General features: G+C 68.0%; 46 protein-coding genes, 3 tRNA genes, 1 rRNA gene and 1 pseudogene (1 of these 51 running past the window's edge). 29 read left to right on the top strand and 22 right to left on the bottom strand.

The genetic code is table 11. The features are described from left to right. Window positions 1-82: ribosomal RNA gene (gene rrf / locus MYL53_RS17370) — 5S ribosomal RNA — on the top strand; the annotation flags it as partial. 171 nt (window positions 83-253) lie between these two features. On the opposite strand, the gene ppk1 is transcribed toward rrf, so the two are convergent. Continuing rightward, a complete protein-coding gene (gene ppk1, locus MYL53_RS11250; RefSeq protein ID WP_247854036.1) occupies window positions 254-2,458 on the bottom strand; it encodes a polyphosphate kinase 1 in 2,205 nt (734 codons plus the stop codon). Between the two features lie 44 nt (window positions 2,459-2,502). Then, window positions 2,503-3,243, bottom strand: a pseudogene (locus tag MYL53_RS11255) (hypothetical protein). Window positions 3,244-3,464: 221 nt separating this feature from the next. Between MYL53_RS11255 and elbB the strand changes: the two are divergent. Continuing rightward, the gene (elbB, locus tag MYL53_RS11260) at window positions 3,465-4,124 is read left to right on the top strand and encodes an isoprenoid biosynthesis glyoxalase ElbB (protein ID WP_247854038.1); all 660 of its coding nucleotides are present in this window, start codon (window positions 3,465-3,467) and stop codon (window positions 4,122-4,124) included. Between the two features lie 127 nt (window positions 4,125-4,251). On the opposite strand, the gene tatC is transcribed toward elbB, so the two are convergent. The 13 genes from tatC to MYL53_RS11325 form a co-directional block, all read right to left on the bottom strand. Then, entirely contained in the window at window positions 4,252-5,025 is a 774-nt protein-coding gene (tatC, locus tag MYL53_RS11265; protein ID WP_247854040.1) for a twin-arginine translocase subunit TatC, read from the bottom strand. Further along, window positions 5,022-5,426, bottom strand: coding sequence for a Sec-independent protein translocase protein TatB (gene tatB, locus MYL53_RS11270; protein ID WP_247854042.1), 405 nt, complete (start codon window positions 5,424-5,426; stop codon window positions 5,022-5,024). Before tatB ends, tatC begins: the two co-directional genes overlap by 4 nt. Window positions 5,427-5,432: 6 nt before the next feature. After that, a complete protein-coding gene (gene tatA, locus MYL53_RS11275; RefSeq protein ID WP_247854044.1) occupies window positions 5,433-5,687 on the bottom strand; it encodes a Sec-independent protein translocase subunit TatA in 255 nt (84 codons plus the stop codon). 44 nt (window positions 5,688-5,731) lie between these two features. Next, window positions 5,732-6,067 carry a phosphoribosyl-ATP diphosphatase gene (locus tag MYL53_RS11280; RefSeq protein WP_247854046.1) on the bottom strand — a complete coding sequence of 112 codons (336 nt, stop codon included), beginning with the start codon at window positions 6,065-6,067 and terminating at the stop codon, window positions 5,732-5,734. A gap of 28 nt (window positions 6,068-6,095) precedes the next feature. Next, the gene (ubiB, locus tag MYL53_RS11285) at window positions 6,096-7,718 is read right to left on the bottom strand and encodes a ubiquinone biosynthesis regulatory protein kinase UbiB (RefSeq protein ID WP_247854048.1); all 1,623 of its coding nucleotides are present in this window, start codon (window positions 7,716-7,718) and stop codon (window positions 6,096-6,098) included. Then, window positions 7,715-8,356 (bottom strand): ubiquinone biosynthesis accessory factor UbiJ, encoded by a 642-nt coding sequence (locus MYL53_RS11290; protein WP_247854050.1) that lies wholly within the window; start codon window positions 8,354-8,356, stop codon window positions 7,715-7,717. Before MYL53_RS11290 ends, ubiB begins: the two co-directional genes overlap by 4 nt. A 7-nt stretch (window positions 8,357-8,363) precedes the next feature. Further along, window positions 8,364-9,119, bottom strand: a complete 756-nt coding sequence (ubiE, locus tag MYL53_RS11295) for a bifunctional demethylmenaquinone methyltransferase/2-methoxy-6-polyprenyl-1,4-benzoquinol methylase UbiE (protein WP_247854052.1) — start codon at window positions 9,117-9,119, stop codon at window positions 8,364-8,366. 290 nt (window positions 9,120-9,409) lie between these two features. Further along, a complete protein-coding gene (locus MYL53_RS11300; RefSeq protein ID WP_247854054.1) occupies window positions 9,410-9,793 on the bottom strand; it encodes a gamma-butyrobetaine hydroxylase family protein in 384 nt (127 codons plus the stop codon). A gap of 108 nt (window positions 9,794-9,901) precedes the next feature. Next, window positions 9,902-11,224, bottom strand: coding sequence for an ATP-dependent protease ATPase subunit HslU (hslU, locus tag MYL53_RS11305; RefSeq protein WP_247854056.1), 1,323 nt, complete (start codon window positions 11,222-11,224; stop codon window positions 9,902-9,904). A gap of 2 nt (window positions 11,225-11,226) precedes the next feature. Further along, window positions 11,227-11,745, bottom strand: coding sequence for an ATP-dependent protease subunit HslV (hslV, locus tag MYL53_RS11310; RefSeq protein WP_016853485.1), 519 nt, complete (start codon window positions 11,743-11,745; stop codon window positions 11,227-11,229). Between the two features lie 205 nt (window positions 11,746-11,950). Continuing rightward, the gene (locus MYL53_RS11315; protein WP_247854058.1) at window positions 11,951-12,679 is read right to left on the bottom strand and encodes an SPOR domain-containing protein; all 729 of its coding nucleotides are present in this window, start codon (window positions 12,677-12,679) and stop codon (window positions 11,951-11,953) included. A gap of 3 nt (window positions 12,680-12,682) precedes the next feature. Beyond that, window positions 12,683-14,368, bottom strand: a complete 1,686-nt coding sequence (gene argS, locus MYL53_RS11320; protein WP_247854060.1) for an arginine--tRNA ligase — start codon at window positions 14,366-14,368, stop codon at window positions 12,683-12,685. A 214-nt stretch (window positions 14,369-14,582) separates the two neighbouring features. Continuing rightward, window positions 14,583-16,937 carry a primosomal protein N' gene (locus MYL53_RS11325; protein ID WP_247854062.1) on the bottom strand — a complete coding sequence of 785 codons (2,355 nt, stop codon included), beginning with the start codon at window positions 16,935-16,937 and terminating at the stop codon, window positions 14,583-14,585. Window positions 16,938-16,957: 20 nt separating this feature from the next. On the opposite strand from MYL53_RS11325, the gene rpmE reads away from it, so the two are divergent. Beyond that, complete coding sequence (gene rpmE, locus MYL53_RS11330; protein WP_247854064.1) at window positions 16,958-17,170, top strand: 50S ribosomal protein L31; 213 nt, start codon at window positions 16,958-16,960, stop codon at window positions 17,168-17,170. Window positions 17,171-17,433: 263 nt separating this feature from the next. Next, complete coding sequence (locus tag MYL53_RS11335; protein ID WP_247854065.1) at window positions 17,434-18,705, top strand: malic enzyme-like NAD(P)-binding protein; 1,272 nt, start codon at window positions 17,434-17,436, stop codon at window positions 18,703-18,705. Window positions 18,706-18,797: 92 nt separating this feature from the next. On the opposite strand, the gene MYL53_RS11340 is transcribed toward MYL53_RS11335, so the two are convergent. Continuing rightward, complete coding sequence (locus MYL53_RS11340; RefSeq protein ID WP_247854067.1) at window positions 18,798-19,544, bottom strand: DUF481 domain-containing protein; 747 nt, start codon at window positions 19,542-19,544, stop codon at window positions 18,798-18,800. A gap of 90 nt (window positions 19,545-19,634) precedes the next feature. After that, entirely contained in the window at window positions 19,635-22,160 is a 2,526-nt protein-coding gene (locus MYL53_RS11345) for a penicillin-binding protein 1A (RefSeq protein ID WP_247854069.1), read from the bottom strand. A 260-nt stretch (window positions 22,161-22,420) separates the two neighbouring features. Between MYL53_RS11345 and pilM the strand changes: the two genes are divergently transcribed. The 12 genes from pilM (at window position 22,421) to eno (ending at window position 39,463) form a co-directional block, all read left to right on the top strand. After that, window positions 22,421-23,482 (top strand): type IV pilus assembly protein PilM, encoded by a 1,062-nt coding sequence (gene pilM / locus MYL53_RS11350; RefSeq protein WP_247854071.1) that lies wholly within the window; start codon window positions 22,421-22,423, stop codon window positions 23,480-23,482. Continuing rightward, window positions 23,479-24,051, top strand: coding sequence for a PilN domain-containing protein (locus MYL53_RS11355; RefSeq protein ID WP_247854072.1), 573 nt, complete (start codon window positions 23,479-23,481; stop codon window positions 24,049-24,051). The genes pilM and MYL53_RS11355 overlap by 4 nt, the downstream gene beginning before the upstream one ends. Beyond that, a complete protein-coding gene (locus tag MYL53_RS11360) occupies window positions 24,048-24,680 on the top strand; it encodes a type IV pilus inner membrane component PilO (RefSeq protein WP_247854073.1) in 633 nt (210 codons plus the stop codon). Before MYL53_RS11355 ends, MYL53_RS11360 begins: the two co-directional genes overlap by 4 nt. Next, entirely contained in the window at window positions 24,677-25,201 is a 525-nt protein-coding gene (locus MYL53_RS11365) for a pilus assembly protein PilP (protein ID WP_247854074.1), read from the top strand. Before MYL53_RS11360 ends, MYL53_RS11365 begins: the two co-directional genes overlap by 4 nt. A 53-nt stretch (window positions 25,202-25,254) precedes the next feature. Beyond that, window positions 25,255-27,330, top strand: a complete 2,076-nt coding sequence (locus MYL53_RS11370) for a type IV pilus secretin PilQ (RefSeq protein WP_425591753.1) — start codon at window positions 25,255-25,257, stop codon at window positions 27,328-27,330. Next, window positions 27,330-27,872, top strand: a complete 543-nt coding sequence (gene aroK / locus MYL53_RS11375) for a shikimate kinase AroK (protein ID WP_247854075.1) — start codon at window positions 27,330-27,332, stop codon at window positions 27,870-27,872. The genes MYL53_RS11370 and aroK overlap by 1 nt, the downstream gene beginning before the upstream one ends. 2 nt (window positions 27,873-27,874) lie before the next feature. Next, window positions 27,875-28,981 carry a 3-dehydroquinate synthase gene (aroB, locus tag MYL53_RS11380; protein ID WP_247854076.1) on the top strand — a complete coding sequence of 369 codons (1,107 nt, stop codon included), beginning with the start codon at window positions 27,875-27,877 and terminating at the stop codon, window positions 28,979-28,981. A gap of 443 nt (window positions 28,982-29,424) precedes the next feature. Beyond that, complete coding sequence (gene gltB / locus MYL53_RS11385) at window positions 29,425-33,873, top strand: glutamate synthase large subunit (protein WP_247854077.1); 4,449 nt, start codon at window positions 29,425-29,427, stop codon at window positions 33,871-33,873. A gap of 22 nt (window positions 33,874-33,895) precedes the next feature. Then, window positions 33,896-35,314, top strand: a complete 1,419-nt coding sequence (locus tag MYL53_RS11390) for an FAD-dependent oxidoreductase (protein WP_247854078.1) — start codon at window positions 33,896-33,898, stop codon at window positions 35,312-35,314. Between the two features lie 297 nt (window positions 35,315-35,611). Then, window positions 35,612-37,267 carry a CTP synthase gene (gene pyrG / locus MYL53_RS11395; RefSeq protein WP_247854079.1) on the top strand — a complete coding sequence of 552 codons (1,656 nt, stop codon included), beginning with the start codon at window positions 35,612-35,614 and terminating at the stop codon, window positions 37,265-37,267. Between the two features lie 5 nt (window positions 37,268-37,272). Next, window positions 37,273-38,124, top strand: a complete 852-nt coding sequence (gene kdsA, locus MYL53_RS11400; protein ID WP_247854080.1) for a 3-deoxy-8-phosphooctulonate synthase — start codon at window positions 37,273-37,275, stop codon at window positions 38,122-38,124. Window positions 38,125-38,170: 46 nt separating this feature from the next. Further along, window positions 38,171-39,463 (top strand): phosphopyruvate hydratase, encoded by a 1,293-nt coding sequence (eno, locus tag MYL53_RS11405; RefSeq protein WP_247854081.1) that lies wholly within the window; start codon window positions 38,171-38,173, stop codon window positions 39,461-39,463. Between the two features lie 489 nt (window positions 39,464-39,952). On the opposite strand, the gene fdxA is transcribed toward eno, so the two are convergent. Continuing rightward, window positions 39,953-40,276, bottom strand: a complete 324-nt coding sequence (fdxA, locus tag MYL53_RS11410) for a ferredoxin FdxA (RefSeq protein WP_247854082.1) — start codon at window positions 40,274-40,276, stop codon at window positions 39,953-39,955. A 187-nt stretch (window positions 40,277-40,463) separates the two neighbouring features. Beyond that, window positions 40,464-43,046 carry a DNA mismatch repair protein MutS gene (gene mutS / locus MYL53_RS11415; RefSeq protein WP_247854083.1) on the bottom strand — a complete coding sequence of 861 codons (2,583 nt, stop codon included), beginning with the start codon at window positions 43,044-43,046 and terminating at the stop codon, window positions 40,464-40,466. Window positions 43,047-43,367: 321 nt separating this feature from the next. On the opposite strand from mutS, the gene MYL53_RS11420 reads away from it, so the two are divergent. The 9 genes from MYL53_RS11420 (at window position 43,368) to MYL53_RS11460 (ending at window position 50,459) form a co-directional block, all read left to right on the top strand. Continuing rightward, on the top strand, window positions 43,368-43,862 hold the full coding sequence (locus tag MYL53_RS11420) for a CinA family protein (RefSeq protein ID WP_247854084.1): 495 nt from the start codon (window positions 43,368-43,370) through the stop codon (window positions 43,860-43,862). A 159-nt stretch (window positions 43,863-44,021) separates the two neighbouring features. Further along, window positions 44,022-45,083, top strand: coding sequence for a recombinase RecA (recA, locus tag MYL53_RS11425; protein ID WP_247854085.1), 1,062 nt, complete (start codon window positions 44,022-44,024; stop codon window positions 45,081-45,083). Window positions 45,084-45,086: 3 nt separating this feature from the next. Then, window positions 45,087-45,560 carry a regulatory protein RecX gene (locus MYL53_RS11430; protein ID WP_247854086.1) on the top strand — a complete coding sequence of 158 codons (474 nt, stop codon included), beginning with the start codon at window positions 45,087-45,089 and terminating at the stop codon, window positions 45,558-45,560. 129 nt (window positions 45,561-45,689) lie between these two features. After that, entirely contained in the window at window positions 45,690-48,296 is a 2,607-nt protein-coding gene (alaS, locus tag MYL53_RS11435) for an alanine--tRNA ligase (RefSeq protein WP_247854087.1), read from the top strand. Between the two features lie 102 nt (window positions 48,297-48,398). Next, window positions 48,399-49,649: an aspartate kinase gene (locus MYL53_RS11440; protein WP_247854088.1), complete on the top strand. Its 1,251-nt coding sequence runs from the start codon at window positions 48,399-48,401 to the stop codon at window positions 49,647-49,649. A gap of 189 nt (window positions 49,650-49,838) precedes the next feature. After that, complete coding sequence (gene csrA / locus MYL53_RS11445) at window positions 49,839-50,039, top strand: carbon storage regulator CsrA (RefSeq protein WP_247854089.1); 201 nt, start codon at window positions 49,839-49,841, stop codon at window positions 50,037-50,039. 100 nt (window positions 50,040-50,139) lie between these two features. Then, window positions 50,140-50,232, top strand: a tRNA-Ser gene (locus tag MYL53_RS11450). Between the two features lie 18 nt (window positions 50,233-50,250). Next, window positions 50,251-50,327: transfer RNA gene (locus tag MYL53_RS11455), tRNA-Arg, on the top strand. A 55-nt stretch (window positions 50,328-50,382) separates the two neighbouring features. Then, a tRNA-Arg gene (locus tag MYL53_RS11460) sits at window positions 50,383-50,459 on the top strand. Between the two features lie 180 nt (window positions 50,460-50,639). On the opposite strand, the gene MYL53_RS11465 is transcribed toward MYL53_RS11460, so the two are convergent. Next, on the bottom strand, window positions 50,640-51,635 hold the full coding sequence (locus MYL53_RS11465; protein ID WP_247854090.1) for a tRNA dihydrouridine synthase: 996 nt from the start codon (window positions 51,633-51,635) through the stop codon (window positions 50,640-50,642). A gap of 193 nt (window positions 51,636-51,828) precedes the next feature. On the opposite strand from MYL53_RS11465, the gene olsF reads away from it, so the two are divergent. Further along, window positions 51,829-53,631 (top strand): bifunctional ornithine lipid synthase OlsF, encoded by a 1,803-nt coding sequence (gene olsF / locus MYL53_RS11470; protein ID WP_247854091.1) that lies wholly within the window; start codon window positions 51,829-51,831, stop codon window positions 53,629-53,631. Here olsF and MYL53_RS11475 read toward each other — a convergent pair. Further along, window positions 53,572-54,198, bottom strand: a complete 627-nt coding sequence (locus MYL53_RS11475; protein ID WP_247854092.1) for an IMPACT family protein — start codon at window positions 54,196-54,198, stop codon at window positions 53,572-53,574. The genes olsF and MYL53_RS11475 overlap by 60 nt on opposite strands. Beyond that, window positions 54,198-54,665 carry a transcriptional repressor LexA gene (lexA, locus tag MYL53_RS11480; protein WP_247854093.1) on the bottom strand — a complete coding sequence of 156 codons (468 nt, stop codon included), beginning with the start codon at window positions 54,663-54,665 and terminating at the stop codon, window positions 54,198-54,200. Before lexA ends, MYL53_RS11475 begins: the two co-directional genes overlap by 1 nt. A gap of 202 nt (window positions 54,666-54,867) precedes the next feature. On the opposite strand from lexA, the gene ccmA reads away from it, so the two are divergent. The 3 genes in view from ccmA to MYL53_RS11495 are tightly spaced (at most 15 nt apart) and all read left to right on the top strand, a layout consistent with a single transcriptional unit that may run on beyond the window. Next, window positions 54,868-55,512 carry a cytochrome c biogenesis heme-transporting ATPase CcmA gene (ccmA, locus tag MYL53_RS11485; RefSeq protein WP_247854094.1) on the top strand — a complete coding sequence of 215 codons (645 nt, stop codon included), beginning with the start codon at window positions 54,868-54,870 and terminating at the stop codon, window positions 55,510-55,512. Beyond that, on the top strand, window positions 55,499-56,230 hold the full coding sequence (gene ccmB / locus MYL53_RS11490) for a heme exporter protein CcmB (protein WP_247854095.1): 732 nt from the start codon (window positions 55,499-55,501) through the stop codon (window positions 56,228-56,230). The genes ccmA and ccmB overlap by 14 nt, the downstream gene beginning before the upstream one ends. A gap of 15 nt (window positions 56,231-56,245) precedes the next feature. Then, window positions 56,246-56,741 carry the 5' portion of a heme ABC transporter permease gene (locus MYL53_RS11495; protein ID WP_247854096.1) on the top strand. It continues 245 nt past the right edge of the window, so the window shows 496 of its 741 coding nt (coding positions 1-496); it begins with the start codon at window positions 56,246-56,248; its stop codon lies off the right edge, out of view.

Here is a 56,741-nt window from a genome sequence, read left to right on the forward strand (position 1 = left end):
CCCTTGCCGAACTCAGCAGTGAAACCGCTCAGCGCCGATGGTAGTGTGGGAGTTCCCATGTGAGAGTAGGTCATCGTCAGGCACTTATCCCGGAAAAGCCCCGGCCTCATCAGAGGTCGGGGCTTTTTTCATTGGGGGCGAGAAACGCCGGCGACGACCAGGCCTCGCGTGAAGGGATACTGAACCTCGCACCTCGCCCCTCGCTGAAAAACGCCCCGTCCTCATAAGAGGACGGGGCGTTTTGCGCTGTGGCTCAGGCGTGGGCGGCGTAGGCGTAGAGCAGCGTCTCCTGGGCGCTGATCGGGGCGGCGTCGCCGGGCGTCTGCTTGACGTAGGTGCCGTCGGGCTGCAATAGCCAGCTCTGGCAGTTGTCGACCAGGTAGGTCTCCAGGTCCTTGCGCACCTGGGCCGCCAGCTTCTTGTCGAGCAGCGGGAAGCAGGTCTCGACCCGGTGGAACATGTTGCGGGCCATGAAGTCGGCGCTGGAGCCCCAGGTCTCGGGCTTGCCGTCGTTATGGAAGTGGAACACCCGGGTATGCTCGAGGAAACGGCCGATGATCGAGCGCACCCGGATGGTCTCGGAGATGCCGGGCAGGCCAGGGCGCAGGCAGCACATGCCGCGGATGATCAGATCGCATTCCACCCCGGCCTGGGAGGCGCGATACAGGGCCTGGATCAGCTTGGGCTCGGTGAGGGAGTTGCACTTGATGATCAGGTGGGCACGCTTGCCCTTGCGGGCGTGCTCGGCCTCGCGGTCGATCATCGCCACCAGCCGCTCATGGAGGGTGAAAGGCGCGTGCAGCAGCTTCTCGATCTTGCGCGCCCGGCCCATACCGGAGAGCTGTTGGAACACCTTGTGCACGTCGGCGCACAGCACCGGATCGGCGGTCAGCAGGCTGTAGTCGGTATAGAGCTTGGCGGTCTTGGAGTGGTAGTTGCCGGTGCCGAGGTGGGCGTAGTGGCGCAGCTGGCCCTTCTCGCGGCGCACGATGTGCATCATCTTGGCGTGGGTCTTGTAGGCCATCACGCCGTAGATGACGATGGCGCCGGCTTCCTGCAGTCGCGAGGCCAGCGCCAGGTTGTCCGCCTCGTCGAAGCGCGCCCGCAGCTCGATCACCACCGTGACCTCCTTGCCGTTGCCGGCGGCCTCCACCAGGGCATTGACGATGGGGGAGTCGGCGCCGGTGCGGTAGAGGGTCTGCTTGATGGCCAGCACCTCGGGATCGCGGGCGGCCTCTCGCAGCATTTCCTCTACCGGCGAGAAGGAGTGGAAGGGGTGATGCAGCAGGATGTCCTGTTCGGCCGTGGCCTGCAGCACGCTGTCGCGCTTGCGCAGCGCCTTGGGCAGGCCGGGGGTGAAGGCGCGATAGCACAGCTCCGGGCGCTCCACCTCGCCCAGTACCGACATCATGCGGGTCAGGTTCACCGGACCGTTGACCCGGTAGAGATCGGCCTGTTCGAGCTTGAACAGCTTGAGCAGGAATTCGGTCAGCTCGTCGGGGCAGTTGTTGGCCACCTCGAGACGCACCCCACTGCCGTAGCGGCGCGAGAGCAGCTCGCCGCGCAGCGCCGAGGCCAGGTCCGAGACGTCCTCCGGGTCCACCGAGAGATCGGCGTTGCGGGTCAGTCGGAACTGGTAACAGCCGGTCACCTTCATGCCGGGGAACACTTCCTCGGCGTGAGCGTGAATCATCGACGACAGGAACACATACTCGGTGAAGCCTTCCTCGCAGAGTGCCTCGGGCAGGGCGATCACCCGCGGCAGGGAGCGCGGGGCGGGCAGAATCGCCAGGCCGCCCTCGCGGCCGAAGGCGTCCTTGCCCTCGAGCTCGACGATGAAGTTGAGGCTCTTGTTGACCAGGCGCGGGAAGGGATGCGAGGGATCGAGGCCGATGGGGCTGATCACCGGCATGATTTCGCTTTCGAAGTAGTCCCGGACCCAGGTCCGCTGGGCCTCGGTCCAGTCGCCGCGGCGGCGGAAGCGCAGGCCCTGGGCCTCGAGCGCGGGCAGCAGGGTGTCGTTGAGGATGTGGTACTGGCGATCCACCTGCTCGTGGGCGATCTGCGAGATCTCGCTGAGCACCGAGCGCGGCGAGCGGCCGTCGGCGCCGGAGGAGGCGTCTCCGACCATGATCTGGTTCTTCAGCCCGGCCACGCGGATCTCGAAGAACTCGTCCATGTTCGAGGAGAAGATCAGCAGGAACATCAGCCGGTTGAGCAGCGGGTGGGCCTCGTCGAGCGCCTGCTCCAGCACCCGCACGTTGAACTGCAGATGCGAGAGCTCGCGGTTGAAGTAGAGCCCGGGATCGGCGAGATCGGCCTCGGGATCCGGCAGCGCCTTGGGCTTGATGCCGGTGCGCGTCTGGTTGATGCGCGGCGCAGGGGCTTCGCTCGGAAGCTCGCCTCCCGCGGCGGGCTCAGGGGTGACGGGCGTGTCGGGGCTACGAGAGTCGTCCATGGGGTTACCCTGTCGTCGGCCGGAAGGGGTATCCCGTCCGGCGGTTAACCGTCGAGCAGTCTCGCCGCTCGCTTGGCGAAATAGGTCAGGATGCCGTCGGCGCCGGCGCGCTTGAAGCACGTCAGCGACTCGAGCATCACGGCATCGGCGTCCAGCCAGCCGTGGTCGTGCATGGCGTATTCGCCGCTCACCTGGTAGGCGAAGGTCGGGACCCTGAGCTCGTCCTTGAGGCGCCTCACCACGTCCAGATAGGGCATGCCCGGCTTGACCATCACCATGTCGGCGCCGGCCTCGGCGTGAGAGAGCACCTGCTTGAGCAGCGTCGCCACGGTGCGATCGTTCTGCACGTAGCCTGCCGCGTCGAGGATGCCGTCCTGTCCGTGGCTGGTGTAAGGAGCGAGCGCCACGTCGGTCATGATGCCGAGGTCGGGTATGGCCTCCTTGAGGGCACGTACGCTGCGCTGGACCAGCCCTGAAGCGCTGTAGGCCTCTTCGGCCAGCTCGCTCTACAGCGCCGGCTCCACCTCCGGAAACAGGGCCAGCGCCGGAATGCCCAGGGCATGCGCTTCACGCACTTCTTCGATCAGCAGGTCCAGCGACAGTCGCTCGACGCCTGGCATCGAGGGCACCGCTTCGCGCCTCGCCTCGCCGTCGAGCACGAACACCGGCCAGATCAGGTCGGCGGCGGTGAGGGTGTGCTCGCGCATCAGACGGCGCGAGAAGTCATCGCGTCGCATGCGCCGCGTGCGCGTGGCGGGATACTGGCGTGCGCCGGTGAAGCTCAAGGCGTTCTCTCCGAAGCGTTCTTGGCCGCCAGCAGCAAGTCTGGTAGCCGATGATGACAGAATGATGACGGTCACCGGGCGATGACGATCCTTCGAGTATATCAGTGCGCCTTGGCGCCGGAAGACGCGTCTTGTCGCGCTCCCGGCGACTCTCTAAAGTGGTGGCTTCATGTTCATCGGCCCCGTCGACGATCGGTGGGGGGCGCACAAGGAGACGCATAATGAGCAAGCAGGTGGCGGTCATTCTGTCGGGATGTGGTGTCCAGGATGGCTCTGAGATCTACGAGACCACCCTGACCCTGTTGCGTCTGGACCAGTTGGGGATCGGCTATCGCTGCTTCGCCCCCGACATCGACCAGCACGACGTGGTCGATCATCGCAGCGGCGAGACGGTCGAGGAGCGACGCAACGTGCTGACCGAGTCGGCGCGCCTGGCACGCGGCGAGATCGCTCCTCTGGCCGAGCTCGAGGCCGACGACTTCGACGCGGTCATCCTGCCGGGCGGCTTCGGCGCGGCCAAGAACCTCTCCAACTTCGCCGAGGCCGGTGCCGACATGGTGATCCACGAGGGCCTGGTAGAGGCTCTGGCCGAGTTCCACGAGGACCGCAAGCCGATCGGCCTGATGTGCATCGCGCCGGTGATGGTGCCGCGTCTGCTGGGGCCGGGCATCGCCGTGACCATCGGTCACGATCCGGGCGTGGCAGGCGCCATCAGCAGCATGGGCGGCCTGCATCGCAGCTGCGGCGTGGAGGATATCGTGGTCGACTTCGAGAACCGTGTGGTCACGACGCCGGCCTACATGCTGGCCACCCGCCTCGGCGAGGCGGCCACCGGCATCTTCAAGCTGGTGGATCGCATCGACGAGCTGATGGATCTCTGACCCGGGTGTGCGGAGTCAGTAGCGGGAAGAGCGGCGCGTCGCGCCTGGAAGCATGAAGCGGGAAGAAGAACGCCTCCCTGGCTTGGCCAGGGAGGCGTTTTTATCGGCTTGCTTTCGAGGTTCGAGCTTACGCCTCGCCGTCGGCCGCATCCTTCTCGCGCTTGCGGCGCACCAGGCGGCCGAACAGCAGGCCGACCTCGTAGAGCAGGTACATCGGCACCGCCAGCAGGCTCTGGGAGACCACGTCCGGCGGGGTCATCAGCATGCCGATCACGAAGCAGCCCAGCACCACATAGGGGCGCTTCTTCGCCAGGCTCTCCGCGGTGGTCGCCCCGGTGAGGATCAGCAGGAAGGTGGCGATCGGGATCTCGAAGGCCACGCCGAAGGCGAAGAACAGCTTGAGCACGAAGTTGAGATACTGGTTGATGTCGGTCATCACCGCCACGTTCTCCGGCCCGGTCTGGGTGAAGAACTGGAACAGCAGCGGGAAGACCACGTAGTAGGCGAAGGCGGCACCGGCATAGAACAGCGCCACGCTGGAGGCCAGCAGCGGCAGCGCCAGCGCCTTCTCGTTGTCGTACAGCCCCGGGGCGATGAAGGCCCAGGCCTGGTGCAGCACGAAGGGCACGGCGATGAACACCGCCACCACCAGGGTCAGCTTGAAGGGGGCCAGGAACGGCGAGGCCACCTCGGTGGCGATCATCTGCGAGCCTTCCGGCAGCAGCGCCATCAGCGGCTCGGCGACGAAGGCGTAGATGTCGTTGGCGAAGGCGTAGAGGCCAAGGAAGATGATCAGGATGGCGATCACCGCACGCAGCAGGCGCGAGCGCAGCTCGACCAGATGCTCGATCAGCGGGGCGTGACCCTGGCCGGGCCCCTGGGAGTCGTCGGTTTGGCTCATCGGGTAGAAGCGTCCTCGTGGGCGTCGGAGTCATCGGCCTGCCGGCGGGCAGTGCCCGTGGCGTCGTCGAGGCGCTGCTCGGAAGAGGCCTCGGACGGCTCGCGGCGTTCGGCGCTCGGCCGTTCGTCGCGAGCGTCGGTGTCCTCGACCGTACGCTCGACGTCGCGCTTGACCCGGTTGATGCCCTCGTCGAGCTTCTTCTGCTGCTCGTTGAGCTTCTGGCGCAGCTCTTCCGCCTCGAGCTGGGCGTTGATCTCGCGCTGCATGCCGGAGACGGTGCGCTTGATGCGGCCGATCCACAGCCCGGCGGTGCGGGCGGCCTTGGGCAGACGCTCGGGGCCCAGCACCAGCAGCGCCACCACGCCGATGATCAGGAGTTCGAGAAAGCCGATGTCGAACATGGCGGCTTACTTGCGCTCTTCCGATTCCTCGGCCTTGCGCTCGGCGTGGACGTCGTAGGTCTCGCCCTCGTCGTCGTGGCGCACCTGAGCCTGGGGCTTGTCGCCGTCCTCGCCCTTGTCCTCGTCGTTCATGGCCTTCTTGAAGCCCTTGACCGCACCGCCCAGATCGCCGCCGACGTTGCGCAGCTTCTTGGTGCCGAAGATCAGGATGATGATGCCGAGGACGATCAGGAGTTGCCAGATACTGATGCCGCCTAACATAGGAGATTCCTCAGGTTGCTGCGCCGGAGTCCGGCGTCGTTGTCTTATTGGCGCCGCGCGGCTTTCTCGTCGTGGCCGGAAAGGCCGAAGCGGCGGGACAGTTCGTCGAGGACCTCGCGATGGCTCAATCCCAGATGGGACAGCATCACCAGGCTGTGAAACCACAGGTCCGTCGTCTCGGCGACCAGCGCCTGACGTGCCGCCTCGTCGCCCCGCTCGGCATCCTTGGCCGCCAACAGCGTCTCGGTAGCTTCCTCGCCGACTTTCTCGAGTATCTTGTTCAGGCCCTTGTGATGCAAGCTGGCCACGTAAGAGTCGTCGGGAGCGGCCTGGCGGCGGCTGGTCAGGACCTCGTCGAGGCGGTCGAGAATATCGCTCATATGAGACGTTTCCGTTGCAGTGGTTGAATCAGTTCCAGGCCAGCAGCACCGCGCCAATGGCCGCCGCGCCGAGCACTGGCCAAGGCTGGCCGTCTGCCCATTGGACCAGCGGCTGCCAGGCGAGTGCCAGCGCCACGATCACGAGCCCCAGACGCAGGCGGCGCTGGCGCCTGCTTTGCCCTTCGAGGCGGCGCTGGATGGCGCCAATGGCCTCGCTCTGGCGCTGGCGCTGCTGGTGGCCGTGCTCGGCCCGGGCCAGGGCTTGGTGGGCGAGCACCGGCAGTTCCGGGAGCTGACGCGAGAGCTCGGGGGCCTGGCGCTTCATCGATTCCCACAGTCCGCGGGCCCCGGCTCGCTCCTTCATCCAGTCCTCCAGGTAGGGCTTGGCGGTGGCCCAGAGGTCGAGGTCCGGATACAGCTGGCGGCCCAGGCCCTCGATGTTGAGCAGGGTCTTCTGCAGCAGCACCAGCTGTGGCTGGACCTCCATGTTGAAGCGTCGGGCGGTCTGGAACAGCCCCAGCAGCACCTGGCCGAAGGAGATGTCCTTGAGCGGCTTCTCGAGGATCGGCTCGCACACGGTGCGCACCGCGGCGGCGAACTCATTGGCCCGGGTGTCCTCGCTGACCCAGCCCGACTCGATGTGCAGCGCCGCCACCTCGTAGTAGTCCTGGTGGAAGAAGGCCAGCAGGTTGCGCGCCAGGTAGTCCTGATCCTCGCGGGTCAGGCTGCCGACGATGCCACAGTCGATGGCGATGTACTGCGGATTCCAGGGCGTCTCGCGGGCGACGAAGATGTTGCCCGGGTGCATGTCGGCGTGGAAGAAGTTGTCGCGGAACACCTGGGTGAAGAAGATCTCCACGCCGCGCTCGGCCAGCCGGCGCAGGTCGGTGCCCTGGGCCTCCAGCGCCTCGAGGTCGGCCACCGGAATGCCGTGGATGCGCTCCTGGACCATCACCCGGCGGCGGGTCAGTTCCCAATGGATCGAGGGCACGAACAGCAGCGGCGAGCCCTTGAAGTTGCGCTTGAGCTGGGAGGTGTTGGCCGCTTCCTTGGTCAGGTCCAGCTCGTCGAACAGCGTCGACTCGTAGTCGCGCACGACCTCCACCGGACGCAGCCGGCGCGCCTCGGGGACGCGTGCCAGCAGGGCGGCCAGCCGGTACATCAGCGCCATGTCCTGGCGCATGACGCGCTCGATGCCGGGGCGGATGATCTTGACCACCACCTCCTCGCCGTCGGGCAGCCGGGCGGCGTGGACCTGGGCCACCGAGGCCGAGGCCAGCGGCTCGGGCGAGAACTCGGCGAAGGCCTGCTCCAGCGGCATGCCGAGCTCATCCTCGACCAGCCCGCGGGCGAGATGGCCGGGGAAGGGCGGCACCTGGTCCTGGAGGCGGCGCAGCTCGTCGCCGATGTCGTCGGGGAAGAGATCGCGCCGGGTCGACAGCACCTGGCCGAACTTGACGTAGATCGGCCCCAGGGTCTCCAGCGCCAGCCGCAGCCGCTCGCCGCGTGGACGCTGGCCTACCGGCACCAGCCGCAGCGGCGACAGGGCCAGCAGGCCGCGCAGCCACCAGGGCAGCCGCTCGCGGGGAATCAGGGTATCCAGGCGATAGCGGGTGACCACCCAGGCGATGCGCGCGAGCCGCCGGATCATGCGCCGTCTCCCTCGGTGGTGAGGCGTCGGCGCAGTCGCTCGAGGCGCGCCTCGAGGCGGTCGGTGGCAACTTCCAGCTCGGTGAGGTGGTCGCGCACCCCCTCGAACTGGTGGCGGCCGGGCAGCAGCCGGGCCTCCTCGAAGACGTACTCGGAGACGTCGGCGCACAGCTCCTGACGGGTGCGCAGGCCCCAGCGACCGAGGCTGCGAATGCCCTCGGCCAGGCTGTGAGCGGGCACATCGCCGAGCCAGTGGGCCAGCTCGCCCTCCCAGTCCAGGTCGAGGTCGAGCAGCAGGTCGCGGGTCGCCTCGAGCAGCGGGATATGGCCGCGCACCGCGAGCCTGCCCTGGAACATCAGCCGTTCCACCGAGGCGCCGCCGAGCAGCTCGCCCAGGGTCTCGGGGTCGAGTTCGACGACGGCATCGAAGGCGTTCTCAGGCTCGTCGTCCTGGCGCATCAGGTCCACGCCCTGGGCGTGATAGACCAGGGCCAGGGCCAGCGATGGAGACTCGAGGCGCACCAGCAGGCGCTGTCCGGCGAGGCGTTCCAATCGCGCGGGGGCAGCGGGGTCGCGGGCCAGCAGGGCATTGAGGCTGCGTTCGAGGCCGCCCAGCAGCAGGGTCGGGGTCAGCGCCATCTCGTCCTCACAGCTTGATGCCGCGGTGCAGGGCGACGATGCCGCCGGTGAGGTTGGTGTACTCGACCCGCTCCAGGCCGGCGTCCTCCATCATGCCCTTCAGGGTCTCCTGGTCGGGGTGCATGCGGATCGACTCGGCGAGGTAGCGATAGCTCTCGGCATCGCCGGCCACCAGCTCGCCCATCCGCGGCAGCAGTCGGAAGGAGTACTGGTCGTAGGCCTGACTCAGCAGCGCGTTGTCGGGCTTGGAGAACTCCAGCACCAGCAGCCGGCCGCCGGGCTTGAGCACCCGCGCCATGGAGCGCAGCGCGGCGTCCTTGTCGGTGACGTTGCGCAGGCCGAAGGCGATGGTGATGCAGTCGAAGGTGTTGTCCGGGAAGGGCAGGGTCTCGGCGTTGGCCTGGACGTACTCGACGTTGCCGCCGACGCCCCGATCGAGCAGCTTGTCGCGCCCGACCCGCAGCATCGACTCGTTGATGTCGGCCAGCACCACGCGCCCCCGGGGACCGACCAGACGCGAGAACTTCAGCGTCAGATCGCCGGTGCCGCCGGCGATGTCGAGCACGCTGTGGCCCGGGCGGACGCCGGCGCGTTCGATGGTCAGGCGCTTCCACACCCGGTGGATGCCGAACGACATCAGGTCGTTCATCACGTCGTAGCGGGCGGCCACCGAGTGGAAGACGTCGGCCACGCGGGAGGCCTTCTCGTCGACCGGAACTTCCTGGTAACCGAAGTGTGTGGTGCGCTTGTCGCTGGGGGTCATGCGAGGGAGGCTCCCGGGTCAGCTGCACAATGGGGGCGAGGCCGGCGGCCCCGCGTGTTGGGCCGCATTGTAGCGCCCCCCGGGGGGCCTTGTCTTGACGACGGAGGCGGTTGCCGGAGGGCTGATCTGCCGGATGCTGGCAGGAGGGGCGCCGCTGAAGGGGCGTAGAGGGGGTTTTTGGCCATGGATGGCCAAAGTAGCGCCCAGGGACGGGTTCATAGCGCCCCTCGAAGGTCCTTCGGCAGGTCAGCCCCGACCATCTTGGGACGCCCCTGGAGCCGTGCCGACGCTTAGAGTTGCTTGATCTCGATGCCCAGCGCTTCGCGCGAGGCCCCGGCGTCTTCGAGTCGCTGCAGGTAGTCGGCCCAGTTGGCCTCCTGGTGCTCGATCAGCTCGTGCAGGTAGTCCCAGCTGTAGAGGCCGCTGTCGTGGCCGTCGTCGAAGTGCAGCTTGAGCGCGTAGCGGCCGGCCTGGGTGATGTTGGCCAGGCCGACGTGCTTCTTGCCGACCTGCAGGGTCTCCTGCCCCTGGCCGTGGCCACGCACCTCGGCGGAGGGCGAGAAGACGCGCAGGTACTCTACCGACAGCCGGTGGCTCTCGCCGCCTTCATAGGTCAGCTCCAGCTCGCGGGCCTGCTTGTGGTAGTGCACCTTGGTGGGAATCGGGGCCGTCATGATGAGACTCCTGGCTTCGAGCTTCGAGCTTCGAGCTTCGAGCTTCGAGCTTCGAGCTTCGAGCTTCGAGCTTCGAGCCGCTGGAGCCCGAAGCTCGTCGTTCGTGGCTTAGAGGATATAGCGCGACAGGTCCTCGTCCATCGCCAGCTCGCCGAGCTGGGAGTCGACGTAGGCGGCGTCGATGGTCAGCGGGCTGCCCATGTCGCCGCCCTGGTAGGAGGCCTCCTCGAGCAGGCGCTCCATGACCGTGTGCAGGCGGCGGGCGCCGATGTTCTCGGTGCCTTCGTTGACCTTCCAGGCGATCTCGGCGATGCGCGCGATGCCGTCGTCGGTGAAGGTCACGTCCAGCCCTTCGGTGGCCATCAGCGACCGATACTGGCGGGTCAGCGCCGCAGACGGCTCGGTGAGGATGCGCTTGAAGTCGTCCGGCGTCAGGGCGTCGAGCTCGACGCGGATCGGCAGGCGTCCCTGCAGCTCGGGGATCAGGTCCGACGGGCGCGACAGGTGGAAGGCGCCGGAGGCGATGAACAGGATGTGATCGGTCTTCACCATGCCGTACTTGGTGGACACGGTGGAGCCCTCGATCAGCGGCAGCAGGTCGCGCTGCACGCCCTCGCGGGAGACCTCGCCGCCGCTGGAGTTGGCGCTGCCCTTGGCGACCTTGTCGAGCTCATCGAGGAACACGATGCCGTGCTGCTCGACCGCCTCGATGGCGCGGCTCTTGATGTCGTCCTCGTTGACCAGCTTGCCGGCCTCCTCGTCGCGCAGCAGCGCGAAGGCGTCCTTGACCGTCACCCGGCGTGTCTCGGTCTGCTGCTTGCCCATGCTGGAGAACAGGTTCTGCAGCTGGCTGGTCATCTCTTCCATGCCCGGCGGGGTGTTGATATCGAGGCCCTGGCCCTGGGGCGTGACCTGGATATCGATTTCCTTGTCGTCGAGCTGACCCTCGCGCAGCTTCTTGCGGAACGACTGGCGGGTGGCGTTCTCGGTGCGGGGCTCGTTCTCCTGGCCGCGAGGCGGCGGCAGCAGGGCGTCGAGGATGCGGTCCTCGGCGGCGTCCTCGGCGCGATGGCCGACCTCTTCCTTGGCCTGCTCGCGGACCAGCTTGATGGCGGCCTCGGTGAGATCGCGGATGATCGACTCGACGTCTCGGCCGACGTAGCCCACTTCGGTGAACTTGGTCGCTTCGACCTTGATGAAGGGCGCGCGGGCCAGCTTGGCCAGGCGGCGAGCGATCTCGGTCTTGCCGACGCCGGTGGGGCCGATCATCAGGATGTTCTTGGGCGTGACTTCCTGGCGCAGCTCGTCGTCGAGCTGCATGCGGCGCCAGCGGTTGCGCAGCGCCACGGCCACGGCACGCTTGGCGTCCTGCTGGCCGATGATGTACTGGTCCAGGGCGTGGACGATCTCGCGCGGGGTCATCTGGGTCATGATCAGAGCTCTTCCAGCGTGACGTTGTGGTTGGTGAACACGCAGATGTCGCCGGCGATCTCCAGCGACTTCTCGGTGATCTCGCGGGGCGAAAGCTCGGTGTTCTCGAGCAGCGCGCGGGCCGCGGACAGGGCGAAGTTGCCGCCGGAGCCGATGGCGATGATGCCGCGCTCGGGCTCCACCACGTCGCCGTTGCCGGTGATGATCAGCGAGGCGTTCTTGTCGGCCACGGCCAGCAGCGCCTCGAGGCGGCGCAGGGCACGGTCGGTGCGCCATTCCTTGGCCAGCTCCACGGCGGCCTTGGTCAGATGGCCCTGATACTTCTCGAGCTGGGCCTCGAAGCGCTCGAAGAGGGTGAAGGCGTCGGCGGTGCCGCCGGCGAAACCGGCCAGCACCTGGCCGCGATACAGGCGACGCACCTTGCTGGCGTTGCCCTTCATGACGGTATTGCCCAGCGACACCTGGCCGTCGCCGGCCAGCGCCACCTGGTCGCCGCGACGCACGGAAACGATCGTGGTCATGGAGGAGACTCTCCTTGTGGGGGCCTTCGGCTCCCGATGACTTTGGAACGGCTGAGCGAGGGCGAGGCGGGCGAGGGTGACGTTGAGCGTCGCACCGCCGGCCGCATCGCACAGCGATTCTCCACCGGCGCCGCGAGGGGCGGCGCCGTTTGTGAGCTGGAGGAAGAGGTATGGGCGGGCGGCCGGGAATTCAACCGCCGCGCCGTCACTGCAGCTGGATGAGCAGCGGCTCGATACCCTGGGTCGCCATCAGATCGCGCGCCCGGGACAGCTCGCGGCGATCCCGGTAGGGGCCGACCTGGACCCGGTGCCAGGTGGCGCCGTCGCCGGTCTGGACCTCGCTGATCTTGGCCAGCAGGCCGAAGTCCTTGAGCCGGCCGGCCAGCTGGCGGGCGTCGCGGGTCTCGCGGAAGGAGGCGGCCTGCAGCATGTAGCGCTTGCCGTCCTCGGCGCGCTGCGTCGTATCCTCGGCGGGCGCGCTGTTGGCGGCGATCACCTGGGCGATGGGGTCATCGGCCGAGACGGATTCGGCGCCGGTGTCGCCGCCATCGTCGTCGTCCTCCTCCTTGGCCGGCCGCGGGGGCGGCGTGGCTGTGGAGGAGGCCGCTTGCTCGCCGGGAGCGATGACCTCGGACTCCGGCAGCAGGGTGTAGAACTCGAAGGTCGGCATCGGCGGCTCGTCGTCCGCCGGCGACTGGCCGCCGGACTGACCCTGGCTCTCGCCCGCGGTCATCGCCGGGGAAGTATCCGGACCGTCCTGCCAGGGCGCGGTACCGTGCTGGTGCTGCGAGATCAAAAAGCCGGCCACCAGTCCGGCCAGCCCCCAGAGCCAGCCGGGCACGCCGCGCCGCGGAGCGGGTGACTTGGCGGGGGCCTTGCGGGAGCTGGTGGCGCCTCGCTTGCGGCCGTTGGCGGCGGGCTTGCGGCTGGCCATGGTTTACATCTCCTCGGGGGCGCCGACGCCCATCAGGTCGAGGCCGTTGCGCAGTACCTGGCGGGCGGCCAGGAACAGCGCCATGCGGGCGTTGCGCAGGGCGTCGTCCTCGACCATCACCTTGACGGCGTTGTAGCAGGTGTGGAACTCGGCGGCGAGATCGAGCAGATACTGGGCGATCTGCTGCGGCTCGCGGCTGGCCGCGGCGTGGGCGACCACCTCCGGGTAGCGGGCCAGGCGATTCATCAGCGCCTTTTCCTGCTCGGCCTCGAGGCGCGCCAGGTGATCCATGGCCTGGGCATGGTCGAACGCCTGGTCGGCGGACTCGGCCTTGCGCAGCATGCTGCACACCCGGGCGTGGGCGTACTGCACGTAGTAGACCGGGTTGTCATTGGACTGCGAGCGGGCCAGGTCGATGTCGAAGGTCAACTGGGAGTCGGCGCGGCGTGCGGCGAGGAAGAAGCGCGTGGCGTCGCGGCCGACCTCGTCGATCAGGTCGCGCACGGTGACGTAGCTGCCGGCGCGCTTGGAGAGTTTCACCTCCACGCCGGAGCGGGTGACCATCACCATCTGGTGCAGCACGTAGTCCGGCCAGCCCTGGGGAATGCCGGCCTCCAGCGCCTGCAGCCCGGCGCGCACGCGGGTCACCGTGGAGTGGTGGTCGGCGCCCTGCTCGTTGATCACGGTGGTGAAGCCGCGCTGCCACTTGTCGAGGTGATAGGCCACGTCGGGCAGGAAGTAGGTGTAGTGGCCGTCCTGCTTGCGCATCACCCGGTCCTTGTCGTCACCGAAGTCGGTGGTGCGCAGCCAGGTGGCGCCGTCCTGCTCGTAGGTGTGGCCCTTCTCGGCGAGGCGCTCGGCGGTGGCCGCCACCTTGCCGTCGCGGTACAGCGAGGACTCGAGGAAGTAGACGTCGAACTCGACGCCGAAGGCGCGCAGGTCGAGGTCCTGCTCGCGGCGCAGGTAGGCCACGGCGAACTCGCGGATGGCGTCCAGATCGTCCGGGTCGGCGGCGCCGGTGACGTGGCGGTCGTCGGCGTGGATGGTGTCGCCGGCCAGATAGCTGTTGGCCACGTCGATGATGTAGCCGCCGCGGTAGCCGTCGGCCGGCCAGCCGTCGTCCTCGGGGTCGATGCCCTTCACACGGGCCTGCACCGAGAGCGCCAGGTTGGCGATCTGGGCGCCGGCGTCGTTGTAGTAGAACTCGCGAGTGACGTCATAGCCCACCGCCTCGAGCAGGCGGCAGATGCTGTCGCCGATGGCCGCGCCTCGCCCGTGGCCGACGTGCAGCGGGCCGGTGGGGTTGGCGGAGACGAACTCCACCTGGACCTTCTGACCCTGGCCGGTGAGGCTGCGGCCGAAGGTGTCGCCCTGGTCCAGCACCTGGCGGATGACCTGGGCCGCGGCGTCGGTGGCGGCGAAGAAGTTGATGAAGCCGGGGCCGGCGATCTCGATCCTGGACACGGCGTCGCTTGCCGGCAGCGCCTCGACCAGCGCCTCGGCCAGTTCGCGGGGCTTCCTGCCGGCGGGCTTGGCCAGCATCAGCGCCAGGTTGGTGGCGTAGTCGCCGTGGGCCTTGTCCTTGGTCGGGTCGACCTTGATGGTCGGGGCGAGCTCGGAGGGCAGGACGTCCTGGCGCTTGAGTTCGTCCAGGGCGCCCTCCAGCAGGGAGATGATGGTGTCTTTCATGGGGAATCTGATGTCCTGTGGCGCGGGCGGGTCGAACGCCCGTCGGCGGGCATTTGGCCGCACATTATCGACAATTGCGCGCGGGCTTTAAACCCTAGCCTCGGCTTCGGGCTTCGGGCTTCGGGCTTCGGGCTTCGGGCTTCGGGCTTCGGGCTTCGGGCTTAAGCTATTGCCTCGCCCCTCGCCCCTCGCCCCTCGCCCCTCGCCCCTATCGTTACGCCAGCGTCTGCGGATCGATATCCAGCGACCAGCGCACCCGCCGCGCTGCGGGCTCGGCCTCCAGCCAGGCGATCAGCCAGGCGCCGGCCTCGTGGAGTCGGCTGCGCTTGTCGGCGCCGAGCATCACCTGCAGGTGGTAGCGGTTCTGGCGGCGCTCCATGGGCGCCGGCACCGGGCCCAGGCAGTCCACGTCCAGCCCTCGTGCCTTCAGGTGCGCGCGCAGCGCCTCGGCGGCGCGGCCGCCGAGCTCGGTGACGGCCGCCTCCAGGGCGCCTTCCAGGCGCAGCAGCGCCAGGAAGCGAAACGGCGGCAGGGCGGCGACGCGGCGTTCCTCTAGCAGCTGCTCGGCCAGGGCGTCGTAGCCGCGCGCCGAGAGCAGCCGCAGATGCGGGTCGTCGGCGTGCATGGTCTGCACCAGCACGCGGCCCGGATGGGCGGCGCGCCCGGCGCGGCCGGCCACCTGCTCGAGCAGCTGGGCGCTGTGTTCCAGGGCGCGGAAGTCGCTGGCGTAGAGGCCGGCGTCGGCGTTGACCACGACCACCAGGGTGACGTGGGGCAGGTGATGGCCCTTGGCCAGCATCTGGGTGCCCACCAGCAGGCAGGCCTCGCCGCGGCGGACCTCGGTGAGGGTCTGCTCGAGGGCATCGCGGCGACGGGTGCTGTCGCGGTCGATGCGGTGCACCGGGACGTCGGGGAAGCGTTCAGCCAGGGTCTCCTCGGTGCGCTCGGTGCCGCTGCCCAGCGGTCGCAGGTCGGCGCTGCCGCAGTCGGGGCAGGCATCGGGCAGGGCCTGGCGATGATCGCAGTGATGGCAGGCCAGCAGCGGCGGCTGGCGATGCAGCGTCAGCCGGGCGTCGCAGTGGGTGCACTCGGCGATCCAGCCGCAGGCGTGGCAGCTGAGCGTCGGGGCGAAGCCGCGGCGGTTGATGAACACCAGCACCTGATGACCGGCGGTCAGGGTCTCCTCGATGGCCTCGAGCACCGGGGGAATCAGCCCGCCGCGGCGGGTGCGGCCGCGCAGGTCGGTCAGCTCCAGGCGCGCCGGGGCATGGCGGCTGGCGCGCTGGGTCAGGCGCAGATGGCGGTAATCGCCGCACTGGGCGCGGTGCAGGGTCTCCAGCGACGGCGTGGCGCTGCCCAGCACCAGCGGGATGCCGTGATGATGGGCGCGGGCCACGGCCAGGTCGCGGGCGTGGTAGCGCAGCCCCTCCTGCTGCTTGAAGGAGCCGTCGTGCTCCTCGTCGACGATGATCGCGCCGGGCGCGGCCAGTGGCGTGAAGATTGCCGAGCGGGTGCCGATGACGATCGGCGCCCGGCCGCTGGTCGCGGCCTCCCAGGCGTCGAGTCGCTCGTGATCGGTGAGCCCGGAGTGCAGCGCCACCACCGGTACCCGGAAACGGCGCTTGAAGCGTGCCAGGGTCTGCGGCGTCAGGCCGATCTCGGGCACCAGCACCAGGGCCTGGCGGCCGCGGCCGACCACCGCCTCGATCAGCTGCAGATAGACTTCGGTCTTGCCGCTGCCGGTGACGCCGTGCAGCAGGCAGGGATGATAGGCGTCCAGCCCCTCGCGCAGGGCGGCGAGGGCGGCGGCCTGCTCGCGGTTGAGCGGCAGCACAGGCTCGGCCAGCAGCGGGCCCCCGGCGTCGGCGGGGCCGGTGCGCGGCTCCTCGCGCCGGGTGACCAGTCCCTTCTTCTCCAGGGCCTGGAGCTGAGGGCGGGTGAAGGACTGGGCGAAGATGGCCTGGGCGAGCAGCCCTTGAGGATGCTGGCGCAGCATGGCCAGCAGCTCGGCCTGGCGCGGCGCCCGGGCGAGGCTTTCCGGGGCCTCGCTGGCGCCGGCCTCGGTGACCTGCCAGCGCTCCCGGGTGCGCGCCTCCAGGGCGCGCCCCTGGCGCAGCAGCGCGGGCAGCGCCTGGTGCAGGGTGTCGCCGGGGGCATGCTGGTAGTAGCGGGCGGTGAAGCGGCACAGCCACAGCCAGTCCGCCGGCAGGGGAGCGTCGTCGAGGCGATCGTCGATCGGCCTGAGCCTGGCCAGCGGCAGGTCGCTGGTCTCGCGGCACTCCATCACCACGCCGATCACACGGCGCGGGCCGAAGGGCACCCGCACGCGCAGTCCCGGCTGCCAGCCGCCTTCCGGCGGCGCGCCGGCGGGGCGATAGTCGAACAGACGGCGCAGCGGGGAGGGCACGGCAACGCCCAGCACGGCGGGGGAGGAAACGGACAATTGGCCTCCGAGGACGGCTCTGCTAGAATACTTGGCCGCCGCGTCACCCTCGGTGTGGAGCGGCGCCCGGTTTGAACGTTCAGACAATCCGTATGCGGTGCCTGGCATGGGATCAGGTGGCGGCATACAGCGTAGCGAGGCTCAAGATGAAACAAGGTATCCACCCGAATTACAAGACGGTCAGCGCGACCTGCTCCTGCGGCGCCACCTTCCAGGTCGGCACCACCAACGATCAGGATCTGTCCCTGGACGTCTGCTCTCAGTGCCACCCCTTCTACACCGGCAAGCAGAAGCAGGCGACCACCGGTGGCCGCGTCGAGCGCTTCAACAAGCGCTTCGGTGCCGCGATCAAGCGCTGATGCGTCGCCGGCGAGTCCTCGCCGGCCTCGGACGTATCCGAAGAAACCCGCCCTCGAGGCGGGTTTTTTTGTGTCCGGCGTTCGGTGCGCCGCTCACGATAAGGGATTCTTTATAGCGAGCTGCTCAAATATAAGTTTCGGCAAATGGTAGCGAACGTCTGCGAATGGGGTTGCTAGATTGTGTAACTTTACTAAGTTGAGAAGTGGAAGTTTTTTTTATAATCTCGTCGGCCTTTCCTATCATTCGATACCGGATCCTGAGCATGACAGACGCGAAGAGACAGGCGGCACTGGACTATCACGCAAAGCCCATTCCCGGGAAGCTGTCGGTGGAGCTGACCAAACCGACCGCCACGTCACGTGATCTCGCCCTGGCCTACAGCCCGGGCGTGGCCGAGCCGGTGCGCGAGATCGCTCAGGACCCCGAGAATGCCTACCTCTATACCGGCAAGGGCAATCTGGTGGCGGTGATCTCCGACGGCAGCGCCATCCTGGGGCTCGGCAATCTGGGCGCCCTGGCCAGCAAGCCGGTGATGGAGGGCAAGGGCGTGCTGTTCAAGCGCTTCGCCGGCATCAACTCCACCGACCTGGAGGTCAACGCCGAGAGTCCTCAGGCGTTCATCGACACCGTGGCGCGCATCGCCGATACCTGGGGCGGTATCAACCTCGAGGACATCAAGGCGCCGGAGTGCTTCGAGATCGAGCGCGCGCTGATCGAGCAGTGCAGCATTCCGGTGTTCCATGATGACCAGCACGGTACCGCCATCGTCACCGCGGCCGGCATGCTCAACGCCCTGGACATCGCCGGCAAGTCTCTCGAAGAGGCAAGGATCGTCTGCCTCGGCGCCGGAGCCGCGGCGATCGCCTGCATGAAGCTGCTGGTGTCCTGCGGCGCCCGCGCCGAGAATCTGGTGATGCTCGACCGCAAGGGGGTGATCCACAGCGGCCGCGAGGATCTCAATCAGTACAAGGCGATGTTCGCGGTCGACACCGACAAGCGCACCCTGGACGACGCCATCGACGGCGCCGACGTCTTCATCGGCCTGTCCGGCCCCGGCCTGATGAATGCCGACCACATCCGCAAGATGGCCGACAATCCGGTGGTCTTCGCCTGCACCAACCCGGACCCGGAGATTCATCCGGACCTGGCCCGCGAGACGCGTCCCGACGTGATCATGGCCACCGGTCGCTCCGACTACCCGAACCAGGTCAACAACGTGCTGGGCTTCCCGTTCATCTTCCGCGGCGCGCTGGACGTGCGGGCGACGCGCATCAACGAGGAAATGAAGGTCGCCGCGGTGCATGCACTCAAGGATCTGGCCCGCGAGCCGGTGCCCCAGTCGGTGCTGGAGGCCTACGAGGCGGAGAGCATGAGCTTCGGACGCGACTATATCCTGCCGACGCCGGTGGACGTGCGGCTGCTGGAGCGGGTCTCCTCGGCGGTGGCCCAGGCGGCGGTGGACTCCGGCGTGGCGCGCAAGCCCTATCCCTCGCACTATCCGCTGAAGACCGTGGACGACGTCTACGGCGGCTGATCGCCTTCAGCGCGGCAGTGAACGACGACGCCGGCCCTCGGGCCGGCGTCGTCGCGTCTGGAGGACGCATCGAAAAACAGCGCCTCGACGGCCTACCAGTCGTAGAGCAGCGAGACGTTGGTGATGCGATCGGTGCGCGCGGTGGCGGTGTCGGGCGGCCGGGTGTTGTGCTTGATCTCGTAGGACAGCTTGAGCGCCAGGTGGGCGTTGAGCCGCGCCGTCAGGGCCGAAAGCGAGCGCGTGGTCAGGTTGCGATCGGTGCCTTCCAGCGACAGTTCCTGGGAAAGGCCGGCGGTATCGGAGAAGTGCCAGCGATAGTCCATGGCGCCGTAGACCACGCCGAGCCGCTGGACGCGGTCGTCGGTCACGCTGTCGACTCGATAGCCGGGGCCGGCCTCGAGCGACAGCACGTGGCGTTCGTTGTCCAGCACCTGGCGGCCGTAGCCGCCGATCACCGTGGCCTGGTAGTCGTAGCCGCTGAAGCGGTCGTCTTCCCAGCGGGCGAAGCCGAACAGGTAGTGGGGGCCCTCGATGTCGTAGCGTTCGCGGGCCGCCACCAGGTACTGCTCGGCGCTGGTCTCGTTATCCTGGGTGACGTGTCGGGCCTCGCCGCGCAGGCTGTGGGTGAAGGCGCCGTTCAGCCACGTCAGTCGCCCCTTGGCGATCAGGGTCTGGCTGTTGGTGTTGCCCTGGAGGTGCGTAAACCCAAGCTCGGCCTCGCCGGTCAGGGGCGGGGAGTCCTCCTCCGGCGCCGGCGGGGCATAGAAGGGGGAGGCCAGGGCATGGCTCGCCAGTGGCAGTAGGCCCAGACAGCAGCTGAGCATCACCTTGAAGCGCATGGTGATTTCTCGTGATGGGTTCGGTGGAAAAAGCCGTGGGGAGCCGGCGAGACGGGGGCTCGCCGGCTGGGGTCGGACTGCGGGTCGTGCCTAGAAGATGGCTTCGTAGGCGCCGGTGCCCTGTGAGCCGCTCTCCTGTTCCACTGCCTGATCGACGCGGCGCGGCTGATAGTCGGGCAGGTGATCGGCGCGGAACAGCTCCTGCATGCCGCCGGGCTGGTCGTCGTGAAGCAGGCGGCCGGTGTCCGGGTCGACGCGTCGGGTGACCACGTCGTCCGGCTTGTCGGGCCAGCGCTCCGGCGTGCCGGCGAGGGCGCCTTTCATGAAGTCCATCCAGATCGGCAGGGCGGCCTGGGAGCCGTACTCGGCGGTCGAGCTGTTGTCGTCCTTGCCGACCCAGACGGTGGTCGCCAGGTCGGTATTGAAGCCGGCGAACCAGGCATCGCGCTGCTGGTTGGTGGTACCGGTCTTGCCGACGATGTCGCTGCGATTGAGGGCCAGGGCGCGGCGGGCGGTGCCGTGCTCGACCACGTCGCGCAGCATGTCGCGGATCAGGTAGTCGGCTGCCGGGTCGACCACGCGCGGTGCGACCCGATAGGTCTTGCCGTCGCGCTCGACGGTCTCCTGGTCGGGGGCGCACTCGCGGCAGGCTACCGCGGGGTCGGCCTCCTGGATCACGGTCCGCTCCTCGCCGCGGGTGATCTTCTCGATCAGCCAGGGCTCGATGGCGAAGCCGCCGTTGGACAGCACCGCATAGCCGCGGGTCATCTCCAGCGGCGTCAGGCTGGTGGTGCCCAGGGCCAGCGACAGGCCGTGAGGCAGGCGGTCGGGGTCGAAGCCGAAGTTGACCAGGAAGTCGATGGTGCGCTCGAGGCCCAGGGTCTTGAGCAGGCGGATGGTGACCAGGTTGCGCGAGTGAGCGAGGCCGACGCGCAGGCGGGTCGGGCCGAGGAAATCGCCCTCGGAATTGTTGGGGCGCCACAGCTGATCGCTGCCGTCTTCCATCACCACCGGGGCGTCGTTGATGACGGTGGCGGGGGTGACGTCGCCGCTGTTCAGGCCGGCCAGGTAGATGAAGGGCTTGAAGATCGAGCCCGCCTGGCGGCGCGCCTGCAGCGCGCGGTTGAACTTGCTGGCGTCGTAGTCGAAGCCACCCTGCAGGGCCAGGATGGCGCCGCTGTTGGGATTCATGACCACCAGCGAGCCCTGGGCGTCGGGCTGCTGGGACAGGCGCCAGCTGCCGTCCTCACGCTGCAGGATGCGCACCAGGTCGCCGGGGCTGGCGATGTCGGCAGCGGCATTCGGCGCCGCGCCGCGGTAGCGGGCGTTGCGATAGGGCTGCGCCCATTTCAGGCCGTCCCAGTCGAGCGTCCGGACCTCGCCGCCGGCGGCCAGCACGCGCATCTCGCGGCCCTCGGTGGAGACCACGATGGCCGGTTCCAGCGGCCCCAGCACCGGCGTGCGATCCAGCACCTGCAGCCAGTTGCTGACGTCGCCGTCGATGCCGTCGACTTCGGTCTGGCTGCGCTCGGCGGCCTGACGGGCGGTATCCATCACCTCGGGCGACTCGGCCAGCTCTTCCTCGAGCCCGGCGCGGTCGGTGTTCTCCTGGGCTTCCGCCAGGCTGCGCGGGATGTCGGTCTGCTCCGGGCCGCGCCAGCCGTGGCGGGTGTCGTAGGCGATCAGGCCGTTGGCCAGGGCCTGACGCGCCATGGGCTGGAGCTTGCTGTCCAGGGTGGTGGTGATGCGATAGCCGCCGGTGTAGGCGTCGTCGAAGTGGTCGACGGCGTACTGGCGCGCCATTTCGGCCACGTAGTCGGCGGTGACCTCGGCCTGGGCCTTGTGGCGGCGGGCGGTGATCGGTGCCTGGACGGCCTCGTCGTAGTCGGCCTCGTCGATGTAGCCGAGATCGCGCATGCGGAACAGGATCCAGTTGCGGCGGATCAGGGCGCGCTCGGCGTTGGCCAGCGGGTTGAAGGCGGAGGGGGCCTTGGGCAGGCCGGCGATCATGGCCTGCTGGGCCAGGGTCAGCTCGTCGAGCGGCTTGTCATAGTAGACTTCCGCGGCGGCGGCGATGCCGTAGGCGCGATGGCCGAGGAAGATCTTGTTGACGTAGAGCTCGAGGATCTGCTGCTTGCTGAGGATCTGCTCCATCTGCAGGGCCAGCAGGATCTCGCGGATCTTGCGGGTGAAGGTCTGATCCAGGGTCAGCAGGTAGTTGCGTGCGACCTGCATGGTGATGGTGGAGCCCCCGGACTGGATGTTGCCGCCGCTGCTGACCAGTTCCACCGCGGCGCGGGCCAGGCCCTTGGGATCGACGCCGTGGTGATCGAAGAACGAGGCATCCTCGGCGGCCATCAAGGCATCGACCATGGTCGGCGGGATCTCATCGTAGGTCACCGGCTGGCGGCGTTCCTCGCCGTATTCGCCGATCAGCTTGCCGTCACGGGTGAAGATGCGCAGCGGTGTCTGCAGCTCGAAATCCTGCAGCTGGCGCACGTCGGGGAGGCCGGGGGCGAAGTAGAGGGCGGCCCCGGCCACGGCCAGCACCGAGGCGGTGGACAGGGAAACCAGCAGCCAGAATGCCGAAAAGGCCAGGGTTCTGATGAACTTCATGAAAAAGCGGTATCCATGCTGTGAGCGAGTGCAGGGCGGCGGGGTCGAATGGGGGCCGAGATTCGCCGGCCATTATAGGAAGGCGTCAACGTGACCACCAGCGTTGACGTCTGGCGACACCCTTTCGTGTGAGATCAGGAAATATCATGTAACCTCGGATTACAGGAGTGGCATGATGATGCCTGATGCCGCGGTTGGGGCAGGCACATTATTATAACGAGACGTCAAACGCAGCAGGATCAGTCGGGGGCATGAGCTAGATGCGAATCGGGGCATCCGGCAAGGGGCTCATCGGGGTCGATATCACGTCGGCGACCGTCAAGCTCATCGAACTCAAGTGGGTCGGCGGCAGCTATCGCGTCGAGAGCTACGCCGTGCGTCCGCTGCGCGAGGGCGCCGTCGTGGAGCGCCGCATCCGCGACATGGGCGAGGTCGTCGACGCCCTCAAGCGCGCCGTGGACCATGCCAAGCCGACCAGTCAGCGCGTCTCCGTGGCGGTGCCCGCCAGCGCGGCGATCACCAAGACGCTGACCCTGCCGGCCACCCTGTCCGACGACGAGATCGAGACCCGCATCCAGCTCGACTCCGACAAGCACATCCCCTTTCCGTTCAGTGAAGTCGCCTTCGACTTTCAGCGGCTCGGCCTCAATGATCGCTACGGCGATCAGCAGGACGTGCTGCTGGTCGCCTGCCGTCAGCAGGACGTCAGCCAGCTGACCGAGGCCGTGCGCCAGGCCGGGCTGTCGCCGGCCATGGTCGACGTCGAGACCTTCGCCATGGAGCGCGCCTACACCGAGCTCGTGTCCCAGCTGCCCGTGGGCGGTGCCCAGGATGGCGGCGTGGCGCTGGTGGATATCGGGGCCAACATGAACGCCTTCCACGTGCTGCGCGACGGGCGCATCACCTACAGCCGCGACACCGTGTTCGGCGGGCGGGCGCTGACCGAGGAGATCCGCAGCCGCTACGGGCTGAGCCTCGAGGAGGCCGGTCTGGCCAAGAAGCGTGGCGGGCTGCCGGACGACTATGAGCGCAGCGTGCTCGCTCCCTTTCTCGATACCCTGGTGCAGCAGGTCGGGCGCTCGCTGCAGCTCTATTACACGGCCGGCCGCAAGCAGGAGGTGCGGCGCATGGTCCTGGCCGGCGGCACCGGCGTGTTGCCGGGCCTGGCGGACCGCCTCGCCGAGGAGACCGGCATGGAAGTGGTGATCGCCAACCCCTTCCGGCGCATGAAGATGAGCTCGCGGGTCGACGTCCAGACCCTGGCCGGCGACGCGCCGGCCATGCTGACGGCCTGCGGGCTGGCGATGAGGGCGCGCGGATGACCATCGAGATCAATCTCCTGCCCTGGCGCGAGGCGCAGCGCCAGCGGCGCAGCAAGCGCTTTTACCTGGCCCTGGCGCTGGTCGCCCTGATCGGGCTGGGGGGCGGCTACGGCATGACCTGGTACTACGGGCAGCAGCTGGCGGCCCAGCAGCAGCGCCACACGCTGATCCGCGAGCGTACCGCCGAACTGGATCGGGACATCCGTACCGTCAGCCAGTACGAGTCGGAACTCGAGACGCTCAAGCGGCGCATCGAGGTGCTGCAGGCGCTGCAGGCCAGGCGCCCCCAGACCGTGTACGTCTTCAATGCCCTGACCTCCAGCCTCGAGGACGGCGTGCACTACGCCAGCCTTCAGCGCCAGGGGGATCGGCTCCGCCTCGGCGGCATGGCCGACGACAACCGCCGGGTCTCCGCCCAGCTGCGCGCCCTCGAAGCCTCGCCGGTGTTCGACGTGCCGGTGCTGTCCGAGGTGGAGGCCGAGGAGGGCGAGCGACGCTTCGATCTCAGCGTCGACCAGCATATGCCGGGCGACGGCGGCGAGACCGGGAAGAAGGAGGTGGCGCAATGAATCTGTCCACCGAATGGCGTCGGCTCAAGGACGTGGAGCTGGGCGAGCTGGACATCAAGGAAGCCGGTGGCTGGCCCTTCCTGCTGCAGCTGTTCTGCTGCCTGCTGGTGGCCGGGCTGACCTTCGCCGGCCTCTACTGGTATCTGGCGGCGCCCAAGGCCCAGGAGCTGGAGAGTGCGCGTCAGGAGGAGGCCCGCCTGCTGCGCGACTATCGCAGCAAGGCGGCCCAGGCGGCCAACCTGCCGGCGCTGCGCGAGCAGGTGGAAGCGCTGGACGGTCGCCTGGGCGTGCTGGTGGGCATGCTGCCGAGCGGCCCCGAGATTCCGTCGTTGATCGACGACATCAGCGAGGCGGCCATCGACAACCAGCTGACCATCGATGCCATTCGTCTGCGCAGCCCCGTGGAGCAGGAGTTCTACGTCGAGCGGCCGTTCGATATCCAGGTGCGTGGCGACTATCACCGCATCGGCTCCTTCATCGCCGCTGTCGCCGATCTGCCACGCATCGTCACGCAGCACGACTTCACGCTCGAGCCCGCCGACGACGGACGCCTGGAGCTGTCGATGCTGGCGCGGACCTACAGCTATCGCCCGCCGGAAGCGTCGGCCGACGAGAAGGAGGCGCCATGATGACCTGGCTGCGCGGTGCGGGGCTGGCGGGGCTGGTGCTGATGCTCGGGGCCTGCGGCGACGCGAATACCGGCGACCTCGAGCAGCGGCTGGCCTCGCTGAAGGCCGACCCCGGCGAGCTGACGCTTGATCCGCTGCCGCCGATGCCGGTCTATCACTCCGTGGATTACCGCTTCGCCGATCGCCGAAGTCCTTTCCAGGCGCGGCTTCCCGAGAGTCGCGACCTGCCGGAGGGCGATGCCGACCTGGCGCCGGACACCTCGCGGCCGCGTGAGCCGCTGGAGGCCTATGATCTCGGCCAGCTCGAACTGGTGGGGACCCTGACGATCGATGGGGCGCCCTCGGCGCTGGTCCGGGCGCCGGGCGGCAACGTGCATCGGCTGCGCGTCGGTGACCACATGGGCTCGGACTTCGGCCGCATCGTTAGCATCACCGCGGCCTCGGTGCAGCTGGTGGAGATCGTGCCCACCGGGCGCGGCGGCTGGATCGAGCGCAGTACCAAGCTGTCGCTGGATGGATAGACAACACGAGCAAGCTCGCCCGGCGTAGGCGGGGCCTTGAGGGGGAAGGAACCATGACATCGATGATACGAGCGCTCGCGGCCCTGGCCATGCTGGTGGTCTCCACCTCCGCTCTGGCGGCGTCGACGCTGACCGACCTCGATTACCGTCAGGGTGCCGGCGGCGCCCTGGAAATCGACCTGTCCTTCGACGGCGGCGTGCCCGAGGTGCGGGGCTATCGTCTCGACGACCCGGCGCGGCTCACCATCGATCTGATGGATACCCGCAGCGGCCTGGCGAGCCGTCGCCAGGCGCTGGGCGTCGGCGGCGTTCAGCGAGTCACCGCCCTGGAGGCGGGCAGCCGCACGCGGCTGGTGTTCGACCTGGACGGCCCGCTGCCCTACGACACCTCGCAGCAGGGCAATCGCCTCAAGCTGTCGATCGGCGGCAGCGCCGCGTCGTCCGCGCCGGTCGCCACCCGTTCCGCCACGACCTCGACGTCCTCGGGCTCGGCGTCGGCCCGCGCGACGACGATGGCCGGTCCGAGCATCACCGATATCGACTTCCGCCGCGGCGACGACGGGGCCGGGCGCGTGGTGGTGACCTTCGACCGCAGCGGCGTGGACGCCCGGGTCAGCGAGAGCGGGCGTTCGGACATCGTCGCGCGCTTGAACGGCGTACGCCTGCCGGCCTCGCTCGATCAGGTCTACGACGTCACCGATTTCGGCACGCCGCTGCGCCGCATCACGCCGCGCACCGGCCGCGACGGCGTCACGCTCGACATCCAGGGCAGCGGCGACTTCGCCATGCTGTCGACCCAGAGCGGCCGCCAGCTGACGATCTCGGCCCAGCCGGTCACGGCCCAGGAGCGCGAGCGTCAGACGCGCGAACAGTTCCCCTATTCCGGCAAGCGCATCACCCTCAACTTCCAGGACATCGAGGTGCGCTCGGTGCTGGCGATCATCGCCGACTTCACCGGGCTGAACCTGGTGGCCAGCGACAGCGTCACCGGCCGGGTCACGCTCAACCTGCAGGACGTGCCCTGGGATCAGGCGCTGGACCTGGTGCTCAAGAGTCACGGTCTGGCCAGTCGTCAGGAGGGCAACGTCATCGTGGTGGCGCCGGCCCAGGAGCTGGCGGCCCGCGAGCAGCTCGAGCTGCAGACCCGCGAGCAGCTCGAGACGCTGGCGCCGCTGGAAACGCAGTACATTCAGGTCAAGTACGCCAAGGCCTCGGATCTGGCTCAGCTGCTGCGCGGCGAGAGCAGCGGCGGCGGGGCGAGCGGTTTCGGCCTGTTGACCGATCGCGGCCGCGTCGCCGTGGACCCGCGCACCAACACCCTGCTGATTCAGGACACCGCCGAGCAGATCGACAACATCATGGACACCCTGGACCGACTCGACGTGGCGGTACGTCAGGTGCAGATCGAGGCGCGCATCGTGATCGCCCGCGACAGCGCCGCCCGCGAGCTGGGCGTCAGCTGGGGGCTGTCCAACAACGAGGGAAGTTCACCCAACGGGCTCAACGCCGGCGGTGCATCCTCCGGCGTGGCCGACAACGGCGGGCTGTCCGTGGACCTCGGGAGTCAGGTTAACCCGTCCACGGCCTTCAGCTTCGGCTATCTCTCGGGTGACGTGCTGCTCGACCTGGAGCTGCGCGCGCTCGAGAGCGAAGGCAAGAGCCAGACCATTTCCCAGCCGCGGGTGATCACCGCCAATCAGAGCACCGCGGTGATCAAGCAGGGCACCGAGATCCCCTACCAGGAGTCGACCTCCAGCGGGGCGACCGACACCGAGTTCAAGGAGGCGGTGCTGTCGCTGGAGGTGACACCGCAGATCACGCCGGACAACCGCATCATCATGGATCTGGCGATCAACAACGATACCGTGGCCGACCAGTCCTACAACGGCGCGCCGGCCATCGACACCAACGAGATCACCACTCAGGTGCTGGTCAACAACGGCGAAACCGTGGTGCTCGGTGGCATCCTGACCACCGAGCAGGTGCGCAGCCTGTTCAAGACGCCCTTCCTGGGTGACATCCCGGTGCTCGGAAACCTCTTCCGCTATACCGAGGACTCCAACGATAAGGTAGAGTTGCTGGTATTCATCACGCCCCGAATACTGGATGACAACCTGGCGATTCGCTGATGCCGGCACTACCCAATCTGATATTGATCGGCCCCATGGGGGCCGGAAAGAGCACCATCGGCCGCCTTCTGGCGGCCGAGCTGTCCCGAGAGTTCTACGACAGCGATCATGAGATTCAGGATCGCTGCGGCGCCGACATTCCGTGGATCTTCGACGTCGAGGGCGAGGCGGGCTTCCGCGAGCGCGAGACGCAGATGATCGGTGAGCTGTCGGCGCGGGAGGGCGTGGTCATCGCCACCGGCGGCGGCGCGGTGCTGCGCGAGGAGAACCGCCGCATGCTGCGCGACAGCGGCACCGTGATCTATCTCTTCACCACCGTCGAGCAGCAGCTCCGGCGCACCGCCAAGGATCGCAATCGTCCGCTGCTGCAGCGCGACGACAAGGCCCAGGTGCTCGAGCAGATGTTCGAGCTGCGCGATCCGCTCTATCGGGCCACCGCCGACATCGTGGTACGCACGGATCGTCGCGGCCCGCGCGCCGTGGTCAACGAGATCGTGCGTCGCGTGGAGCGGCTGATCGATCCCCTGCATTGCAAGGCATGAACATGACTCCATCCGATGAGGCTCGGCGCACCCTGACGGTGTCGCTGGGCGAGCGCAGCTATCCCATTCATATCGGTTCCGGCCTGCTGGGCGACCCGCAGTGGCTGCGGCCGCACCTGGCCGGCCGCCAGGTGATGATCGTCACCAACGAGACGGTGTCGCCGCTGTATCTGGAGCGGCTCAAGGCCGGCCTGGGCGACGATCTCGTCGTGCGCGAGGTGGTGCTGCCGGACGGCGAGGCGACCAAGACCCTGGCCAGCGTCGAGCGTATCTGGGACGCCCTGCTCGAGGCCGGATTCAACCGGCGCTGCACCCTGGTGGCGCTGGGCGGCGGGGTGATCGGCGACATGGCAGGCTTCGCCGCCGCCTGCTATCAGCGCGGCGTGGCCTTCGTGCAGGTGCCGACCACGCTGCTGTCCCAGGTGGACTCCTCGGTGGGCGGCAAGACCGGGGTCAACCATCCGCGCGGCAAGAACATGATCGGCGCCTTCTGGCAGCCCCGGGCGGTGCTGATCGATACCGACACGCTCGCGACGCTGCCGAGGCGCGAGCTGTCGGCCGGGCTGGCCGAAGTGATCAAGTACGGGCTGATTCGCGATGCCGACTTCCTGGCCTGGCTGGAGGCGAGCATGACGGCGCTGCGGAGCCTCGATGGCGAGGCGCTGGCCGGAGCCATCGAGCGCAGCTGCAGCCTCAAGGCGGAGGTCGTCGCCGAGGACGAGACCGAGCAGGGCGTGCGGGCGCTGCTCAATCTGGGGCACACCTTCGGCCATGCCATCGAGACGCACCAGGGGTATGGTCGCTGGCTGCACGGCGAGGCGGTCGGCGCGGGCATGCTGATGGCGGCGGAGCTGTCGCAGCGTCTGGGCTGGCTGTCGGAGGCCGAGGTGGGGCGGGTCCGCGAGGTGCTGGCGGCGGCCGGCCTGCCGCTGGCCGCGCCGGCCGACATGGGCGTCGACGACTTCCTGGCGATCATGCGCCTCGACAAGAAGAATCTCGATGAGCGGCTGAGGCTGATCCTGCTGCGGCGGCTCGGTGACGCCTGCATTCATGACGAGACGCCGCGCGAGACCCTGGCGGCTCTGCTGCAGGCCTTTCCCCGGCAGTGATCGCTCGCTTCGTCATCGTGCGTGCCTCGACGCCCGCTGCTTCGGCAGCGGGCGTCGTCGTTTCCGGGGGTGTCGGGGAGCGTGCGCGAGGCTGAAATGCGTGAATCTGTATGCCGTATGCAGTATCGGTATGGGGTTTGAGCGATGGTTGCGACTAAAGTCTAACCAGAGTGTCGTGCCGTGAATGTTCCACGTCGGTAGCGTGCAACTCGTTGAGTTAGCGTGATTTTTTTATTGATCGCTTAGACAAGTTGCGGATTTGTCGAAGGTTTTTGCTAGGGCGGCGGCGGGGTGGCATTGCGCGAACGAGGGGGCGTGGCTATTCTGTGGAGCCTTTTGCCGCGCAGTTTTGATGCCGCAATCGAGGCGTCAAACAACAAGAAAAACCTTTAAATATATCATAAGAAACTGCGAAGTACACCCTTTCAACCTGAGGCACGCCCATGAACAGAGGTCTTCATCAACCCGGCGAGTTTCGTGACAACTGCGGGTTCGGTCTGATCGCCCACATGGAGGGCCAGGCCAGTCACGATCTGCTGCAGACCGCCATCGAATCGCTGACCTGCATGACCCACCGCGGCGGCATCGCCGCCGACGGCAAGACCGGCGACGGCTGCGGCCTGCTGCTGAAGATGCCCGAGGCCTTCATGCGCGCCGCGGCCAAGGAGGCGCTCGGCGTCGAGCTGGGAGCACGCTTCGCGGTGGGCTCGATCTTCCTGCCCGACGACGACGCCCGCGAGGCGCACTCGCGCGAGACCCTCGAGCGCGAACTCGAGGCCCGCGGCCTGAAGGTACAGGGCTGGCGCGACGTGCCGGTCGACCCGAGCGTCTGCGGCCCCATGGCGCTGGACTGCCTGCCGCGCATTCGCCAGCTGTTCGTCGAGCCCGGCGAAACGGCCGCTGACACCTTCGACGTCGAGCTCTTCATGGCCCGCCGCCGCGCCGAGCAGGCGCTGCGCGACGACGAGGACTTCTACGTCAGCTCGCTGTCCTCCGAGGTCGTCTCCTACAAGGGCCTGGTGATGCCGGTCGACCTGCCGGCCTTTTACCGTGACCTGGGCGATGAGCGCCTGGAAACCGCCATCTGCGTCTTCCACCAGCGCTTCTCCACCAACACCGCGCCGCGCTGGCCGCTGGCCCAGCCGTTCCGGATGATGGCCCATAACGGCGAGATCAACACCATCGAGGCCAACCGCGGCTGGGCGAACTCGCGCAAGGAGAACTTCGTCAGCGAGCGCCTGCCCGACATCGCCGAGCTCGACGAGATCGTCAACACCAACGGCTCCGACTCCTCGAGCATGGACAACATGCTGGAAGTGCTGCTGACCGGCGGCATGGAGCTGCATCGCGCGGTGCGCATGATGGTGCCGCCGGCGTGGCAGAACGTCGAGATCATGGACGGCGACCTGCGCGCCTTCTACGAGTACAACTCCATGCACATGGAGCCGTGGGACGGCCCGGCCGGCGTGGTCATGACCGACGGTCGGCAGGCGCTGTGCATGCTCGACCGCAACGGCCTGCGCCCGGCGCGCTGGGTGATCACCAAGAACGGCTACATCACCCTGGCCTCCGAGATCGGCACCTACGACTACAAGCCCGAGGACGTGGTGGCCAAGGGTCGCGTCGGCCCCGGCCAGATCCTGGCCGTGGACACCGAGACCGGCGAGGTGCTGCACACCGAGGACATCGACTCGCGCCTCAAGTCGGCCTATCCCTACAAGCGCTGGCTCAAGCAGGAGGCCAGCTACCTGGAGTCCGCGCTGACCGAGCTGGCGCGATTCCAGAACATGGATGCCGAGACCCTGGCAGTGCGCCAGAAGATGTTCCAGGTCAGCTTCGAGGAGCGCGACCAGGTGCTGCGCCCGCTGGCCGAGAGCGGCCAGGAGGCGGTCGGCTCCATGGGCGACGACACGCCGATGGCCGTGCTGTCCGGCAAGCATCGCCTGCTGACCGACTATTTCCGCCAGAAATTCGCCCAGGTCACCAACCCGGCCATCGACCCGCTGCGCGAGTCGATCGTGATGTCGCTGGAAAGCTGCATCGGCGCGGAGCTCAACGTCTTCGAGGCGACCCCGGACCACGCCCATCGCCTGGTGCTGACCACGCCGGTGCTGTCGCCGCGCAAGTTCACCGCTCTGGTGAACCACGAGGACCCGGCCTTCAATAGCCATACCCTGTCGCTGGCCTACGATCCCGAGACCGTCGGGCTCCAGGGCGCGATCCAGGCGCTGTGCGACGAGGCCGCCCAGGCCGCCCGCGACGGCAAGGTGCTGCTGGTGCTGTCCGACGCCGAGGTGGCCAGGGGCCAGCTGCCGATTCACGCCGCCCTGGCGGTGGGGGCCGTGCATCATCATCTGGGTCGTCTGGCGCTGCGTCCGCGGGTCAACCTGATCGTCGAGACCGGCTACGCCCGCGACGCCCACCAGATGGCGGTGCTGTTCGGCGTGGGGGCCACCGCGGTCTATCCGTGGCTGGCCTACCAGGTCATGGCCGACATGCATCGCACCGGCGAGCTGGTCGGCAATCCGGCCGACGCCCGCGAGAACTATCGCAAGGGGCTGCAGAAGGGCCTGTTCAAGATCCTGTCCAAGATGGGTATCTCGACCCTGGCCTCCTACCGCGGCTCCCAGCTGTTCGAGGCGGTGGGTCTGGCCTCCGAGGTCATGGACCTGTGCTTCACCGGCATGGCCTCGCGCATCGAGGGCACCGGCTTCGCCGAGCTGCAGCTGCAGCAGGAACTGCTGGCCAGGGACGCCTGGTCGCCGCGCAAGAGCATCTCCCACGGCGGCCTGATGAAGTATGTCCATGGCCACGAGTACCACGCCTACAACCCGGACGTGGTCAAGGCCCTGCAGGAGGCGGTGCAGGAGGGCGATTACGCCAAGTGGAAGAAGTTCGCGGGCCTGGTCAACGACCGTGAGCCGGCCACCATTCGCGACCTGCTGCGGCTGAAGCCCGCCGAGACGACGCTGCCGCTGGACGAGATCGAGCCGGTCGAGGACCTGCTGCCGCGCTTCGACAGCGCCGGCATGTCGCTGGGCGCGCTGTCGCCGGAGGCCCACGAGGCCCTGGCTCAGGCCATGAACGAGGCCGGCGGCCGCTCCAACTCCGGTGAGGGCGGCGAGGATCCGGCGCGCTACGGCACCGTTCGCAGCTCCAAGATCAAGCAGATCGCCTCCGGGCGCTTCGGCGTCACGCCGGCCTATCTGGCCAACGCCGAGGTGCTGCAGATCAAGGTGGCCCAGGGCGCCAAGCCCGGCGAGGGCGGCCAGCTGCCCGGCGGCAAGGTCAACGGCCTGATCGCCCGGCTGCGCTATGCGGTGCCCGGCGTGACGCTGATCTCGCCGCCCCCGCACCACGACATCTATTCCATCGAGGACCTGGCGCAGCTGATCTTCGACCTCAAGCAGGTCAATCCCAGCGCCCAGGTGTCGGTGAAGCTGGTCTCCGAGCCCGGCATCGGCACCATCGCCACCGGCGTGGCCAAGGCCTACGCCGACCTGATCACCGTGTCCGGCTATGACGGCGGCACTGCGGCCAGCCCGCTGACCTCGATCAAGCACGCCGGCAGCCCCTGGGAGCTCGGTCTGCCCGAGGTCCATCAGGCTCTGCGCATCAACGGCCTGCGCGACAAGATCCGCCTGCAGACCGACGGCGGCCTGAAGACCGGTCTCGACGTGATCAAGGCGGCGATCCTCGGCGCCGAAAGCTTCGGCTTCGGCACCGCGCCGATGGTGGCGCTGGGCTGCAAGTACCTGCGCATCTGCCACCTCAACAACTGCGCGACCGGCGTCGCCACCCAGCACCAGTTCCTGCGCGACGAGCACTTCCGCGGCACCGTCGACATGGTCAAGCACTACTTCCGCTTCATCGCCGAGGAAGTGCGCGAGCTGATGGCGCTGCTGGGCGTGCGCCAGCTCACCGAGCTGATCGGCCGCACCGACCTGCTCGAGGCGATCGAGGGCGTGACCGACTCCCAGCGTCGCCTGGACCTGTCGCCGCTGATGACCAACGACTTCGTGCCCGCCGAGGCACCGCAGTTCTGCCAGGTCAGCCGCAACGTGCCGCACGATCCGGGGGCCAAGAACCAGGAAGTGCTCGAGGCGCTCAAGTCGGCCATCGAGGACAAGTCCGGCGGCGAGTTCGACTTCGCGATCACCAACTGCGACCGCTCCGTCGGCGCGCTGATCTCCGGCACCATCGCCAAGCAGCACGGCGAGGCGGGCCTCGAGGACGCCCCGGTCACCGCGCGCTTCAAGGGCGTGGCCGGCCAGAGCTTCGGCGTGTGGAACGCCCGCGGCCTCAACCTCTACCTCGAGGGCGACGCCAACGACTACGTCGGCAAGGGCATGAACGGCGGCGAAGTGGTGATCGTGCCGCCCCGCGAGAGCGGCTTCGAGAGCCACAAGACGGCGATCATCGGCAACACCTGCCTCTACGGCGCCACCGGCGGCACGCTCTATGCCGCGGGCACCGCTGGCGAACGCTTCGGGGTGCGTAACTCCGGCGCCCAGGCGGTGATCGAGGGCGCCGGCGACCATTGCTGCGAGTACATGACCGGTGGCCTGATCACCGTGCTCGGCGAGGTCGGCGTCAACTTCGGCGCCGGCATGACCGGCGGCTTCGCCTACGTGCTGGACGAGGACCGCAGCTTCGTCGACAAGTACAACCATGAACTGGTGGAGATCCACCGCGTCAACACCGAGGCCATGGAGGCCCATCGGCGACACCTGAGGGAGATCATCGAGGACTACGTCGCGAAGACCGGCTCCCAGCGCGGCCGCGACATCCTCGAGGACTTCAGCGACTTCATCCGCCATTTCTGGCTGGTGAAGCCCAAGGCGGCGAGCCTCGCCAGCCTGCTGGATGAATCCCGTCGGCGTCCCGAGTAAGCCTGCAGAGAGGAGCAATAACATGGCCAACCGTCTGAACAACGACTTCCAGTTCATCGACGTGGGTCGCCAGGACCCCGAGAAGAAGTCCGCGCGTACCCGGGCGAAGCAGTTCGCCGAGATCTACGAGCCGTTCCAGCCGCAGGACGCCGCGACCCAGGCGCATCGCTGCCTCCACTGCGGCAACCCGTACTGCGAGTGGAAGTGCCCGGTCCACAACTACATCCCCAACTGGCTGCAGCTGGTCAGCGAGGGCAACATCCTGGAGGCCGCCGAGCTCTCCCATCGCACCAACTCGCTGCCCGAGGTGTGCGGCCGGGTGTGCCCGCAGGACCGCCTGTGCGAGGGCGACTGCACCCTCAACGACGGCTTCGGTGCGGTGACCATCGGCTCGGTGGAGAAGTACATCACCGACACCGCCTTTGCCATGGGCTGGCGTCCGGACATGTCCGGGGTGACCTGGACCGACAGGAAGGTGGCGATCATCGGCGCCGGCCCGGCCGGCCTCGGCTGCGCCGACATCCTGGTGCGCAACGGCGTCAAGCCGGTGGTGTTCGACAAGAATCCCGAGATCGGCGGCCTGCTGACCTTCGGCATTCCCGAGTTCAAGCTCGAGAAGACCGTGATGGAGCGGCGCCGCGCCGTGTTCGAGGAGATGGGCGTCGAGTTCTGCCTGGGCGTGGAGATCGGTCAGGACATGCCGTTCGACAGGCTGCTCGAGGAGTACGACGCGGTGTTCCTCGGCATGGGCACCTACAAGTACATGGAGGGCGGTTTCCCGGGCGAGGATCTGCCGGGCGTGCACAAGGCGCTCGACTACCTGATCGCCAACGTGAACCACTGCCTGGGCTTCGAGAAGGACCCGGCGGATTTCGTCTCGCTGGAAGGCCAGAAGGTCGTGGTCCTCGGTGGCGGCGACACCGCCATGGACTGCAACCGCACCGCCATCCGTCAGGGGGCGTCCGCGGTGACCTGTGCCTATCGTCGTGACGAGGACAACATGCCCGGTTCGCGCAAGGAAGTCGCCAACGCCCGCGAGGAGGGCGTGGAATTCCTGTTCAACCGCCAGCCGGTGGCGGTGGTCGGCGAGGACAAGGTCGAGGGCGTGAAGGTCGTGCGTACCCGCCTCGGCGAGCCGGACGAGAACGGTCGCCAGCGTCCCGAGGTGGTGCCGGGTTCCGAGGAAGTGGTGCCGGCCGACGCCGTGGTCATCGCCTTCGGCTTCCAGCCGAGCCCGGCGCCCTGGTTCGAGACCGTGGGCATCGAGGTCGACGAGAAGGGCCGGGTCAAGGCGCCGGAGCAGGGTGCCTACGCCTTCCAGACCACCAACGAGAAGATCTTCGCCGGTGGTGACATGGTGCGCGGCTCCGACCTGGTGGTCACCGCCGTGTACGAAGGCCGCCAGGCCGGCGAGGGCATCCTCGACTACCTGGACGTCTAGGCGCCGAGCTACAAGCGCCGAGCTACAAGAAACCCCGAAGGTCAGGCCTTCGGGGTTTTCTTTGGCTCTGGGCGATCTCACGCTGCTGAATTGCAGCTTGCAGCTTGCAGCTTGCAGCTTGCAGCTTGCAGCTTGCAGCTTGCAGCTTGCAGCTTGCAGCTTGCAGCTTGCAGCTTGCAGCTTGCAGCTTGCAGCTTGCAGCCCAAATTGAGCCGGGGGCCGCACTCTGCTATTCTGTCGTCCCATCCTGGCGCGGCTTCCTGCCGGGCCTACCGATCACGTTTCGACAGGTTCTCCATGACACGATATATCTTCGTGACCGGCGGCGTTGTGTCCTCTCTTGGCAAGGGCATCGCGTCGGCTTCGCTGGCGGCGATTCTCGAGGCACGGGGCCTCAAGGTCACCATGCTCAAGCTCGATCCCTACATCAATGTGGATCCGGGCACCATGAGTCCTTTCCAGCATGGCGAGGTGTTCGTCACCGAGGATGGGGCGGAAACCGACCTGGATCTCGGCCACTACGAGCGCTTCATCCGCACGAAGATGAGCCAGGCCAACAACTTCACCACCGGGCGCGTCTACGAGCACGTGCTGCGCAAGGAGCGCCGCGGCGACTATCTGGGCGGCACCGTGCAGGTGATTCCTCACATCACCGACGAGATCAAGCGTCGGGTCTATGAGGGCGGCAAGGACGCCGACGTGGCGCTGGTCGAGATCGGTGGCACCGTGGGCGACATCGAGTCGCTGCCGTTCCTCGAATCGATCCGTCAGATTCGCAGCGAGCTGGGCGCGAGCCGGGCGATCTTCATGCACCTGACCCTGGTGCCCTACATCCAGACCGCCGGCGAGACCAAGACCAAGCCGACCCAGCACAGCGTCAAGGAGCTGCGCTCGATCGGTATCCAGCCGGACATCCTGATCTGCCGCAGCGAGGTCGAGCTCGAGGAGACCGAGCGCCGCAAGATCGCGCTGTTCACCAACGTCGAGGAGCGGGCGGTCATCCCGCTGCAGGATGCCGATACCATCTATCGCATTCCGCTGATGCTGCACCAGCACGGTCTCGACGAGATCGTCTGCGACAAGCTGCGCCTGGAGGCCAGCGAAGCCGACCTGTCCGAGTGGATCCGCGTGCTCGACGCCAAGCTCAATCCGCTCAAGTCGATCAACATCGCCATGGTTGGCAAGTACATGGAGCTGCTCGACGCCTACAAGTCGCTCAACGAGGCGTTGGTGCACGCCGGCATCCAGACCCGGGTCAAGGTCAACATCGACTATATCGACTCCGAGGACATCGAGCGTCATGGCCCGGAACGCCTGGCCGGCAAGGACGCCATCCTGGTGCCCGGCGGCTTCGGCGAGCGCGGCGTGGAAGGCAAGATCCAGACGGCCCGTTTCGCCCGCGAGAACGACATCCCGTATCTCGGCATCTGCCTCGGCATGCAGGTCGCGGTGATCGAGTTCGCGCGCCACGTGGCCGGCTGGAGCGACGCCAATTCCACCGAGTTCACCCACGACACTCAGCACCCGGTGGTGGGTCTGATCACCGAGTGGCTGAGCCCGGAAGGCAAGATCGAGCTGCGCGACGAGGCCTCCGATCTGGGCGGCACCATGCGTCTGGGCGGCCAGGTCTGCCATCTGGCGTCCGGTTCCAGGGCCCGCGAGGCCTACGGCAACGAGGAAATCGTCGAGCGTCACCGCCACCGCTATGAGGTCAACGACCAGTTCGTCGCCGACCTCGAGAAGGCCGGCCTGGTGGTCTCCGGTCGCAGCGTCGACAGCTCGCTGGTGGAGATGGTCGAGCTGCCCGATCATCCCTGGTTCGTGGCCTGCCAGTTCCACCCGGAGTTCACCTCCACGCCGCGTGACGGCCATCCGCTGTTCACCGGCTTCGTGAATGCGGCGCTGGAGCACAAGGCGGCGCGCACCCGCGCCCAGAGCACCCCACAGGAGTGAGCGTCATGTCCGTCCCGGAACGCCTGATCGACATTGCCGGCCTCCGGGTCGGCAATGACCAGCCGCTGACGCTGTTCGGCGGCATGAACGTGCTGGAATCCCGCGAGCTGGCTCTCGAGGTGGCCGAGGCCTACGTCGAGGTCACCGGCCGGCTCGACATGCCGTACGTGTTCAAGGCCAGCTTCGACAAGGCCAACCGCAGCTCCATCCACTCCTTCCGCGGCCCCGGTCTCGACCGGGGTCTCGAGATCCTCGCCGAGGTGAAGGAACGCTTCGGCGTGCCGATCATCACCGACGTGCACGAGCCCTGGCAGGCGGCGCCCGCCGCCGAAGTGGCCGACGTCATCCAGCTGCCGGCCTTCCTCGCTCGCCAGACCGATCTGGTGGTGGCGATGGCCGAGACCGGCGCGGTGATCAACATCAAGAAGCCCCAGTTCCTGGCGCCTCACGAGATGCGCCACATCCTGCGCAAGTGCGAGGAGGCCGGCAACGACCGGCTGATCCTGTGCGAGCGCGGCACCAGCTTCGGCTACAACAACCTGGTGGTCGACATGCTCGGTTTCGGCGAGATGAAAGAGACCGGCTACCCGCTGCTGTTCGACGTCACTCACGCCCTGCAGCGCCCGGGCGGGCGCTCCGACAGTGCCGACGGCCGTCGCGCCCAGGTCGCCGAGCTGGCCCGCGCCGGCGTGGCCGTGGGGCTCGCCGGGGTGTTCCTGGAGTCCCATCCGGATCCGGACAACGCCAAGTGCGACGGCCCCTGCGCCCTGCCGCTCGATCGTCTCGAGCCCTTCCTGTCCCAGCTCAAGGCGCTCGACGAGCTGGTCAAGGGCTTCGCGCCGCTCGAGATTTCCTGACCCAACGCTGATTCACTCAACGCTGACTCATTAAGGACGAGACAACATGACCAAGATCGTCGATGTTCGCGCCCTCGAGGTGCTCGATTCCCGCGGTAACCCCACCGTTCAGGCCGAAGTGCGCCTGGAGAGCGGTGCCGTGGGCACGGCCTGTGCCCCCAGCGGTGCCTCTACAGGCTCCCGCGAGGCCCTCGAGCTGCGTGATGGCGACAAGGCCCGCTACCTGGGCAAGGGCGTGTTGAAGGCCGTGGAGGCCGCCAACGGCGTGATCCGTGAGCGTCTGGTCGGCATGGACGCGCGTGATCAGCGTGCCCTGGACGAGGCCATGCTCGAGCTCGACGGCACCGACAACAAGGCGAACCTTGGCGCCAACGCCATCCTCGCCGTGTCGCTGGCCGCCGCCAAGGCCGCCGCCAACGCCAAGGGCGCGCCGCTCTACGCGCATATCGCCGAGCTCTACGGCCAGCCGAGCCAGTACCGCATGCCGGTGCCGATGATGAACATCCTCAACGGCGGCGAGCATGCCGACAACAACGTCGACATCCAGGAGTTCATGATCCAGCCGGTGGGCGCGCCGAGCTTCCGCGAAGGCCTGCGCATGGGCGCCGAGATCTTCCACGCCCTGAAGAAGGTGCTGTCCGCACGCGGTCTGTCCACCTCGGTGGGCGACGAGGGTGGTTTCGCGCCGAACCTGGCGTCCAACGCCGAGGCCCTGGCGGTGATCAAGCAGGCTGTGTCCGACGCCGGCTACGAGCTGGGTCGCGACATCACCCTGGCCCTCGACTGCGCCTCCTCCGAGTTCTACAAGGATGGCGTCTACGATCTCTCCGGCGAGGGAAAGCAGTACGACGCCGCCGGCTTCGCCGACTATCTGGCCGAGCTGAGCGAGCAGTACCCGATCGTCTCCATCGAGGACGGCATGGACGAGTCCGACTGGGACGGCTGGAAGGCGCTGACCGACAAGATCGGCGACAAGGTGCAGCTGGTCGGCGACGATCTGTTCGTCACCAACACCCGCATCCTTAAGCGCGGCATCGACGAGCAGATCGGCAACTCCATCCTGATCAAGTTCAACCAGATCGGCTCCCTGTCCGAGACCCTGGACGCCATCAGGATGGCCCAGGACGCCGGCTTCACCGCGGTGATCTCCCATCGCTCCGGCGAGACCGAGGACACCACCATCGCCGACCTGGCCGTGGGCACCGCCGCGGGTCAGATCAAGACCGGCTCGCTGTGTCGCTCCGACCGCGTCGCCAAGTACAACCGCCTGCTGGTGATCGAGCAGGAGCTCGGCGAGCGCGTCGACTACCCGGGCCGAGCGGCCATCAAGGGTCAGTAAGCGGGTCCGACGGCGTCCGCCGTGTAGGAAATCGCCTACACGCCCCCGGCGAGATCCGTGACATTTTGCCTGCTAATACCGGCGCCATTATGGCGCCGGTATTTTCTATCTTTTTGTTTTTGAAGAATTTTCAAAAATTGCTGCCGGTGATGCGATTATGGCCGACGGGCAGGGGCCCGGTTGAGAACTCTCCCAAGGCTGCCAGAATGAACAGCGGGACAAGGGAGAGCGGAGTCTCTCCCGGCAGGACGCCACGGGATGCAGTCTCAAGCCGAGCTTGGTACGGCAGGATGCCGTTTCCGGGCAGGGAAGGCTACAGGAGTTCGAGCGGAAGGAACCGCTCAAGGATGGCTAGGAGCGGGCGGCCCTCGGGCCGCCTTCTTTGCCTTAGTGTTCTCCTTATCGCAGCATGACACGACAACGCCGAATGTCGAGAGACATTCGGCGTTGTCGTGTCCAGGCGTCGTGCGCGGGCGTGGCGTCAGGCGATCAGCGCTCCAGCTGCTCGGCCTTGCCGGGCTTGCCGTCCCACTCCTCGGCGTCGGGCAGCGGGTCCTTCTTCTCGGTGATATTCGGCCACGTCTCCGCCAGCTCGGCGTTGATCTCGATGAACTGTTCCTGTCCTTCCGGCAACTCGTCTTCCGAGAAGATCGCCTCGGCCGGGCACTCGGGCTCGCACAGCGCGCAGTCGATGCACTCGTCGGGATGGATCACCAGGAAGTTGGGTCCTTCGTAGAAGCAGTCCACCGGGCAGACCTCGACACAGTCGGTGTACTTGCACTTGATGCAGTTTTCGGTGACGACGAATGTCATGCCAGTCTCCCTTCCTCGAGGCCGGGGTGCGCCGCGGCCGGTCGGTCTTGAATGTCGAATTGGGTTATAAAAAACTTTCTTTTTTATAATAAGTAGCGCTTGATCGGACCATTCTAGTCGGCCCGTTATCTTCCCCGCAAGCGGTGGTCCGTCAAGCCGGCGGCGAGTGCCGCCGGCGGTATCGGCCTTACAGGCTCTCCTGCCAATGATAGAGCCACTCCAGCGCCTGGCGCGGGCTGAGCTCGTCCAGCGCCAGCCCCGAGAGGCTCTCCACCACCGGGTGCGGTGCGCTGGCGAACAGGTCAGCCTGCTGGGGCGAGGCCTCGCCCTCGAGCGGCGCTGCCGGGGCGCGCTGGCCCTGGTCGACCTCCTGCTGCTCCAGGGTGGCGAGCTTCTCCCGCGCCCGGGCGATCACGCCCTGGGGCACGCCGGCCAGCTGGGCGACCTGCAGGCCGTAGCTCTGGCTGGCCGGGCCGTCCTCGACCCGGTGCATGAACACGATGCCGTCGCGATGCTCGGCCGCCGTCAGGTGCACGTTGGCCACGCCGGCGGCCTGCTCGGCCAGCGCGGTCATCTCGAAGTAGTGGGTGGCGAACAGCGTGAAGGCGCGGGTGCGGGTCAGGTGCTCGGCGCTGGCCCAGGCCAGCGAGAGGCCGTCGAAGGTGCTGGTGCCGCGGCCGATCTCGTCCATCAGCACCAGGCTGTGGTCGGTGGCGTTGTGCAGGATGTTGGCGGTCTCGGTCATCTCCACCATGAAGGTCGAGCGGCCGCCGGCCAGGTCGTCGGAGGAGCCGATGCGGGTGAAGATGCGATCCACCGGGCCGATGCTCGCGCTGTCGGCCGGCACGAAGCTGCCGGTGTGGGCGAGCAGGGTGATCAGCGCCGCCTGGCGCATGTAGGTGGACTTGCCGCCCATGTTGGGGCCGGTGATCACCAGCATGCGCCGCTCGTCGTCCATCACCATGTCGTTGGGCACGAAGGGCGAGTCGCTGACCCGCTCGACCACCGGGTGGCGGCCGCCGCGGATGTCGAGGCCCGGGGCCTCCGGCAGCGCCGGGCGCGCCAGGTCCAGCGAGCGGGCGCGCTCGGCCAGCGCGGCCAGTACGTCCAGTGCGGCCAGCGAGCGACCGGTGGCCTGCAGCGGGGCCAGTTCGGCGTTGAGGTCGTCGAGCAGGCCGTCGTAGAGCAGCTTCTCCCGGGCCAGGGCGCGGGACTTGGCCGACAGCGCCTTGTCCTCGAACTCCTTGAGCTCGGGGATGATGAAGCGTTCGGCGTTCTTCAGCGTCTGGCGGCGGATGTAATCCACCGGCGCCTCGCGGGCCTGGGCGCGGGGAATCTCGATGTAGTAGCCGTGCACCCGGTTGTAGCCGACCTTGAGGCCGGCGAGCCCGGTGCGTTCGCGCTCGCGGGTCTCAAGCTGCACCAGATAGTCGCCGGCATGCTCGGCCAGTCCGCGATGCTCGTCGAGCTCGGCGTCGAAGCCCTCGGCGATCACGCCGCCGTCGCGGATCACCACCGGCGGATTCTCGATCAGCGCCCGGCTCAGGGTGTCGGCGAGCTCGGGATAGGGCCGGATATGGCGCCTGAGCTCGTCCAGGGCGGTGCCGTCGTCGTACTCGGCGAGCTCGGCCTCGAGTTCGGGCAGGGCGGCCAGGGCGTCGCGCAGTCGGGCCAGGTCACGGGGGCGGGCGCTGTACAGCGCCACCCGGGCCAGGATGCGCTCCACGTCGCCGATCGCCTTGAGCGTCTCGCCCAGCGGCAGGAAGCCGTCGCGGTCGAGCAGGGCGGCCACGGCGGCCTGGCGGGCGCCGACCTGGTCGCGGTCGCGCAGCGGGCGGTTGAGCCAGCGCTTGAGCAGCCGCGAACCCATGGCGGTGGCGGTGGTGTCGAGCACGCTGGCCAGGGTGTTGTCGCTGCCGCCGCCCAGGTTGACGTCGATCTCCAGGTTGCGGCGGCTGGCGGCGTCGATCACCACGGCGTCGTCGCGGCTCTCCACGCCGATGGCGGTGACGTGGGGCAGCTGCGAGCGCTGGGTGTCGCGGGCGTAGTCGATCAGCACGCCGGCGGCGGTGAGCGCGGCCTCCAGGTGGGCGCAGCCGAAGCCGCGCAGGTCCTGCACGGCGAACTGGTCGCACAGGGTGCGGGTGGCCGATTCCAGATCGAACAGCCAGTCGCTCTGGCGGCGCAGGCCGCGGCGCTCCTCGAGCGACGGCGGAAGGCTCAGGCTCTCGGCCACCAGCAGCTCCGCCGGATCGAGGCGGGTCAGCTCGGCCAGCATCTCGGCCTCGCCTTCCACCTCGAGCACGCTGAAACGCCCGCTGGAGAGTTCCAGCCAGGAAAGCCCCCAGCGCTCGCCGGCGGGATGGATCGCCACCACCAGGTTGTCGCGGCGGGCGTCGAGCAGTGCCTCGTCGTAGAGGGTGCCGGGGGTGACGATGCGCACCACCTTGCGCTCCACCGGGCCTTTGGCGGCGGCCGGGTCGCCCATCTGCTCGCAGATGGCCACCGACTCGCCGGCGGCGACCAGGCGCGCCAGATAGCCCTCGGCGCTGTGGTAGGGCACGCCGGCCATGGGAATCGGCTGGCCGGCGGACTGGCCGCGCTGGGTCAGGGTGATGTCCAGCAGAGCCGCGGCGCGCTTGGCGTCGTCGAAGAAGAGTTCGTAGAAGTCGCCCATGCGGTAGAACAGCAGCACCTGGGGGTGCTCGCGCTTGATCTTCAGATACTGGGCCATCATCGGCGTGTGCGGCTTGGTGCTGGCCTGTGACATGGGCTTCCCTGGCTGGCGGTGGAGACGGTGAGAAACGCGGATATGGGGATGGCGTGAGGTGCCATGCATCTCGCGGACAAAGCCAGTATTCTACGCCCAAGGATGGCCTTCGTCAGGGGCATCAAGACAACCTCGGAGCCAGCGTTGCCGTCGTTGCGGCGGGCTGATCCGGCGACAGATCTGCGAGGGGGCGCTGTGAACCCGTCCATGGGCGCTACCGATGCCATCCCTGGCATAGGACCCCCTCTACGATCTGTCCCTGGCGCCCGCGTATCGTGATCCGTGGCGACCGGCCGCATGCGAGAATCTGGAGAGAAGCCGATGTCCGTATCGCCCGAGACGCGCCGTCTCGCCGAACGCCTCGGCGCGCTGTGCCGCGAGCGCGGCGCGAGCGTCGCCACCGCCGAGTCCTGCACCGGCGGCGGGGTGGCGAATGCCATCACCGAGATCGCTGGCAGCTCGGACTACTTCGAGACCGGCTACGTGACCTATTCCAACGCCGCTAAGACGCGCCTGCTGGGCGTGCCCGAGGCGCTGCTCGAGCGCGTCGGGGCGGTCAGTCACGAGGTGGTCGAGGCCATGGTGGCCGGCGCCTGCGCCGAGAGCGGCGCCGATCTGGCCGTGGCCATCAGCGGCGTGGCCGGCCCCGGCGGCGGCAGCGCCGAGAAGCCGGTGGGCACGGTGTGGCTGGCCTGGGGCGCCCCGGGGCGGGTGCGCACCGAGCGTCGCCACTTCGCCGGCGAGCGCGACGCGGTGCGTGATCAGGCCGTGAACGTCGCCCTGCAGGGGCTGATCGACGAGCTGGAAAACGGCTAGTCCGGCCTCGGCCGATGCGGTCGGTTCGGGGTGGCCGAGCGGCCGCTTTTTCGTCATACTACTGTGCAGTCATACAGTGATTTTCGGCGGCCGTTGTGCCGTCATTCTGACAATGTTTCGTCATCGCCGTGCGTCACGGCGATCGCTTAGGAGACTCTCATGGCTCAGGACGACAATCGTTCCAAGGCGCTCAACGCCGCGCTTTCCCAGATCGAGCGCCAGTTCGGCAAGGGCACCGTGATGCGCCTGGGCGATACCCCGCGCGTGGTGATGCCGTCGGTATCCACCGGCTCCCTGGGGCTGGATATCGCCCTGGGCATCGGCGGCCTGCCCTACGGCCGCGTGGTCGAGATCTTCGGTCCGGAATCCTCTGGCAAGACCACCCTGACCCTGTCGGTGATCGCCCAGGCCCAGAAACAGGGCAAGACCTGCGCCTTCATCGACGCCGAGCACGCCCTCGACCCGAGCTACGCCGAGAAGCTCGGCGTCAATCTCGACGACCTGCTGGTCTCCCAGCCGGACACCGGCGAACAGGCGCTCGAGATCTGCGACATGCTGGTGCGCTCCGGCGGCGTCGACGTGATCATCATCGACTCGGTGGCGGCGCTGACCCCGCGCGCCGAGATCGAGGGCGAGATGGGCGACTCCCACGTCGGCCTGCAGGCCCGTCTGATGTCCCAGGCGCTGCGCAAGATCACCGGCAACATCAAGAACGCCAACTGCATGGTGGTGTTCATCAACCAGATCCGCATGAAGATCGGTGTGATGTTCGGCAGCCCCGAGACCACCACCGGCGGCAACGCGCTCAAGTTCTACTCCAGCGTGCGCCTCGACATCCGCCGCACCGGCTCGGTCAAGCAGGGCGACGAGGTCACCGGCAACGAGACCCGCGTCAAGGTGGTCAAGAACAAGGTCTCGCCGCCGTTCCGTCAGGCCGAGTTCCAGATCCTCTACGGCAAGGGTATCTACCACGCCGGCGAGGTGGTCGACCTGGGCGTGCAGTGCGGCCTGGTCGACAAGGCCGGCGCCTGGTACAGCTACCAGGGCAGCAAGATCGGGCAGGGCAAGGCCAACGCCGCTCAGTTCCTCGAGGACAACCCGGCGATCATGGAAGAGATCGAGAGCCAGATCCGTGCCCAGCTGCTGTCCACGCCGGAGCCCAAGGAAGAAGAGGCCAAGGCCGAAGCCGGCGGGGACGCGGGCGGCGACGAGCTGCTCTAAGCCATGTCCGGCTTTGCGCGCGAGGCCGACGCCACGCCTCGTGATGACGCCATCCGCCTGCTGGCCCGGCGCGAGTACGCCCGGGCCGAGCTGCGCAACCGCTTGACCGCCAAGGATCATTCGCCCGAGGCGGTCGAGGCCTGTCTGGACGAGCTCGTTGAGCAGGGGCTGCAGTCCGATGCGCGCTTCGCCGAGAGCTTCCTGCGCTCCCGGGTCGCCCGCGGTCAGGGCCCGGTGCGCATCCGCGCCGAGCTCTCGCGGCGCGGCATCGACGCCGACACCGCTCGGGCGGCCTTCGACGAGGCCGGCGGCGAGGTCGACTGGTTCGAACTCGCCGCCGAAACCCTTGGGCGGCGCTTCTCCGGCCCCGGCGAGGGGCCGAAGGAGCGCGCCCGTCGCGAGCGCTTCCTGGCCGGGCGCGGCTTCGATTTCGACCAGCTCCGGCATGCCATGGCGCATGCCTGGGACGACGCCTGAACGCCCCGCTCTTTAGTCGCTTGACGACTGCGCTATAATGGGTCCCTTTGCGAACGCCCCGGGTGGCAGTCCGATGATGGCTGCCGTGCCCGTCCTGCGGGCCACCATGCCTATCGCCACGGATACCCCATGAAAAGCGCAGACATCAGACAGGCCTTTCTGAGTTACTTCGAGGAGCAGGGCCACACCATCGTGCCGTCCAGCTCCCTGGTGCCGGGCAACGACCCGACCCTGCTGTTCACCAACGCCGGGATGGTGCCGTTCAAGGACGTCTTCCTCGGTCGCGACCCGCGCCCCTACGTCCGCGCCACCTCGGCCCAGCGCTGCGTGCGCGCCGGCGGCAAGCACAACGATCTCGACAACGTCGGCTACACCGCCCGCCACCACACCTTCTTCGAGATGCTGGGCAACTTCAGCTTCGGCGACTATTTCAAACGCGACGCCATAGGCTTCGCCTGGACCTTCCTCACCGAGGTGCTGGGCCTGCCGAAGGAGAAGCTGTGGGTCACCGTCCACGTCAGCGACGACGAGGCCGAGCGCATCTGGAAGGACGAGATCGGCATCGATCCGGAGCGCTTCTCCAAGCTCGACGAGGACAACTTCTGGCAGATGGGCGACACCGGCCCCTGCGGCCCGAGCTCCGAGATCTTCTTCGATCACGGCGCCGAGGTCTGGGGCGGTCCTCCCGGCAGCCCCGAGGAGGACGGCGACCGCTACATCGAGATCTGGAACCTGGTGTTCATGCAGTACGATCGCGACGCGGCCGGCGAGATGCATCCGCTGCCCAAGCCGTCCATCGATACCGGCATGGGCCTGGAGCGAATCGCCGCGGTGATGCAGGGCGTGCACTCGAACTACGAGATCGACCTGTTCCAGAACCTGCTCGAGGCGGCGGCCCGGGCCACCGGTCACGACGACACCTCCACGCCCTCGCTGCGCGTGATCGCCGACCATATCCGCTCCTGCGCCTTCCTGATCACCGACGGCGTGCTGCCCTCCAACGAGGGTCGTGGCTATGTGCTGCGCCGGATCATCCGCCGCGCGGTGCGCCACGGTCACAAGCTGGGCGCCAAGGGCAATTTCTTCCACAAGCTGGTGGGCGCGCTGGACGCCGAGATGGGCGGGGCCTATCCCGAACTGCGCGAGGCGCGTCACCAGATCGAGCGCGTGCTGCTCAAGGAAGAGGAGCAGTTTGCCCGCACCCTGGATCACGGCATGGGCCTGCTCGAGGAGGCGCTGGCCGGCCTGGAGGGCGACACCCTGTCGGGCGAGACGGTGTTCAAGCTCTACGACACCTATGGCTTCCCCTATGATCTGACCGCCGACGTCTGCCGCGAGCGCGGCGTGAGCCTCGACGAGGCCGGCTTCGAGCGCGAGCTGGAGGCCCAGCGCGAGCGCGCCCGGGCGGCCAGCCAGTTCGGCGCCGACTACGAGGCGGCGCTCGATCTCGAGGGCGAGACCGACTTCACCGGCTACGAGCGCCTCGAGGACCAGGCCACGGTCACCGCCATCGTCGATCGCGAGGGCAACCCGCTGGCCGGCCTCGAGGTCGAGCAGCGCGGCATGGTGGTGCTCGACCGCACGCCGTTCTACGCCGAGTCCGGCGGTCAGGTGGGCGACACCGGCTACCTGGAGTTCGAGGGCGGCCGCTTCCTGGTCACCGACACCCAGAAGCAGAGCGGCCACCACCTGCATCACGGCGTGCTGCTCGAAGGTGAGCTCTCGGTCGGTGCCCAGGTGACGCCGAAGGTCGACGCCAGCCTGCGCGCGGCCAGCGTGCGCAACCACTCGGCCACCCACCTGATGCATGAGGCACTGCGCATCGTGCTCGGCGATCACGTCCAGCAGAAGGGCTCGCTGGTGACGCCGGAGCGGCTGCGTTTCGACTTCAGCCACTTCGAGCCGGTCAGCGCCGAGCAGCTGGCCGAGATCGAGCGGTTGGTCAACGAGCAGGTGCTGGCCAACGCCGACACCCGCATCGAGCACATGACCCTGGACGAGGCCAAGGAGAAGGGCGCCGCGGCGCTGTTCGAGGCCAAGTACGCCGACAGCGTGAGGGTGCTGACCATCGGCGCCGACGACTTCTCGATCGAGCTGTGCGGCGGCACTCACGTTCGGCGCAGCGGTGACATCGGCTGCTTCCATATCGTCAGCGAGGCCGGCGTGGCCTCCGGCGTGCGCCGCATCGAGGCGATCACCGGCGAGGGCGCGCTGGCTTACTTCCGCGAGCAGGAAGCGCGGGTGGCGCGCATCGGCGAGCGCCTCAAGGCCAAGCCCGAGCAGGTCGAGGAGCGCGTCGAGTCGCTGGTCGAGCGCAACCGCGGCCTGGAGAAGGAGCTCGAGCGGCTCAAGGCCAAGCTGGCCAGCGCCGCCGGCAACGACCTGCTCGACGAGGCCCGCGAGGTCAAGGGCGTCAAGGTGCTGGCCAAGCGCCTGGAGGGCGTCTCGGGCAAGGAGCTGCGCGGCATGCTAGACCAGCTCAAGAACAAGCTGGGCTCCGGCATCGTGGTGCTCGGCGTGGCCGACGAGTCGGCCGGCAAGGTCAGCCTGATCGCCGGCGTCACCGACGATCTCACTGCCCGGGTCAAGGCCGGCGCGCTGGTCAATCACGTGGCCGGGCAGGTCGGCGGCAAGGGCGGGGGCAGACCCGACATGGCCCAGGCCGGCGGCAGCGATGCCGCGGCCCTGCCGGCGGCGCTGGAGAGCGTCCCGGCCTGGGTCGAGGCGGCGCTCTAGGCGTTCCGGGGCCGAAGGCGGCAGCGTCTTCGGCCCCTCGTGTATCCGGCCTCGCGACCTTTCATTCATTCCAATGCTAAATCGACAGAGGGACAACGACGCATGGCACTATACGTACAGAAGTTCGGCGGTACCTCGGTGGGCTCCGTGGAGCGCATCAAGGCCGTGGCCGAGAAGGTCAAGGGCTTCCGTGACGCCGGCCATCAGGTCGTGGTCGTGGTCTCCGCCATGAGCGGCGAGACCAACCGCCTGATCGGCCTGGCCAACGACATCAACGACGAGCCGACCCCGCGCGAGCTGGACATGCTGGTGTCCACCGGTGAGCAGGTCACCATCTCGCTGCTGACCATGGCCCTGCACAAGCTCGGCGTGCCGGCCACCTCCTATACCGGCTCCCAGGTCGGCATCATGACCGACAGCGCCCACACCAAGGCGCGCATCCAGCGCATCGAGACCGACGACATGCGCCAGGACCTGGACGACGGCCAGGTGGCCGTGGTCGCCGGCTTCCAGGGCGTCGACGAGGAGGGCAATATCACCACCCTCGGCCGCGGTGGCTCTGACACCACCGGCGTGGCCCTGGCCGCGGCGCTGAAAGCCGACGAGTGCCAGATCTATACCGACGTCGACGGTGTCTATACCACCGACCCGCGCGTCTGCTCCCGGGCCCAGCGCCTGGACACCATCACCGTGGAAGAGATGCTGGAACTGGCCAGCCTCGGCTCCAAGGTGCTGCAGATTCGCGCCGTCGAGTTCGCCGGCAAGTACAACGTGCCGCTGCGCGTGCTGTCCAGCTTCGAGGACGGCCCCGGCACCCTGATCGTTGCAGATTCCGACAAAGACGAGGACTCCATGGAAGAACCGCTGATCTCCGGTATCGCCTTCACCGCCAACGAGGCCAAGCTGACCCTGCTCAACACCCCGGACGTGCCGGGCGTGGCCTCGAAGATTCTCGGTCCGATCGCCGATGCCAACATCGAGATCGACATGATCGTGCAGAACGTGGCGCCGGCCGGCGACTACACCGACTTCACCTTCACCGTGGCCAAGGGCGACTACAAGCAGACCCTGCGCATCCTCGAGGATCAGGTGCTGCCGGCGCTGGGCGAGGGCGAAGTGAAAGGCGATGACAAGATCGCCAAGGTCTCGCTGGTCGGTGTCGGCATGCGTTCCCACGCCGGTGTGGCGTCCAAGATGTTCCGCGTGCTGTCTGAAGAGAACATCAACATTCGCATGGTGTCCACGTCCGAGATCAAGATCTCGGTGGTGGTCGACGAGAAGCAGATGGAGCTGGCGGTGCGCGCCCTGCATCAGGCCTTCGGCCTGGACAAGGACGACATCGAAAGCGAATAAGGCGTCGTAGCCTGCCGTCAGCTTCTACGCTTGTAGGGAAACCCGTGGTCGATCCGAAGTGAGCTTTCATTCAACGAGCTCGTAGGGTGTCATGGGCGAAGCCTGCGGACAGGGGGCGTCGGGCGGGAGCCGGCTCCCTGTACCGCGGACGAGCATCCCGCAGTCAGAAGTCTGAGAAGGAGATCAGTCATGCTCATTCTGACCCGCCGTGTCGGCGAAACCCTGATGATCGGCGATGACATCACCGTCACCGTGCTGGGCGTCAAGGGGAATCAGGTTCGTATCGGCGTCAATGCCCCCAAGGACGTTGCCGTGCATCGCGAGGAGATCTATCAGCGCATTCAGCGCGAGAGAACCGACGAGGATGTCGACGACGAAGCGGGGAGCTGAGTGCCCGCTGTCCGGCAGGTGAGTCCGGCAGGCAAGAAAAAATGCCGGACCCTCTGGACAAACCCCAGGCGTATCGGTAGGATACGCACCTGTCGATGAGGGAGAGGTGGCCGAGTGGCTGAAGGCGCTCCCCTGCTAAGGGAGTAAGGGGTTTATAGCCTCTTCGAGGGTTCGAATCCCTCCCTCTCCGCCATCATTGACAAGAAGGTATGCGCCCGTAGCTCAGCTGGATAGAGTACCTGACTACGAATCAGGTGGTCGGAGGTTCGAATCCTCCCGGGCGCGCCATCTTCTACCGGATGATGCTTCATCATCTCCGCGGTGAGATATCTCATTGCATTCAGCGCCCGTAGCTCAGCTGGATAGAGTACCTGACTACGAATCAGGTGGTCGGAGGTTCGAATCCTCCCGGGCGCGCCAGATACCGGACCCGCTCTCCTTGCGAGAGCGGGTCTTCTGCTTTTCGTATTCTCTTTTTTGCTAGCCGGATCGCCGTGCCCATAGAGGGGTCGGTGTCCGTGATCGTTCAGGCGCCGTCGCATTGCGACGTGCGCCTTTTTTTATGTTCGCGTTCGATGGACGGTTCGCTCCTGGTCGGGGTCAGGCACTCGTGGCGGCGGGCAGGGCGCTTGTGGCTGCAAGGCCAGCGAGGAAATCGTCCAGCTCGGTGACCCGGCGCAGAGCCTGAAAGCGACGCGCCGCTTCCTCATCACGGCTGCGCATGTGATTCAGCCACTGCTTGAGCAGCGAGACTACGATCTTGCCCGGCAGCACGCAGCGCTTGGCGGCCGCATAGTCGCTCAGCACCCGCGCCCGCTCGGGCCATGTCGTGGCCGGCAGGCGTTCGCCGGTGGCCTGCCAGTGGCGGATGCGGGGCGCCAGGCCGGGGTCTGCCAGGGCGCCGCGGCCGAGCATCACGTCGGGGCAGCCGGACAGCGTGCGGGCCTTCCAGTAGTCCTCCAGCGTCCAGATGTCGCCGTTGGCGATCACCGGAATCGACAGCCGGGCGCGGATGCGGCCGATCCACTCCCAGTGGGCCGGCGGCCGGTAGCCCTCGCGACGGGTGCGTGCATGCACCGCCAGCTGGCGGGCGCCGGCATCTTCCGCGGCCCGGCCGCAGGCCAGCGCCAGGCGGCGGTCGTCGAAGCCCAGACGGATCTTGGCGGTCACCGGAATGGCGTCGCCCACGGCGTCGTGGACGGCGGCCACGGCGGCATGCACCCGCCGCGGGTCGCGCAGCAGCGAGGCGCCGCCGTCGTGGCGATTGACCAGCTTGGCCGGGCAGCCGAAGTTCAGGTCCAGGCTGCTGGCGCCGAGTGTCAGCGCCTGGCGGGCGTTGGCGGCCAGCGCCGCCGGGTCCGAACCCAGCAGCTGCAGGTGTACCGGCACGCCGGCCGGCGTGAGCGGCAGCGATGCGGTCAGCTCAGGGCAGTGGCGGTGGAAGACCCTCGGCGGCAGTCGGGTGTCGACCACGCGCACGAATTCGGTGACCGTCCAGTCGAAGCCCGGCATGCGCGTCAGCAGGTCGCGGGTGACGTCATCGATCACGCCCTCCATGGGGGCCAGGCCGATACGGCCGGGGTGCAGTAACTCCATCTCGTCAGCGCCTACCCTGTTGCCATTGCGATCATGCGGGAGGGTGGCAGCTTATACGCTCCACGCGCCGCTGCAACATGCCCGTGTCGCCGGAGGCGTCGAAGCTGCCGACGACGCGCCATCTTCCTGTCACCTGCCGACCCTAGCCTGAGCGTAACGGCGCCGCGACGGCGTTCGGCGAGGAGGGGACGGCATGATCGATATCGAGCGGGCCCTGCGCGACAAGGCTCCGAAGCTGGCGGCCCGGCCGCCCTGGCTGTTCGGGCCGCTGGTGGCGGGGCTGCGGCGCCTGGTGCACGAGCGCGAGATCAACGATTTCCTGGCCCGGCACGGTGAGCTCGGCTGGTGCGAGTTCATCGACCGTGTGTTCGAGCATCTCGATGTCGGCTACACGCTGTCATCGAAGGATCGCGAGCAGATTCCCGAGGTCGGGCGGGTGGTGGTGGTCGCCAATCATCCGCTCGGCGCCCTGGACGGCCTGGCGTTGCTGCGCATGGTGGCCGAGGTGCGCCCCGACGTCAGCGTCCTGGCCAACGACCTGCTGCTGCAGCTGGCGCCGCTGTCGGAGGCGATCGTGCCGGTGGACAACCTCTCGCGGCGCGGGCTGCGTCGCAGCCTCGCCCAGATGACCGAGGCGCTGGAGGCGGAGCGGGCGGTGATCGTCTTTCCCGCCGGCGAGGTCTCCCGCGCCGGGCTGCGCGGCGTGCGCGACGGCAAGTGGCAGTCGGGCTTCCTGCACGCCGCCCGGCGCACCAATGCGCCGCTGCTGCCGGTTCACGTGCGTGGCCGCAACAGTGCACATTTCTATGCGCTGACCTCACTGCGCAGCGAGGCCGGACCCCTGCTGCTGCCCGACGAGATGTTTCGCCAGCGCGGGCGCCATATCGCGCTGAGGGTCGGTGGGCCGATCCCGCTGGCGCAGTTCGATCGCGATGACCTGACCACGCCGGTCAAGCTCAAGCTGCTGCGCAAGCACGTCTACCGGCTGGGGCGAGGCAAGCGCGGCGTGTTCGTCGGCGAGACCGGCATCGCCCGCCCCGAGCCCCGGCAGGCGTTGCGCGAGGAGCTGCGCGAGGCCGAGTCGCTGGGCGAGACGGCCGACGGCAAGCGCATCCTGCTGGTCGACAGCCATCCTGACTCGGCGGTGATGCGCGAGATCGGACGCCTGCGTGAGGTCGCCTTCCGCCGGGTGGGCGAGGGCACCGGCCGCAAGCGCGACCTGGACGAGTTCGATGCCTATTACCGCCACCTGGTGCTGTGGGACGACCGCGACCTGGAGATTGCCGGCGCCTACCGGCTCGGCGAGGTGGGGCGAATCCTCGAGCGTCACGGCATCGAGGGGCTCTACAGCGCGACCATCTTCCACCTGGAGCAGGCGCCCTGGTCACAGTGGCGTCATGGGCTGGAGCTGGGGCGCAGTTTCGTTCAGCCGCGCTACTGGGGGCGTCGCAGCCTGGACTATCTATGGGTCGGTCTCGGCGCCTACCTGCGGTGCCATCCCGAGGTGCGCTGGCTGTTCGGGCCGGTGACCCTGCCCAACCATCTGCCGGCCCTGGCCAAGGAGCTGCTGGTGAGCTATTACCGCCACTACCACGGGGACGACGACAGCCGGATACGGCCGCGGGCGCCCTGGCGGCTCTCGCCGGCCGGGGAACAGGAGGCGGCACGGCTGTTTCGCGGTGACGATGCCAGGGAGGACTTCCAGCATCTGCGCCACGGGCTGCAGGCGCTGGGGGCCAGCGTGCCGGCCCTCTACAAGCAGTACACGGAGGTCACCGAACCCGGCGGCACGCGTTTTCTGGCCTTCGGCGTGGACACCGCCTTCGGCTACTGCACCGACGGCCTGGTAGCGGTGGACCTGGCGCGCCTAAGGCCGGAGAAGCGGGCGCGCTATATCGGCGTGACGAAAGGGGTGGAGGCCGCCGAGCGGGCGGCGTCAGGCGGTGTCGGGGTCGAGGATCGCGAGGCGTCCCTTGAGGCGGGAGGTGAGCGCTGAGAGGTCGCGCTCGGTGTCCCGGGGCCAGCCCAGCGTCAGCACCACCCCGTCGGCGGCATAGTCGGCGGCGTCCACCGGCACGTCGCGCTCGGCGCACCAGGCCCGGGCCTGGGCCTCGCCGGCGAAGTCGACCTTCAGGCGCAGCGGGTCGCGCTCGGTGACCTCGCGGGTCGGCAGGGTCTCCAGCGCCTCGCTTACCGCCTGGCCATAGGCGCGGGCCAGGCCGCCGGTGCCGAGCTTGGTGCCGCCGAAGTAGCGGGTTACCACGCAGCCGGCCTGGCCGATACCGGCGCCTTCCAGCACCTGGTACATCGGCCGCCCGGCGGTGCCGCCGGGCTCGCCGTCGTCGGAGAAGCCGATGGCGTTCTGCTCGCCGGGCGGGCCGGCGATGAAGGCGCTGCAGTGGTGGCTGGCGTTGGGGTGCGTGCGCCGAGCGGCGGCGAGCAGCGCCTCGAAGGCGGCGGCGTCCGGGGCATGACAGACCCAGGCGATGAAGCGGCTCTTCTCGACCTCGAGTTCGGTCTCGCGCCATTCGCCGGCGGGCAGGTCGGGAACGGGGTAGCGCATCAGGCGGCCAGGTCCGTCTGTCGCACCACGCCCATCACCAGCCCCAGTACCTGAATGTCGCTGTTCTTCAGGTAGATAGGTGGCATGGCTTCGTTGGCCGGCTGCAGGCGCACGCCGGACTTCTCGATGTAGAGCTTCTTCAGGGTGACCTCCTGGTCATTGATCATCACCACCGCGGTCTCGCCGTTCTCGGCGCTCTCGCGACGTTCGATGATGATCACATCCCCGTCGAAGATGTTGCAATCGATCATCGAGTCGCCGCGCACGCGCAGCGCATAGGTGTTGCGCTTGACCATGCGCCTCGGCACCTCGACGCTGCCGGCATCGATGCAGGCGTCGATGGGCACACCGGCGGCGACGCTGCCCAGCAGCGGCACCTCGACCAGGTCGCGGTCATCGAGCGGCGCCCAGGACTCGGCGATGGGCAGATTGGGCTGGCGGAGCAGGTACTGAGGGGCGAGTGACATGCGCGGCATCTCCCGTCGGCGGTGACTGTTGATACATACAGTACTTGGCCAGCATAGCAGGCGGTCGGCATCTGGCAAGGGCGACGTTTCCACGCATGATCGATGCCACTTGGCATGCCGTGCCGCGGGCCGGGCCTGGCTGGCTATGAAAACCCTTTCCGTGTAGAGTTTCTGGCCATGTTCCCCGTGCCTGGAGAGTGCCTTGAGCCTGCGTCTGCAAGCCCGACGGCTGGCCTGTGAGCGAGACGACCGCTGGCTGTTTCGCGATCTCGATCTGGAGATCCGCGCCGGTGAGATCCTGCGCGTCGAAGGGCCCAACGGCAGCGGCAAGACCACCCTGCTCAAGATCCTCTCCGGCCAGCTGATGGACCACGAGGGCGAGGTGCTGTGGAACGGCGCGCCGCTGCGCCGGGCGCGACGCGACTTCCTCGCCAATCTGCTGTATCTGGGCCATGCCCCGGGCGTGAAGACGGCACTGACGCCGCTGGAGAACCTCGCCTGGTACCAGGCGTTGGCCGGCGAACGTGGCGACGAGCCGACGCGCCTGGCGGCGCTAGAGCGGTTCGGGCTGGCCGGCTTCGAGGATCTGCCCGCCGCCCAGCTGTCCGCGGGGCAGCAGCGCCGCGTGGCGCTGGCCCGGCTGGAGCTGACGCCGCGTCCGCTGTGGGTGCTCGACGAGCCCTTCACCGCCATCGACCGGGACGGTGTGATCGCCCTCGAGGCGCGCCTCGAGGCGCACACCGAGCGCGGCGGTGGCGTGCTGGTCACCACGCATCACGAGCTGCGAGCCTCGACGCGCCTGCGCCGCCTGGCGCTGGGCGAGGGGGGCGGCGATGTCGAAGGCTGAGTCGCGGACGGCCCCGCTGCCCGAAGCCGGTGAAGCATCGGTCGGACTCGCGATCGCCTGGCGGGCGACCCTGCATCGCGATCTGATGCTGCGGCTGCGCCGCCCTGGCGAGGTGCTGAACCCGCTGGCGTTCTTCGCCCTGGTGATCACGCTGTTTCCGATCGGCATCTCACCGGCGGCCTCGCTGCTGGCGACCATTGCCCCGGGCCTGCTGTGGGTGGCGGCGCTGCTGGCGGCGCTGCTGTCGCTGGACGGCGTGTTCCGCGACGATGCCGAGGACGGTAGCCTGGAGCAGCTGCTGCTCTCGCCCCAGCCCCTGTCGGTGCTGGCCCTGGCCAAGGTGGCGGCGCACTGGCTGCTGACCGGGCTGCCGCTGGCGCTGATGGCGCCGCTGCTGGGCGTGATGCTGTCGCTGCCGGCAGGCAGCTACGGCGTGCTGGCGCTGTCGCTAGCGCTGGGCAGCGCCAGCCTGAGCCTGATCGGGGCCATCGGTGCCGCGCTTACCGTCGGCGTGGCCCGGGGCGGGGTGCTGCTCTCGCTGCTGGTGCTGCCGCTCTACATTCCGGTGCTGGTCTTCGGCGCCGGTGCCGTGCAGGCGGCGATCCAGGGCGGCAACGTGGCCGCCCATCTGGCCATTCTCGGCGCCCTGCTGGCGGCGGCGCTGATCTTTTCGCCCTTCGCGATCGCGGCGGCGCTGCGCATCAGTCTCAACGGTTGAGGTTTCGACGGCATCATGTGGGCCTTCCTTCACAAGCTCGGCTCTCCCAGGAGCTTCTACGCCATCACCGAGCGGTGGCTGCCGCCGTTATGGCTGGCGGCGGTGGCGCTGATCCTGGTCGGCGGTGTCTGGGGGCTGGCCTTCGCGCCGGCCGACTATCAGCAGGGCAACAGCTTTCGCATCATCTACGTTCACGTGCCGGCGGCCTTCCTCGCCCAGTCGATCTTCGTCACCATGGCGGTGGCGGGTCTGGTGTTCATGGTCTGGAAGATCAAGCTGGCCGACATGGCGGCGGCGATGATGGCGCCGCTGGGGGCCGGCATGACCTTCGTGGCGCTGTTCTCCGGCGCCGTCTGGGGTGTGCCCACCTGGGGCACCTGGTGGCAGTGGGACGCGCGGCTGACCTCGATGCTGATCCTGCTGTTCCTCTATATCGGCGTGATCGCTCTGCGCGGCGCCTTCGCCAGCCGCGACGGCGGGGCCCGGGCGGCCTCGGTGCTGGCCATGGTCG

The organism is Halomonas getboli (assembly GCF_023094245.1).
GTDB lineage: Bacteria > Pseudomonadota > Gammaproteobacteria > Pseudomonadales > Halomonadaceae > Halomonas > Halomonas getboli.

Excerpts from the sequence above, each read along its gene's own strand:
- ppk1 (WP_247854036.1), bottom strand. The coding sequence starts at position 2,458 with ATGGACGACTCTCGTAGCCCCGACACGCCCGTCACCCCTGAGCCCGCC.
- elbB (WP_247854038.1), top strand. The coding sequence starts at position 3,465 with ATGAGCAAGCAGGTGGCGGTCATTCTGTCGGGATGTGGTGTCCAGGAT.
- tatC (WP_247854040.1), bottom strand. The coding sequence starts at position 5,025 with ATGAGCCAAACCGACGACTCCCAGGGGCCCGGCCAGGGTCACGCCCCG.
- tatB (WP_247854042.1), bottom strand. The coding sequence starts at position 5,426 with ATGTTCGACATCGGCTTTCTCGAACTCCTGATCATCGGCGTGGTGGCG.
- tatA (WP_247854044.1), bottom strand. The coding sequence starts at position 5,687 with ATGTTAGGCGGCATCAGTATCTGGCAACTCCTGATCGTCCTCGGCATC.
- MYL53_RS11280 (WP_247854046.1), bottom strand. The coding sequence starts at position 6,067 with ATGAGCGATATTCTCGACCGCCTCGACGAGGTCCTGACCAGCCGCCGC.
- ubiB (WP_247854048.1), bottom strand. The coding sequence starts at position 7,718 with ATGATCCGGCGGCTCGCGCGCATCGCCTGGGTGGTCACCCGCTATCGC.
- MYL53_RS11290 (WP_247854050.1), bottom strand. The coding sequence starts at position 8,356 with ATGGCGCTGACCCCGACCCTGCTGCTGGGCGGCCTCGAACGCAGCCTC.
- ubiE (WP_247854052.1), bottom strand. The coding sequence starts at position 9,119 with ATGACCCCCAGCGACAAGCGCACCACACACTTCGGTTACCAGGAAGTT.
- MYL53_RS11300 (WP_247854054.1), bottom strand. The coding sequence starts at position 9,793 with ATGACGGCCCCGATTCCCACCAAGGTGCACTACCACAAGCAGGCCCGC.
- hslU (WP_247854056.1), bottom strand. The coding sequence starts at position 11,224 with ATGACCCAGATGACCCCGCGCGAGATCGTCCACGCCCTGGACCAGTAC.
- hslV (WP_016853485.1), bottom strand. The coding sequence starts at position 11,745 with ATGACCACGATCGTTTCCGTGCGTCGCGGCGACCAGGTGGCGCTGGCC.
- MYL53_RS11315 (WP_247854058.1), bottom strand. The coding sequence starts at position 12,679 with ATGGCCAGCCGCAAGCCCGCCGCCAACGGCCGCAAGCGAGGCGCCACC.
- argS (WP_247854060.1), bottom strand. The coding sequence starts at position 14,368 with ATGAAAGACACCATCATCTCCCTGCTGGAGGGCGCCCTGGACGAACTC.
- MYL53_RS11325 (WP_247854062.1), bottom strand. The coding sequence starts at position 16,937 with ATGCCGCCACCTGATCCCATGCCAGGCACCGCATACGGATTGTCTGAA.
- rpmE (WP_247854064.1), top strand. The coding sequence starts at position 16,958 with ATGAAACAAGGTATCCACCCGAATTACAAGACGGTCAGCGCGACCTGC.
- MYL53_RS11335 (WP_247854065.1), top strand. The coding sequence starts at position 17,434 with ATGACAGACGCGAAGAGACAGGCGGCACTGGACTATCACGCAAAGCCC.
- MYL53_RS11340 (WP_247854067.1), bottom strand. The coding sequence starts at position 19,544 with ATGCGCTTCAAGGTGATGCTCAGCTGCTGTCTGGGCCTACTGCCACTG.
- MYL53_RS11345 (WP_247854069.1), bottom strand. The coding sequence starts at position 22,160 with ATGAAGTTCATCAGAACCCTGGCCTTTTCGGCATTCTGGCTGCTGGTT.
- pilM (WP_247854071.1), top strand. The coding sequence starts at position 22,421 with ATGCGAATCGGGGCATCCGGCAAGGGGCTCATCGGGGTCGATATCACG.
- MYL53_RS11355 (WP_247854072.1), top strand. The coding sequence starts at position 23,479 with ATGACCATCGAGATCAATCTCCTGCCCTGGCGCGAGGCGCAGCGCCAG.
- MYL53_RS11360 (WP_247854073.1), top strand. The coding sequence starts at position 24,048 with ATGAATCTGTCCACCGAATGGCGTCGGCTCAAGGACGTGGAGCTGGGC.
- MYL53_RS11365 (WP_247854074.1), top strand. The coding sequence starts at position 24,677 with ATGATGACCTGGCTGCGCGGTGCGGGGCTGGCGGGGCTGGTGCTGATG.
- MYL53_RS11370 (WP_425591753.1), top strand. The coding sequence starts at position 25,255 with ATGACATCGATGATACGAGCGCTCGCGGCCCTGGCCATGCTGGTGGTC.
- aroK (WP_247854075.1), top strand. The coding sequence starts at position 27,330 with ATGCCGGCACTACCCAATCTGATATTGATCGGCCCCATGGGGGCCGGA.
- aroB (WP_247854076.1), top strand. The coding sequence starts at position 27,875 with ATGACTCCATCCGATGAGGCTCGGCGCACCCTGACGGTGTCGCTGGGC.
- gltB (WP_247854077.1), top strand. The coding sequence starts at position 29,425 with ATGAACAGAGGTCTTCATCAACCCGGCGAGTTTCGTGACAACTGCGGG.
- MYL53_RS11390 (WP_247854078.1), top strand. The coding sequence starts at position 33,896 with ATGGCCAACCGTCTGAACAACGACTTCCAGTTCATCGACGTGGGTCGC.
- pyrG (WP_247854079.1), top strand. The coding sequence starts at position 35,612 with ATGACACGATATATCTTCGTGACCGGCGGCGTTGTGTCCTCTCTTGGC.
- kdsA (WP_247854080.1), top strand. The coding sequence starts at position 37,273 with ATGTCCGTCCCGGAACGCCTGATCGACATTGCCGGCCTCCGGGTCGGC.
- eno (WP_247854081.1), top strand. The coding sequence starts at position 38,171 with ATGACCAAGATCGTCGATGTTCGCGCCCTCGAGGTGCTCGATTCCCGC.
- fdxA (WP_247854082.1), bottom strand. The coding sequence starts at position 40,276 with ATGACATTCGTCGTCACCGAAAACTGCATCAAGTGCAAGTACACCGAC.
- mutS (WP_247854083.1), bottom strand. The coding sequence starts at position 43,046 with ATGTCACAGGCCAGCACCAAGCCGCACACGCCGATGATGGCCCAGTAT.
- MYL53_RS11420 (WP_247854084.1), top strand. The coding sequence starts at position 43,368 with ATGTCCGTATCGCCCGAGACGCGCCGTCTCGCCGAACGCCTCGGCGCG.
- recA (WP_247854085.1), top strand. The coding sequence starts at position 44,022 with ATGGCTCAGGACGACAATCGTTCCAAGGCGCTCAACGCCGCGCTTTCC.
- MYL53_RS11430 (WP_247854086.1), top strand. The coding sequence starts at position 45,087 with ATGTCCGGCTTTGCGCGCGAGGCCGACGCCACGCCTCGTGATGACGCC.
- alaS (WP_247854087.1), top strand. The coding sequence starts at position 45,690 with ATGAAAAGCGCAGACATCAGACAGGCCTTTCTGAGTTACTTCGAGGAG.
- MYL53_RS11440 (WP_247854088.1), top strand. The coding sequence starts at position 48,399 with ATGGCACTATACGTACAGAAGTTCGGCGGTACCTCGGTGGGCTCCGTG.
- csrA (WP_247854089.1), top strand. The coding sequence starts at position 49,839 with ATGCTCATTCTGACCCGCCGTGTCGGCGAAACCCTGATGATCGGCGAT.
- MYL53_RS11465 (WP_247854090.1), bottom strand. The coding sequence starts at position 51,635 with ATGGAGTTACTGCACCCCGGCCGTATCGGCCTGGCCCCCATGGAGGGC.
- olsF (WP_247854091.1), top strand. The coding sequence starts at position 51,829 with ATGATCGATATCGAGCGGGCCCTGCGCGACAAGGCTCCGAAGCTGGCG.
- MYL53_RS11475 (WP_247854092.1), bottom strand. The coding sequence starts at position 54,198 with ATGCGCTACCCCGTTCCCGACCTGCCCGCCGGCGAATGGCGCGAGACC.
- lexA (WP_247854093.1), bottom strand. The coding sequence starts at position 54,665 with ATGTCACTCGCCCCTCAGTACCTGCTCCGCCAGCCCAATCTGCCCATC.
- ccmB (WP_247854095.1), top strand. The coding sequence starts at position 55,499 with ATGTCGAAGGCTGAGTCGCGGACGGCCCCGCTGCCCGAAGCCGGTGAA.